The 57,671-nt window shown below is 49.5% G+C and carries 52 protein-coding genes and 8 tRNA genes (1 of these 60 running past the window's edge); 12 read left to right on the forward strand and 48 right to left on the reverse strand.

What is annotated here, in order from left to right:
* The first annotated feature begins 283 nt into the window (after nucleotides 1–283).
* Complete coding sequence (locus ACO0LH_RS26530) at nucleotides 284–1,009, forward strand: DUF3800 domain-containing protein (RefSeq protein ID WP_422944161.1); 726 nt, start codon at nucleotides 284–286, stop codon at nucleotides 1,007–1,009.
* A gap of 37 nt (nucleotides 1,010–1,046) precedes the next feature.
* Here the strand turns inward: ACO0LH_RS26530 and ACO0LH_RS26535 are convergent, their stop codons facing one another.
* The 25 genes from ACO0LH_RS26535 to ACO0LH_RS26655 all read right to left on the reverse strand — a co-directional run bounded on the left by ACO0LH_RS26535 (nucleotide 1,047) and on the right by ACO0LH_RS26655 (nucleotide 22,826).
* Nucleotides 1,047–2,063 carry a tyrosine-type recombinase/integrase gene (locus ACO0LH_RS26535; protein ID WP_422944162.1) on the reverse strand — a complete coding sequence of 339 codons (1,017 nt, stop codon included), beginning with the start codon at nucleotides 2,061–2,063 and terminating at the stop codon, nucleotides 1,047–1,049.
* Nucleotides 2,064–2,239: 176 nt separating this feature from the next.
* Nucleotides 2,240–2,332, reverse strand: a tRNA-Leu gene (locus ACO0LH_RS26540).
* Between the two features lie 78 nt (nucleotides 2,333–2,410).
* Nucleotides 2,411–2,484, reverse strand: a tRNA-Cys gene (locus tag ACO0LH_RS26545).
* A gap of 107 nt (nucleotides 2,485–2,591) precedes the next feature.
* Nucleotides 2,592–2,667: transfer RNA gene (locus ACO0LH_RS26550), tRNA-Gly, on the reverse strand.
* A 36-nt stretch (nucleotides 2,668–2,703) separates the two neighbouring features.
* A tRNA-Gly gene (locus ACO0LH_RS26555) sits at nucleotides 2,704–2,779 on the reverse strand.
* 59 nt (nucleotides 2,780–2,838) lie between these two features.
* A tRNA-Gly gene (locus ACO0LH_RS26560) sits at nucleotides 2,839–2,914 on the reverse strand.
* Nucleotides 2,915–2,964: 50 nt separating this feature from the next.
* Nucleotides 2,965–3,549 carry a CDP-diacylglycerol--glycerol-3-phosphate 3-phosphatidyltransferase gene (pgsA, locus tag ACO0LH_RS26565; RefSeq protein ID WP_422944163.1) on the reverse strand — a complete coding sequence of 195 codons (585 nt, stop codon included), beginning with the start codon at nucleotides 3,547–3,549 and terminating at the stop codon, nucleotides 2,965–2,967.
* A gap of 42 nt (nucleotides 3,550–3,591) precedes the next feature.
* On the reverse strand, nucleotides 3,592–5,460 hold the full coding sequence (gene uvrC / locus ACO0LH_RS26570; RefSeq protein WP_422944164.1) for an excinuclease ABC subunit UvrC: 1,869 nt from the start codon (nucleotides 5,458–5,460) through the stop codon (nucleotides 3,592–3,594).
* Nucleotides 5,453–5,869, reverse strand: coding sequence for a holo-ACP synthase (gene acpS / locus ACO0LH_RS26575; protein ID WP_422944165.1), 417 nt, complete (start codon nucleotides 5,867–5,869; stop codon nucleotides 5,453–5,455). Before acpS ends, uvrC begins: the two co-directional genes overlap by 8 nt.
* A gap of 1 nt (nucleotide 5,870) precedes the next feature.
* A complete protein-coding gene (pdxJ, locus tag ACO0LH_RS26580) occupies nucleotides 5,871–6,632 on the reverse strand; it encodes a pyridoxine 5'-phosphate synthase (RefSeq protein WP_422944166.1) in 762 nt (253 codons plus the stop codon).
* Nucleotides 6,629–7,471, reverse strand: coding sequence for a DNA repair protein RecO (recO, locus tag ACO0LH_RS26585; RefSeq protein WP_422944167.1), 843 nt, complete (start codon nucleotides 7,469–7,471; stop codon nucleotides 6,629–6,631). The genes pdxJ and recO overlap by 4 nt, the downstream gene beginning before the upstream one ends.
* Before the next feature lie 8 nt (nucleotides 7,472–7,479).
* Nucleotides 7,480–8,382, reverse strand: coding sequence for a GTPase Era (gene era / locus ACO0LH_RS26590; protein ID WP_422944168.1), 903 nt, complete (start codon nucleotides 8,380–8,382; stop codon nucleotides 7,480–7,482).
* A gap of 7 nt (nucleotides 8,383–8,389) precedes the next feature.
* Entirely contained in the window at nucleotides 8,390–9,271 is an 882-nt protein-coding gene (gene rnc, locus ACO0LH_RS26595) for a ribonuclease III (protein WP_422944169.1), read from the reverse strand.
* A 10-nt stretch (nucleotides 9,272–9,281) separates the two neighbouring features.
* Nucleotides 9,282–9,686, reverse strand: coding sequence for a DUF4845 domain-containing protein (locus ACO0LH_RS26600; RefSeq protein WP_422944170.1), 405 nt, complete (start codon nucleotides 9,684–9,686; stop codon nucleotides 9,282–9,284).
* A 29-nt stretch (nucleotides 9,687–9,715) separates the two neighbouring features.
* Entirely contained in the window at nucleotides 9,716–10,561 is an 846-nt protein-coding gene (lepB, locus tag ACO0LH_RS26605) for a signal peptidase I (RefSeq protein WP_422944224.1), read from the reverse strand.
* Between the two features lie 62 nt (nucleotides 10,562–10,623).
* Entirely contained in the window at nucleotides 10,624–12,417 is a 1,794-nt protein-coding gene (lepA, locus tag ACO0LH_RS26610) for a translation elongation factor 4 (RefSeq protein ID WP_422944171.1), read from the reverse strand.
* Nucleotides 12,418–12,588: 171 nt separating this feature from the next.
* On the reverse strand, nucleotides 12,589–13,407 hold the full coding sequence (gene truA / locus ACO0LH_RS26615) for a tRNA pseudouridine(38-40) synthase TruA (RefSeq protein ID WP_422944172.1): 819 nt from the start codon (nucleotides 13,405–13,407) through the stop codon (nucleotides 12,589–12,591).
* A 73-nt stretch (nucleotides 13,408–13,480) separates the two neighbouring features.
* Complete coding sequence (locus tag ACO0LH_RS26620) at nucleotides 13,481–16,390, reverse strand: FimV/HubP family polar landmark protein (protein ID WP_422944173.1); 2,910 nt, start codon at nucleotides 16,388–16,390, stop codon at nucleotides 13,481–13,483.
* A 305-nt stretch (nucleotides 16,391–16,695) separates the two neighbouring features.
* Nucleotides 16,696–17,826 (reverse strand): aspartate-semialdehyde dehydrogenase, encoded by a 1,131-nt coding sequence (gene asd / locus ACO0LH_RS26625; protein WP_422944174.1) that lies wholly within the window; start codon nucleotides 17,824–17,826, stop codon nucleotides 16,696–16,698.
* A 49-nt stretch (nucleotides 17,827–17,875) separates the two neighbouring features.
* The gene (leuB, locus tag ACO0LH_RS26630) at nucleotides 17,876–18,946 is read right to left on the reverse strand and encodes a 3-isopropylmalate dehydrogenase (RefSeq protein ID WP_422944175.1); all 1,071 of its coding nucleotides are present in this window, start codon (nucleotides 18,944–18,946) and stop codon (nucleotides 17,876–17,878) included.
* An 18-nt stretch (nucleotides 18,947–18,964) separates the two neighbouring features.
* Nucleotides 18,965–19,612 carry a 3-isopropylmalate dehydratase small subunit gene (gene leuD / locus ACO0LH_RS26635; protein WP_422944176.1) on the reverse strand — a complete coding sequence of 216 codons (648 nt, stop codon included), beginning with the start codon at nucleotides 19,610–19,612 and terminating at the stop codon, nucleotides 18,965–18,967.
* Between the two features lie 7 nt (nucleotides 19,613–19,619).
* Complete coding sequence (locus ACO0LH_RS26640; RefSeq protein WP_422944177.1) at nucleotides 19,620–19,742, reverse strand: entericidin A/B family lipoprotein; 123 nt, start codon at nucleotides 19,740–19,742, stop codon at nucleotides 19,620–19,622.
* Nucleotides 19,743–19,768: 26 nt separating this feature from the next.
* A complete protein-coding gene (gene leuC, locus ACO0LH_RS26645; RefSeq protein WP_422944178.1) occupies nucleotides 19,769–21,163 on the reverse strand; it encodes a 3-isopropylmalate dehydratase large subunit in 1,395 nt (464 codons plus the stop codon).
* 354 nt (nucleotides 21,164–21,517) lie between these two features.
* Nucleotides 21,518–22,600 carry a chorismate synthase gene (aroC, locus tag ACO0LH_RS26650; protein ID WP_422944179.1) on the reverse strand — a complete coding sequence of 361 codons (1,083 nt, stop codon included), beginning with the start codon at nucleotides 22,598–22,600 and terminating at the stop codon, nucleotides 21,518–21,520.
* Nucleotides 22,601–22,625: 25 nt separating this feature from the next.
* Entirely contained in the window at nucleotides 22,626–22,826 is a 201-nt protein-coding gene (locus tag ACO0LH_RS26655; protein WP_422944180.1) for a hypothetical protein, read from the reverse strand.
* 70 nt (nucleotides 22,827–22,896) lie between these two features.
* Here ACO0LH_RS26655 and ACO0LH_RS26660 point away from each other — a divergent pair, with 70 nt between their 5' ends.
* From ACO0LH_RS26660 to ACO0LH_RS26670, 3 genes are all read left to right on the forward strand, one after another.
* Nucleotides 22,897–25,137, forward strand: a complete 2,241-nt coding sequence (locus ACO0LH_RS26660; RefSeq protein WP_422944181.1) for a GGDEF/EAL domain-containing response regulator — start codon at nucleotides 22,897–22,899, stop codon at nucleotides 25,135–25,137.
* Nucleotides 25,138–25,418: 281 nt separating this feature from the next.
* The gene (locus tag ACO0LH_RS26665; protein ID WP_422944182.1) at nucleotides 25,419–26,771 is read left to right on the forward strand and encodes a sensor histidine kinase; all 1,353 of its coding nucleotides are present in this window, start codon (nucleotides 25,419–25,421) and stop codon (nucleotides 26,769–26,771) included.
* An 8-nt stretch (nucleotides 26,772–26,779) separates the two neighbouring features.
* Complete coding sequence (locus ACO0LH_RS26670) at nucleotides 26,780–27,538, forward strand: LytR/AlgR family response regulator transcription factor (RefSeq protein ID WP_422944183.1); 759 nt, start codon at nucleotides 26,780–26,782, stop codon at nucleotides 27,536–27,538.
* 96 nt (nucleotides 27,539–27,634) lie between these two features.
* Here ACO0LH_RS26670 and ACO0LH_RS26675 read toward each other — a convergent pair whose 3' ends face one another.
* The 7 genes from ACO0LH_RS26675 to rpsF all read right to left on the reverse strand — a co-directional run bounded on the left by ACO0LH_RS26675 (nucleotide 27,635) and on the right by rpsF (nucleotide 32,532).
* Nucleotides 27,635–28,645 (reverse strand): inorganic phosphate transporter, encoded by a 1,011-nt coding sequence (locus ACO0LH_RS26675; RefSeq protein WP_422944184.1) that lies wholly within the window; start codon nucleotides 28,643–28,645, stop codon nucleotides 27,635–27,637.
* Nucleotides 28,646–28,729: 84 nt separating this feature from the next.
* Nucleotides 28,730–29,356: a DUF47 domain-containing protein gene (locus tag ACO0LH_RS26680; protein ID WP_422944185.1), complete on the reverse strand. Its 627-nt coding sequence runs from the start codon at nucleotides 29,354–29,356 to the stop codon at nucleotides 28,730–28,732.
* Between the two features lie 142 nt (nucleotides 29,357–29,498).
* A complete protein-coding gene (locus ACO0LH_RS26685) occupies nucleotides 29,499–30,887 on the reverse strand; it encodes a replicative DNA helicase (protein ID WP_422944225.1) in 1,389 nt (462 codons plus the stop codon).
* 172 nt (nucleotides 30,888–31,059) lie between these two features.
* Nucleotides 31,060–31,512, reverse strand: coding sequence for a 50S ribosomal protein L9 (gene rplI, locus ACO0LH_RS26690; protein ID WP_422944186.1), 453 nt, complete (start codon nucleotides 31,510–31,512; stop codon nucleotides 31,060–31,062).
* Nucleotides 31,513–31,538: 26 nt separating this feature from the next.
* Nucleotides 31,539–31,823, reverse strand: coding sequence for a 30S ribosomal protein S18 (gene rpsR, locus ACO0LH_RS26695; RefSeq protein WP_110252960.1), 285 nt, complete (start codon nucleotides 31,821–31,823; stop codon nucleotides 31,539–31,541).
* Between the two features lie 9 nt (nucleotides 31,824–31,832).
* Nucleotides 31,833–32,132 carry a primosomal replication protein N gene (priB, locus tag ACO0LH_RS26700; protein WP_422944187.1) on the reverse strand — a complete coding sequence of 100 codons (300 nt, stop codon included), beginning with the start codon at nucleotides 32,130–32,132 and terminating at the stop codon, nucleotides 31,833–31,835.
* Between the two features lie 31 nt (nucleotides 32,133–32,163).
* On the reverse strand, nucleotides 32,164–32,532 hold the full coding sequence (gene rpsF / locus ACO0LH_RS26705; protein ID WP_422944188.1) for a 30S ribosomal protein S6: 369 nt from the start codon (nucleotides 32,530–32,532) through the stop codon (nucleotides 32,164–32,166).
* 236 nt (nucleotides 32,533–32,768) lie between these two features.
* Between rpsF and lexA the strand changes: the two genes are divergently transcribed.
* Nucleotides 32,769–33,425 carry a transcriptional repressor LexA gene (gene lexA / locus ACO0LH_RS26710; protein WP_422944189.1) on the forward strand — a complete coding sequence of 219 codons (657 nt, stop codon included), beginning with the start codon at nucleotides 32,769–32,771 and terminating at the stop codon, nucleotides 33,423–33,425.
* Between the two features lie 188 nt (nucleotides 33,426–33,613).
* Here the strand turns inward: lexA and lon are convergent, their stop codons facing one another.
* The 7 genes from lon to ACO0LH_RS26745 all read right to left on the reverse strand — a co-directional run bounded on the left by lon (nucleotide 33,614) and on the right by ACO0LH_RS26745 (nucleotide 44,412).
* The gene (lon, locus tag ACO0LH_RS26715) at nucleotides 33,614–36,031 is read right to left on the reverse strand and encodes an endopeptidase La (protein WP_422944190.1); all 2,418 of its coding nucleotides are present in this window, start codon (nucleotides 36,029–36,031) and stop codon (nucleotides 33,614–33,616) included.
* 251 nt (nucleotides 36,032–36,282) lie between these two features.
* Nucleotides 36,283–37,548, reverse strand: a complete 1,266-nt coding sequence (gene clpX, locus ACO0LH_RS26720; RefSeq protein ID WP_422944191.1) for an ATP-dependent Clp protease ATP-binding subunit ClpX — start codon at nucleotides 37,546–37,548, stop codon at nucleotides 36,283–36,285.
* A gap of 233 nt (nucleotides 37,549–37,781) precedes the next feature.
* Nucleotides 37,782–38,408, reverse strand: coding sequence for an ATP-dependent Clp endopeptidase proteolytic subunit ClpP (gene clpP / locus ACO0LH_RS26725; protein WP_422944192.1), 627 nt, complete (start codon nucleotides 38,406–38,408; stop codon nucleotides 37,782–37,784).
* 17 nt (nucleotides 38,409–38,425) lie between these two features.
* Entirely contained in the window at nucleotides 38,426–39,775 is a 1,350-nt protein-coding gene (gene tig / locus ACO0LH_RS26730) for a trigger factor (protein ID WP_422944193.1), read from the reverse strand.
* A 28-nt stretch (nucleotides 39,776–39,803) separates the two neighbouring features.
* A tRNA-Leu gene (locus tag ACO0LH_RS26735) sits at nucleotides 39,804–39,890 on the reverse strand.
* A gap of 248 nt (nucleotides 39,891–40,138) precedes the next feature.
* Entirely contained in the window at nucleotides 40,139–43,234 is a 3,096-nt protein-coding gene (locus tag ACO0LH_RS26740; protein ID WP_422944194.1) for an efflux RND transporter permease subunit, read from the reverse strand.
* Nucleotides 43,231–44,412: an efflux RND transporter periplasmic adaptor subunit gene (locus ACO0LH_RS26745; protein ID WP_422944195.1), complete on the reverse strand. Its 1,182-nt coding sequence runs from the start codon at nucleotides 44,410–44,412 to the stop codon at nucleotides 43,231–43,233. Before ACO0LH_RS26745 ends, ACO0LH_RS26740 begins: the two co-directional genes overlap by 4 nt.
* Before the next feature lie 208 nt (nucleotides 44,413–44,620).
* Here ACO0LH_RS26745 and hpnC point away from each other — a divergent pair, with 208 nt between their 5' ends.
* From hpnC to ACO0LH_RS26760, 3 genes are all read left to right on the forward strand, one after another.
* A complete protein-coding gene (gene hpnC / locus ACO0LH_RS26750) occupies nucleotides 44,621–45,430 on the forward strand; it encodes a squalene synthase HpnC (protein ID WP_422944196.1) in 810 nt (269 codons plus the stop codon).
* 220 nt (nucleotides 45,431–45,650) lie between these two features.
* Nucleotides 45,651–45,860 (forward strand): hypothetical protein, encoded by a 210-nt coding sequence (locus ACO0LH_RS26755; RefSeq protein ID WP_422944197.1) that lies wholly within the window; start codon nucleotides 45,651–45,653, stop codon nucleotides 45,858–45,860.
* Between the two features lie 32 nt (nucleotides 45,861–45,892).
* Nucleotides 45,893–46,597, forward strand: a complete 705-nt coding sequence (locus ACO0LH_RS26760) for a M24 family metallopeptidase (RefSeq protein ID WP_422944198.1) — start codon at nucleotides 45,893–45,895, stop codon at nucleotides 46,595–46,597.
* 182 nt (nucleotides 46,598–46,779) lie between these two features.
* On the opposite strand, the gene ACO0LH_RS26765 is transcribed toward ACO0LH_RS26760, so the two are convergent.
* Nucleotides 46,780–47,628: a hypothetical protein gene (locus tag ACO0LH_RS26765; protein WP_422944199.1), complete on the reverse strand. Its 849-nt coding sequence runs from the start codon at nucleotides 47,626–47,628 to the stop codon at nucleotides 46,780–46,782.
* A 359-nt stretch (nucleotides 47,629–47,987) separates the two neighbouring features.
* Here ACO0LH_RS26765 and hpnD point away from each other — a divergent pair, with 359 nt between their 5' ends.
* Nucleotides 47,988–48,821: a presqualene diphosphate synthase HpnD gene (gene hpnD, locus ACO0LH_RS26770; RefSeq protein ID WP_422944200.1), complete on the forward strand. Its 834-nt coding sequence runs from the start codon at nucleotides 47,988–47,990 to the stop codon at nucleotides 48,819–48,821.
* Nucleotides 48,814–50,187 carry a hydroxysqualene dehydroxylase HpnE gene (gene hpnE, locus ACO0LH_RS26775; RefSeq protein WP_422944201.1) on the forward strand — a complete coding sequence of 458 codons (1,374 nt, stop codon included), beginning with the start codon at nucleotides 48,814–48,816 and terminating at the stop codon, nucleotides 50,185–50,187. Before hpnD ends, hpnE begins: the two co-directional genes overlap by 8 nt.
* A 15-nt stretch (nucleotides 50,188–50,202) precedes the next feature.
* Here the strand turns inward: hpnE and radA are convergent, their stop codons facing one another.
* Nucleotides 50,203–51,582 carry a DNA repair protein RadA gene (gene radA / locus ACO0LH_RS26780; protein ID WP_422944202.1) on the reverse strand — a complete coding sequence of 460 codons (1,380 nt, stop codon included), beginning with the start codon at nucleotides 51,580–51,582 and terminating at the stop codon, nucleotides 50,203–50,205.
* Between the two features lie 190 nt (nucleotides 51,583–51,772).
* Here radA and lplT point away from each other — a divergent pair, with 190 nt between their 5' ends.
* Nucleotides 51,773–53,035, forward strand: coding sequence for a lysophospholipid transporter LplT (gene lplT, locus ACO0LH_RS26785; RefSeq protein ID WP_422944203.1), 1,263 nt, complete (start codon nucleotides 51,773–51,775; stop codon nucleotides 53,033–53,035).
* Between the two features lie 28 nt (nucleotides 53,036–53,063).
* Here the strand turns inward: lplT and ACO0LH_RS26790 are convergent, their stop codons facing one another.
* The 4 genes from ACO0LH_RS26790 to tsaB are packed head-to-tail and all read right to left on the reverse strand — an operon-like array spanning nucleotide 53,064 to nucleotide 56,123.
* Nucleotides 53,064–54,131 carry a DUF1853 family protein gene (locus ACO0LH_RS26790; protein WP_422944204.1) on the reverse strand — a complete coding sequence of 356 codons (1,068 nt, stop codon included), beginning with the start codon at nucleotides 54,129–54,131 and terminating at the stop codon, nucleotides 53,064–53,066.
* Nucleotides 54,080–54,946, reverse strand: a complete 867-nt coding sequence (locus tag ACO0LH_RS26795) for a uracil-DNA glycosylase (protein WP_422944205.1) — start codon at nucleotides 54,944–54,946, stop codon at nucleotides 54,080–54,082. The genes ACO0LH_RS26790 and ACO0LH_RS26795 overlap by 52 nt, the downstream gene beginning before the upstream one ends.
* Entirely contained in the window at nucleotides 54,940–55,407 is a 468-nt protein-coding gene (gene rimI, locus ACO0LH_RS26800) for a ribosomal protein S18-alanine N-acetyltransferase (protein WP_422944206.1), read from the reverse strand. The genes ACO0LH_RS26795 and rimI overlap by 7 nt, the downstream gene beginning before the upstream one ends.
* Before the next feature lie 11 nt (nucleotides 55,408–55,418).
* Nucleotides 55,419–56,123 (reverse strand): tRNA (adenosine(37)-N6)-threonylcarbamoyltransferase complex dimerization subunit type 1 TsaB, encoded by a 705-nt coding sequence (gene tsaB, locus ACO0LH_RS26805; RefSeq protein ID WP_422944207.1) that lies wholly within the window; start codon nucleotides 56,121–56,123, stop codon nucleotides 55,419–55,421.
* A gap of 73 nt (nucleotides 56,124–56,196) precedes the next feature.
* Between tsaB and ACO0LH_RS26810 the strand changes: the two genes are divergently transcribed.
* Nucleotides 56,197–56,607 carry a thioredoxin family protein gene (locus tag ACO0LH_RS26810; RefSeq protein ID WP_422944208.1) on the forward strand — a complete coding sequence of 137 codons (411 nt, stop codon included), beginning with the start codon at nucleotides 56,197–56,199 and terminating at the stop codon, nucleotides 56,605–56,607.
* Nucleotides 56,608–56,685: 78 nt separating this feature from the next.
* Here ACO0LH_RS26810 and ACO0LH_RS26815 read toward each other — a convergent pair.
* The 3 genes from ACO0LH_RS26815 to ACO0LH_RS26825 all read right to left on the reverse strand — a co-directional run.
* A tRNA-Arg gene (locus ACO0LH_RS26815) sits at nucleotides 56,686–56,762 on the reverse strand.
* A gap of 177 nt (nucleotides 56,763–56,939) precedes the next feature.
* Nucleotides 56,940–57,016: transfer RNA gene (locus ACO0LH_RS26820), tRNA-Arg, on the reverse strand.
* Nucleotides 57,017–57,073: 57 nt separating this feature from the next.
* Nucleotides 57,074–57,671, reverse strand: partial view of a potassium transporter Kup gene (locus tag ACO0LH_RS26825; protein ID WP_422944209.1) — the final stretch only. It continues 1,286 nt past the right edge of the window; the window shows 598 of its 1,884 coding nt (coding positions 1,287–1,884); the start codon falls outside the window, past its right edge — the gene reads right to left on this strand; its stop codon occupies nucleotides 57,074–57,076.

Here is a 57,671-nt window from a genome sequence, read left to right on the forward strand (position 1 = left end):
CCCAACTGCCGAATGGTCGGGCGAATGCGCTTCCCGAGCTTGATATAAAGCTTGACCGCTCGAATACGGTCTTCGTATGAATACATGAACTACCTCCAAGTAGTCCAAGTTATTGTCCGCACCCCCAGTGGGTCAATTTTCAGTGCAAATCAACACTGAACAAATATTAAATATAATTCGAAAAGCACTTAATATCGACTGGATAGTAAAATCGTTATCTTTAGAAAATAGCGAAACGCGGCTTGATCGTCTTTTCGGACAAAAAAGTTTAAAGTGGAAGATCATGGATACTTTTGTAGAAGCATATTTTGATGAAAGTGGTACCCACGATGGTTCGCCATTTCTTTGCGTAGCCGGCTACATTTTTGAAAAAAATAAGTCCATAGAGTTAGATGAAAAATGGCGAAAAATGCTTTTACACTACGGCTTACCATATTTTCATATGAAAGAGTGTGCTCACAATATGGGAGTTTATAAGCATTTATCGCGTGAGCAATGCGACCTTGCTGCTCGTGAAGCCATCAATCTTATAAAGACTTATGCAGCAAGGGGAATAGCCGTTTCTCTTGACGTTTCATCGTACAAAATGATTCCCCCGAATGGAATCTTTAACAACCCATATTCCTTTATGTGTTGGCAGGTTTTTAACGGGGTTCATAACTGGTCAAATGAAAATAATCATAATAAACCGATTTCTTACTTCTTTGAAAGCGGTGCCGAAGGTTTTGGTGATTTTCAAAGAGCCACTGATACAATTTTTAAATATCCTTTGCTTAAGGAAAAATATAGAGGGGGCAGCGTATCTTTCCAAAATAAAACTAATGCTATTCAATTGCAATGCGCTGACCTTTTAGCATGGCATTGGTTCACGCATAATAAGCGTAAAAAACGTGGTGAAAAAATAAGAAAGGATTTTAGAAGTCTCGTAGATTTAAAAAATGTAGATGTCCACCATTACGACTCTGAGTCCATTGTTAAGTGGCTCAATTTTATTAATAATCAAAACTGATTTTTCATTGCACTGTAAACACATAAGTATCTTCTTTTTAACCTAATCTCTGTGCCATGCTCTCGGCTGTTTCATTGTAAAACACGTTCAATATCTTCAAATCTCTTATGCCAGTGACCCTTGCCAAGTCCAATACATTTAGTTTTTTTGCTAAGCGGGTTATGGCTTCATGCCGCGAATCGTGATAGTGGACGCCGTCGTCACCATCCAATTCACATCTTTTTGTGATTTTGCGAAATAAGGTGCTGGCGCTCGATGCAGATACCATGAAAATAGATTCGTCGCCCACAGGTTCTGGCAAGTAGCTCAACAATTCTAACGCCCTTCTTGACAGCGGAACACGCCTGGCAGTACCGTTTTTGGTCATTGGTAAAAGCGCGACAGCGCCGGTAATGTCTTTCTCCCTTAGACCACAAACCTCGCCCAACCGCATTGCTGTCTCAATTGAAAACAGAAAAGCCACCATCACTGCCTGCTGTTTTTGGATTACAGAACCATCAACATAGTTTGCAGCCAATGAAAGCTTCTCAATTTCAAGGCCTGAAACAAGCCTGTTTCGTGGCAATGCGCTTGCGGGCCGGCGAACTTTGGTTGTTGGGCTTTCGGACATCCACCGCCACTCATCTCTTGCTGTTGAAAAGACATGAGACATCAGGTTGAATTCCCGATTGACCGTAGAACCAGTTACGACTTTCAGTCGTTGGTCGCGCCATTTTCCGATAACGTCAGGAGTTATGTCGACTAAAAGCATATCGCCCAAGCGCTTTTTGCTAATCACGACACCAGCCATAGCGTTTAAACGCAAAGATTCCCACCGCTTACCCCTTTTAGTAGAAGATACCTCCTCCTCATACCGTTCGCATGCCTGTGCAAAGGTTTTGCCAAGAACGATTCCTGAAGCTTTTTCTTTCCGCAATTCTGACTCACGGTCTGCCGCCCAAGCAATTGCCTGGGCTTTGATTGGAAAAGTCTGGGATTCCCTTTTTAATTCACTTCCAATTGTTAGCTGGATATGGGCACGGTAGCCCTTTTTTACTTTTTCACAGTACGCCATCGCAGTTTCCCTTTGTTAGTTCTCGGGGGATCTTACGGGGGAATTCGGGGGATGTACAATTTTTATTGGGGAGGATTTAGGACATAATGTGTATACAAGCTACTAAAACAAAAACGCCTAAGTCCTTGATTTAAATGGATTTAGGCGTATTTATATGCAAATATTTTAATCACTGGTGGTGCCCGAGGCCGGAATCGAACCGGCACGCCCGCTATTAACGAAGCGGCGGATTTTAAGTCCGATGTGTCTACCTGTTTCACCACTCGGGCCCACACTACAACTATACAGTAGCAAACAGCTACTGTCAGTTCTGGAAAAAAAGCGCCCTAAAGCGCTTTTTTTAATTCTGGAGGCGGGGGCCGGGATCGAACCGGCGTCTACGGCTTTGCAGGCCGCTGCATAACCACTTTGCTACCCCGCCAGGGGTGCTATTTCAGCGGTCTTCTGCTGGCCTCTCCGAAGCTCAACAGTACGCTAAAACGCGGTAAAACTTGAATAAAAAAGGGAAGCTTTGCTTCCCTCAGAATCTGGAGCGGGAGAAGAGTCTCGAACTCTCGACCTCAACCTTGGCAAGGTTGCGCTCTACCAACTGAGCTACTCCCGCAGATGTGCTGCTGATACTTCAGGTACTACGCCATTTTGGAGCGGGAGAAGAGTCTCGAACTCTCGACCTCAACCTTGGCAAGGTTGCGCTCTACCAACTGAGCTACTCCCGCATTTTTACTACTGTGCTGCCTGTTTCAATACTGCCTTTTCGCTGCCACCCAAAAAATCTTGGAGCGGGAGAAGAGTCTCGAACTCTCGACCTCAACCTTGGCAAGGTTGCGCTCTACCAACTGAGCTACTCCCGCATCGACGAAAGACCAGAATTATATATGAACCATCAATTCTGTCAAGCCGCTCAATCCATTTTATCGGTGGTTTCCTTAATCAGGGGCCAGGCTTTGCGTAAATAGTAGAACATGGACCACACTGTCAGCACCGATGCCACCAGCAATAACCATGAACCCAGTATCTTGGTATCAAGCACGCCAAACAGCATGTCGTAGTACAGCAGCATGGGTATGGCGGCCATTTGCGCGGTGGTCTTGATCTTGCCCAGCGAGCTGACCGCGACTGATTTGGAAGCGCCGATTTGCGCCATCCATTCACGCAATGCCGATATGGTGATTTCACGACCGATGATGACAAAGGCGATAACGGCGTTGACGCGGTCCAACTGCACCAGCACCAGCAAGGCCCCAGCGACCATCAGTTTGTCTGCCACAGGGTCCAGGAAGGCCCCGAATGAGGATGTTTGTTCCCAGCGGCGTGCCAGGAAGCCGTCAAACCAGTCGGTAACGGCGGCGACGATGAAAACGATGGTGGATGCCATGCCTTTTTCAAACAGGCTTAACCAGGCATCGGGCAGGTAAAAAACACCCACTACCAGCGGTATCAGCGCCACGCGCAGCCAGGTCAGCAGGATAGGTATATTGAAAGGCATTTTTTTATATCGAAGGTGAGTAAGCGCATTATATATTTTTCTCTAACGCAATCTCTTGTAAATTTCTTCAGCCAACTGGCGGGAAATACCTTCCACGCTGGCCAGGTCGGCAACGCTGGCGTCACTGACCCCTTTTAGCCCGCCGAAACGCACGAGCAGGCGCTGCCTGCGTTTGGGGCCTATGCCTTCGATTTCTTCCAGCTGCGAAGTCTGCCTGGCCTTGTCACGTTTGGCACGCATGCCGGTGATGGCAAAGCGATGTGCTTCATCACGGATCTGGGCTATCAGCATCAGTGCGGCAGATTCTTTGCCCAGTTCTTTTTCAGCGCGGCCATCGACAAAGACCAGGGTTTCCAGGCCAACCTTGCGCCCCTCCCCTTTGGCGACACCAACAATGAGGCTGATATCCAAACCAAGCTCGACAAAGACTTGTCTGGCCATCTCCACCTGGCCCTTGCCACCGTCGATCAAAACGATGTCGGGCATCTGGCGCTCTGTGCCTTCTTCCCCGCTGGCGACTTTTTCATAACGGCGAAACAAGACCTGGCGCATGGCGGCATAGTCATCGCCGGGTGTAATGTCCTTGATGTTGAAACGGCGGTATTCGCCGTTTTGCATGGCGTGATGATGAAACACGACACACGATGCCTGTGTTGCTTCACCCGCAGTGTGGCTGATATCAAAACATTCCACACGCAATTGCTCAAGATCAGCGATATCAAGCTCCAGCACGGTCGCCAGGGCACGTGTACGCGCCTGTTGTGAACCCTGTTCAGACAACATGCGCGCCAGCGCCAGCTTTGCGCCTTTGACAGCCATTTCCAGCCATGCCCTGCGCTGCTCCTGCGGCTGGAAGGATAAATTGATCCTGTGCCCGCACTGCTCTGCCAGCGCCATCATCAGATCGGGGGCATCCAGTTCGATATTCATGACCAGCGTGGAGGGAATGAACTGGTCGACATAATGCTGCGCCAAAAAGGCGGAAATAACTTCAACCTCGATGGCGTTTTCTGCGACGATGGAGGCATCATCAACATGAGTGGGGAAATACGCCCTGTCACCCAGATGACGCCCGCCCCTGACCATGGCCAGATTGACGCAGGCGCGCCCGCCCTCCACCACAACGGCGAGAATATCGATATCGACATCACCGGCAGTTTCCATGGTTTGCTGGTGCAAGACCTTGGACAGCGCTGACATCTGGTTGCGTACGGATGCAGCCTGTTCGAATTTCAGTTCGACAGAAAAGCCCAGCATTTTTTGCTCCAGCGTCTGCATCACTTCTTGCTGGCGACCGCGCAGGAAATTGGCGGCGTTGTCGACATCGTTCTGATAATCTTCTGGCGCAACAATATTGACGCAGGGCGCGCTGCAACGGTTGATCTGGTGCAGCAGGCAAGGTCGCGTGCGGTTGGAAAACACGCTGTCTTCGCAACTGCGCAGCAAAAATACTTTCTGCAAGATCTGCATAGATTCCTTGACCGCCCAGGCTGACGGGAAAGGCCCAAAGTATTGATGCTTCTTGTCTATCGCGCCGCGGTAATACATCATGCGCGGTGTTTTTTCGGTAGTGATTTTCAGGTAGGGATAAGACTTATCATCCCTGAACAAGATGTTGTAACGCGGCTTCAGCGCCTTGATGAGGTTGTTTTCAAGGATCAGTGCCTCGGCTTCGCTGCGTGTGACTGTGGTTTCGAGCCGGGCGATTTTATCGACCATCATCGCAATGCGCGGGCTGGCGAGGTTTTTCAGGAAATAGCTGGACACCCTTTTTTTGAGATCGCGCGCCTTGCCTACGTAGAGCACCTGATCCTGATTATCAAAATAGCGATAGACGCCAGGCAGGTGCGGCAGTTTGGCAACCGTATCCAGCACTTTCTGGCGCGCTTCTGAAATGAGTGGTTCAGTCATGATGCGATAAATCTGCGGGAGTTTTTTCTACGATGACAAAAGCGATCACGTGGCTGCTTTCGTCGCTGATGGATACACGCGGCTGCAAGGCACGTTCCTGCATCCATTGTTGCAACAAGCCATTGGTGATGATGACGGGCTGACCACTTTCTTCGCTTAAGGTTTGCATGGCATGCCAGTTCATGGGGTGACGCATGCCCATGCCTATGGCTTTGGAAAAAGCTTCTTTGGCGGCAAACCGGGTGGCCAGATAACGCAGGCCACGTGCAGGCACTTGCGTCTTGCGCTGGTGATAGATAATGAGTTCATCCGGCCCCAGGATTTTTTCGGCAAAGCGTTCTCCGCTGCGCGCCAATGCATCCTGTATGCGCGAAATCTGGACAATGTCTGTGCCTATGCCGTAAATCATATCAATGCCGTGCTTGCAGCCTGGCCTTCACCATGATGGCTTTCATGTCACTGACAGCCTTGCGCCAACCGTCAAAAACAGCTTGCGCAACGATGGCATGGCCAATATTCAATTCTGTAATTTCTGCGATGGCAGCAATGGCGTGTACATTGGTGTAATGCAGGCCATGTCCGGCATTGACCTTCAGGCCACGTCGTATGCCTTCGATGGCACCGGCTTTTATTCTTTGCAGTTCCAGTGCCTGTTGTGCTGCATCTGATGCTTCTGCATAACGGCCTGTGTGCAGTTCAATGACGGTTGCACCGGTTTCGGCGCTGGCCTGGATTTGCTGCGCATCAGCATCGATAAACAGGGATACGCGTATGCCCTCAGCCTGCAATTGCCTGACTGCGGCTTGCACCTGGGCGAAATAATGCACGACATCCAGCCCACCTTCAGTCGTCACTTCTTCGCGACGCTCTGGCACCAGACAGACATCATGCGGCCGTATGCGGCATGCAAAGTCGATCATTTCTGTAGTAACGGCAGCTTCCAGGTTCATGCGTGTCAGCAGGCGTGGGCGCAGGTGTTCTACATCAGCGTCCCTGATATGCCGGCGGTCTTCACGCAGGTGCAGGGTAATGCAGTCAGCCCCGGCTTCTTCTGCCATCAGGGCAGCGAGCAAGGGGTCAGGGTAACTGTTGCCACGCGCATTGCGCAGGGTTGCCACATGGTCGATATTGACGCCAAGATCAATAAGCTGGGTTTGTTGGTGGATATTCATAGATTTTGTAAATCTATCAGAATTTGCCGGGTATTGAGTACGGCACCATGCAAATGATGGGCAAGCAGAAAGCGCATGAGCAACTTGCTTTGCAGTTGCGTGCTTTGCTCAGCATAATCGCCACGCTGCATGGCCAGCAGGGTTTTGCCAGAAATCTTGGGTACGGTATCTGCCTGCATGGCTGGGCGTGGTCCACGTTCGGGGTCCATGACGTATAGCTGCTCGCCCAGGACCTGTTCACGTCTTTGCGTGCAACGCGTCAGGTCACCGACCAGGCCGGACTGGCGCAACAAGGCCAGTTCAAAATGCCGCAGGACGATGGTGGCCGGCTCATCATGTGCCAACTGGTTCAGGGTGGCGACATACAGATCAAACAGTTCAGGATGGGCTTCGTCGCGCATCAAAAACTTGACCAGCAATTCATTGAGGTAAAAACCGCACAGCAAGGCTGATTTTTCCAGAGGCAGCATGCCACCTACCCAGTCAGCAGAAATCAGGGTGCGGATTTCGCCTTTGCCACTCCAGCCGATTTGCAAAGGCTGGAAGGTTTGCAAGACACTGCGCAATTGAGAATGCGGCCGCTTGGCACCTTTGGCAACCAGGGCAATGCGGCCATGGTCACGCGTCAGCACATCAATGATGAGGCTGGTTTCTTTGTAGGGCCATGAATGCAATACAAAGCCTGGCTGTTCAAGTACACGTATTTCCTTGACGGCGGGCTTGCGTGGCGCACGGGGTCGTGCTGCCGTTTTTTTGGCAGGCGTCGATGCAGCAATACTGACCGTCGCTGCTTCTTCAACGATCATGTCTTCTGGCCCGGCGACTGCCTGTTCAGTCATTGAAAATTTTACTCGTAACCGTAAGCGCGCAATCCGGCTTCATTGTCTGCCCAGCCAGATTTGACCTTGACCCAGATTTCCAGATACACAGGGCCGCCGAACAATTTTTCCATATCCTGACGCGATTGCGTAGAAATGTCTTTCAGGCGCGCGCCCTTGTTGCCGATGACCATGGATTTGTGACCGTCGCGGTCTACCAGTATCGCTACAAATATACGGCGCAGATTGCCTTCCTGTTCAAACTTCTCGATCAGCACAGTGCTGGTATAGGGCAGTTCGTCGCCTACGAAACGAAACAGTTTTTCGCGCACGATTTCTGTTGCCAAGAATTTTTCGCTGCGGTCAGTAATGTCATCTTCCGCAAAAACCGGTGGATTCAATGGCAGGTATTTTCTGATTTCGCCTTCGAGGTTTTCCAGCTGGAAGCGCAGTGTCGCTGACACCGGCACTATTGCCACGAAGGGATGCAGCTCTGCAATTTTCTGGGCAAACGGCATCATGACGGCTTTGTCTTTGACACGATCTGATTTATTGATCACCAGTATGCAAGGCACGTTCTTCGGCAACAAGTTGATGACTTGCTGATCAGCCGGACCAAAAGTACCCGCTTCAATAATGTACAAAATAACGTCAGCCGCTGTTAGTGTCGTCGTAACAGTGCGGTTCAAGGTGCGGTTCAGGGCATTTGAATGGCGCGTCTGGAAACCTGGCGTATCAACGTAGACGAATTGCGTATTGTCTTTGGTTTGAATACCCGTAATGCGGTGGCGCGTGGTCTGCGCTTTGCGTGAGGTAATACTGACCTTCGCACCGATCAAGGCATTCATCAGGGTCGACTTGCCGACATTGGGTCGCCCAACGATTGCGATATAGCCGCAGCGGAAATCAGGATTTTCTATTAGTTCACTCATGCGGTCATCAGGCAGTTTTAGGGTGTGGATTAAGATTTGCAACGGCATCATCAGAAGCAACGGCCGCAACAGGCTTGGCATCTGCCTCTAGCAGGCTTTTTTGCTTGGCCGCGCTTGCTTTGACTTCAGTGACGACTTCATTTTGTACGGTGGCAATGCCAGCCAGTTTCAGTTGTGAAGCACGGGGTTTGGCTTTTTTTGTCGCAGGTGAACGTACCAGCATGGCCAGCGCAGTTTCCAGCGCCAGTTTGGCGGCGGCCTGTTCACCGGCGCGACGACTACCACCAGTACCGAACACTTGTATTTCCAGCTTGGGCACCAGACATTCGATTTCAAATTCCTGGTTGTGGGCAGCACCATGAGTTGCCACTACATTGTATTGCGGCAAAGCGATCTTTTTACTTTGCAAAAATTCCTGCAACAGGGTCTTGGCATCTTTACCCAGGGTCGTCGGGTCTACTGTTGCCAGCACGGGTGCATACAGGGAACGTATGACTTCACGTGCGGCATCAAAACCGGCATCCAGAAAGATGGCACCAAACAAAGCTTCCAGTGTGTCAGCCAGAATGGACGGACGGCGAAAGCCGCCGGATTTCAATTCACCTTCACCCAGACGCAAAAATTGGGACAGTTCTATTCTTTGTGCAATTTCATACAGCGACTGTTGCTTCACCAGATTAGCGCGTACCCGTGACAGGTCGCCTTCATCAATATTGGCGAAGCTATCAAACAATAAGGATGCGACGACACAATTGAGGACAGAATCGCCGAGGAATTCCAGGCGCTCATTATGCAAAACACTGTGACTGCGATGCGTAAGCGCCTGCTGCAATAAAGCGGGGTTGCTGAACTGGTGCCCCAGCCTTTTCTGCAATAGTTGTTGATTCATACGAGCTTACTTATTGTGGCTTTTCGGGCTTTTTGGCGACAATACCACTTTTAGCGGTCGTACCGGAGTACTCCATCAATAAACTGGCTGGTCCAAACAAAGGTATTTTTTTCGTATATTCGAAGCTGACTTCAACTTCCTCACCATTTTTGACAATCACCAGATCCTTGCCTGCGATGGCATCAAAATAGCCGACGTCAGCCTGCTTATCAAACGCAATCTGAATTTCCCTGACGGTTGAGCCGGCATTCTTGGCACTGAATATTGCCTTCCTGATGGAATTATATTCAATCGCAGTTGGCACCACTTTCATTGCCAGCACAGCAATTAAAATCAGCACGCCCATAGACAGGATCAAGCCAATCAGGGAAATACCTTTTTGGTGTTGCTTGGAAGAATATTGTGTGTTTCGCATAGTTTTTTGTTCCTGATTAAGAGTGAAGTTTAGTGAAAACTACCAATACGCTTAATATTGCCTAAATTCATCCAAATGAAAAACGCCTTACCAACAATGTTTTTATCCGGGACAAACCCCCAGTATCGACTATCAAGACTGTTATCACGATTATCACCCATCATGAAATATTGCCCTTCTGGCACGGTACAGATGAATCCGTCATCTACATAGCTGCACAAGTCACGTCTTGGGAAGTTATGCGGGTCACGTACAAATACCGGTGCCTGTTCGTCATTGAGGATGTTATGAGAAACACCCGTCAGATTTTCATTGTACTGCTTAGAATAAGTGAGCCGCTCTTCATCCAGGAAATCTGGCAGGTTCTTATAAGAAAGTTCATTACCATTAACTGATAAGCGTTTGTTTTTGTACACAATTTTATCACCTGGAACACCGACTACACGTTTAATATAGTCCACAGACGGGTCTTCCGGGTATTTAAATACCATGACATCGCCACGTTCAGGATGATTGAGCTCAATGACTTTTTTATTGATGATGGGCAAACGAACACCATAGGTGTACTTATTGACCAAGATCAGGTCGCCGACAAACAATGTCGGCAACATGGAACTGGAAGGTATTTTGAATGGTTCATACAGGAATGAACGGGTAAAAAATACCAGGGCAATCACGGGGAAAAAGCTACCTGAATATTCTATCCATACCGGCTGTCTGAGCAGGCTGGCTTCGAGTTCCTGACGGCCGCCCTCTTCCAGCTTGATGCCCTCGGCGGACAGACGTGCATTACGCGCATCAAATTCGGCCAATGCCCTGTCGGCATTCGCACGACGAATTTTGGCGAAATGAAACATATCCAGACACCAGATCACCCCGGTAACGACGGTCAGTACAAACAGGATCAAGGCGAAATTGCCTAAGATTGATTGCAAATTCATTTTTCGTCCACTTGTAAAATCGCCAAAAATGCTTCTTGCGGAATTTCGACGGAGCCAACCTGCTTCATGCGTTTTTTACCTGCTTTTTGTTTTTCCAGCAGTTTGCGCTTACGGCTGATATCACCACCATAACATTTGGCCAATACGTTTTTACGCAAGGCTTTGACGTTTTCACGCGAGATGATGTTGGAACCAATTGCTGCCTGAATTGCTACATCAAACATCTGGCGCGGGATCAGCTCACGCATTTTGGCCGCCACGGCACGGCCACGGAAATGGCTGTTTGCCCTGTGCACTATAATCGCCAGTGCATCGACCTTTTCGCTGTTGATCAGCATGTCGACCTTGACCACATCAGCAGCCCGGTTTTCCTTGAACTCATAGTCCATCGACGCATAACCGCGGGACGTGGATTTCAGGCGATCAAAGAAATCCAGAACGATTTCAGCCATCGGCATTTCGTAGGTCAATTTTACCTGGCGGCCATGATAGTTCATGTCCAGCTGTACGCCACGTTTTTGGGTACACAGGGTAATCACCGAACCCACATATTCCTGCGGCATGTAGAGATTGACGGTGACGATAGGCTCACGAATTTCTTCTATCTTCGATGGCTCTGGCATCTTGGAGGGATTATCCACCATCAAGATGCTGCCATCGGCCATGACCACCTCGTACACCACTGTTGGAGCGGTCGTGATGAGATCCATGTCAAATTCGCGCTCCAGGCGCTCTTGCACGATTTCCATATGCAGCAAACCGAGGAAGCCACAGCGAAAGCCAAAGCCCAGCGCCTGTGAAACCTCAGGTTCATACATCAGGGCGGCATCATTGAGCTTGAGCTTTTCCAGCGAGTCACGCAGGGCATCGTATTGATTAGCCTCAACCGGGAACAAACCGGCAAACACTTGCGGCTGCACTTCTTTAAAACCAGGCAAAGGCGCAGCAGCAGGTCTGTTGGCAACGGTAATGGTGTCGCCTACTTTGGCTGACTTCAACTCTTTAATACCGGCAATCACAAAGCCCACCTGGCCAGCAGACAATTCTGTCCGGCTCAGCGATTTGGGTGTAAATACACCGACACTTTCAACCAGATGTTGCGCTTCTGTCGCCATGAACAGTATCTTGTCTTTAGGACGCAGAGTACCATTCTTGATACGCACCAGCATGACGACGCCCACATAATTATCAAACCATGAGTCGACAATGAGGGCTTGCAACGGCGCTGTTGGATCACCTTCTGGTGGTGGCACTTTAATAATTAAGGATTCAAGTACATCTTCAACACCGAGGCCGGTTTTAGCCGAACAATGCACGGCATCAGAAGCATCAATGCCTATCACTTCTTCGATTTCCTGGCAGGCGTTGTCCGGGTCGGCCGATGGCAAATCAATCTTGTTGAGGACAGGAACAACTTCTACACCCAGTTCAATGGCGGTATAGCAGTTCGCGACTGTTTGCGCTTCCACGCCTTGCGATGCATCCACTACCAGCAAAGCGCCTTCACATGCTGACAGGGAACGGCTGACTTCATAGCTGAAATCGACGTGACCTGGCGTATCGATGAGGTTCAGGTTATAAATCTGGCCATCGCGTGCCTTGTAATGCAAGGCGGCTGTCTGGGCCTTGATGGTGATACCGCGCTCACGCTCGATATCCATGGAGTCAAGTACTTGCGCTTCCATCTCGCGATCGGAAAGGCCGCCACAAATCTGGATAATGCGATCTGCCAGAGTGGATTTGCCATGATCAATATGGGCAATAATCGAAAAATTGCGGATGTTATTCATTGAAGTTACGAAATAGAACAAAGGTGAAGCGAATACCGGCTACAAAAAAAGCGCTCATGACTGGGCAAGCTTCCCCAGGCGAGCGCCTTCAGTTTGGGTTTTGCAAAACGCCATTTTACCGGATTTCAGTGCGGAAAGCCCAGAAATCGTCAGCTTGATGTCACTTAGGCACTATAAAAAAGATAAGAAACCCAGACCGTCGACCAAGTCTCTTTGTGGCAGCTGCCACTTGTTTTCATAGTCGATTTTTGCCAGATATAAACCATCTGGCATGAAGGTGGGAGCGGCAATTTCGCGATTGCCGCTAAGCAAGACCTCTGCCATCCATTGCGGCTCACGCTTTCCAGTGCCGACAAAGATGAGGGAGCCAACAATATTTCTCACCATATGATGCAGGAAAGCACTGGCCCGCAGCGTAAATACAATCAACTCACCCTGTTGCTGAATTTGTATGCCATACATATGCTTGATGGGTGTTTTGGCCTGACACCCAGAGGCACGAAAGGCAGAAAAGTCATGCTCGCCGATCAAATAAGCGGCACCAGCGCGCATTCTTTCTACCTCTACCGGGCGAAAAAACCATCCAGCCCGATGCGACCACATCGGCGAACGGATTTTAGCGTTATGCAAAATGTAATGGTAGGTGCGCGCCCTGGCGCTAAATCTGGCATGAAAATTATCCTGAGATTCAAGATCCAGAGGCAGCTCTTTCGCCCACTGCACCGCGACTGAGGCTGGCAAAAATGCATTAACACCGTTGACCCACGAGTAGGCAGCGCGATCCAGATCCGTATCGAAATGCACAACTTGCTCAATCCCGTGTACACCAGCATCGGTACGGCCAGCACAGGTAGTGTCTATACTGACAGCACCGGTAAAGCGGCTCAGCGCCCTTTCCAGTGCATCCTGCACGGTGTTTCCCGAAGGTTGGGTCTGCCATCCCTGCCAGGACGTGCCATCATATTGAACACCCAGAACTAATCGTTTCACTACGAAATCCATATTTAAAAAAACAAAACGGGCGCCAGCATCTGCTGCGCCCGCCGCGATCAAATCAACATGATCAAGCCATTTGCAACATCATTCCTTTGGCTTTTTCCATCTGTTCAGCAGTACCGCCCTTCATGACTTCATCAAGCAATTCGCGGGCACCCTCTTTATCACCAATTTCATGATAAGCCACCGCCAGATCAAGCTTGGTTGCCATTTCAGCATTGTGTGCCGGGCTTTCCACTTCGACCGGTGCAGCAGCTGCTGCATGTGCATCACCGGCAGGTGCCAAATCCAGGTCAATGCCAGACAAATCAAATTCGAATGCAGAAGGTTCAGGAAGCGCAGCATGTGCCGGCACAGGCGGCAAGGTCGGCAATTCATGAGACTCTTCAGCCAGCGTGGCAGCGATCAGTTCTTCGTCGAGCTTGTGATTATTGTCCGACAGGCCAGACAATGACAGCGGCTCGGCTTCATGTTTATCTGTCGCAAAATCGATCTGCCCCAGATCCAGCTCGAACTTTTCAGCCAGTTCATGATCACTAGGCTCAGCAATTACTGGTGCGGCCTTGGCGATAACTGGTGCTGCTGCCGGCTCCGGTTCTTTGGCACCAAAGTCAAAATCAATCGTGCCAAAGTCTACCGCCGGGATATTGCTGGTATCTTCAACTGGTGCAGCGCGCACAACGGGCTCTGGAATTTTTGGTACTTCTGGCTCAGCAACACCAGAAATATCCAGATCAAAGTCGAGTGCACCTTCATCCATCGCAGGAATGGAATCTTCTGCGCTTGCTTTATGGGATCCAGAACCACCATCACGCTGGGCGGTATCAATAATGCTGATGGCTTCCAGCATGTCTTGTGAAAGCGAATTTGCCAGCAATGCTTCAGGATCAAGATCTTCCAGTGGTTGCGTACCAGAACCCAGACCGGATGTCGATGCCATTTCAGGCTTGGCCTTGCCACCTGCGTATAAAGGATTGCCAGGTTCCAGCACAATACCCATAGATGCAGCCTGCGCCCAGTCTTCACCCTCACCGCTGGTCATGCCATACAACTCGCTTGCCAGACGCTCGAATAATTTGGCGTCTTTGCGGGCAAAATAAATTTCCAGCAATTTGACCCGGACCGCATGCCTGTCTGGCTGGGTACGCAATGCTTCTTTCAGGATTTCTTCTGCCTGGGAATCGCGGCCATAGGCGATATAGACATCCGCTTCAGCAACCGGATCAACTTCATTCGCATCCAGCTGGCTAGCCGAAGGCGCGAAATTGGAATTGAAAACACTATTGTTTGTATCAACGCTTTGCCCGCCAGTAGAACCAAACATGGAGTTGGCCTTCATGCTGGAACCGGTCAATATACTATCTTCAAACTGTTGCAATTTCTTCTTGCGACGGCTCGTGTAGATACCATACCCACCAAGCAGCGCCAACAGCGCTGCGCCACCGGGCAACAAATAGTCAGAGATATTATCAAAGAAACCTGGCTCAGGTGGCGGCGGTGGAGGTGGTGCAACTACCTTGCGCTTGACTGGAGGCTTAGGCGTTACAACTGAAGCTGCGGTTGATGCAGCGGCTGGCACTGGCACAGCAGTAGCAACCGAAGCGGGCGCAGATGCGACCGATGCGGTCACCGAAGCACTCGCCGGGGCAGCGGCTGACGCAGGTGCGCTGGCGACCTGAACAGCTGCCGGCGCTGGCGTTGGAACTGGGGCAGCAACTGCGGCGGAAGCAGAAGCGCTGGCTTTGACATCGCTACGCGCTTTCTGGTCTTTCGCCGTCAACTCAGCCTGCTTGGCTGCCAAATCCTTGTTCTTAACTTCCAACAATTTTTGTAAATCACCGACGTTTTTCTCAAGCTCTTTCATCCGCGCATTCGATTCTGCTGCAGACTTGTCTTTTGCTATACGATCTTCTTCTGACGTACCCTTTCCTGTCATGCCTTTGGCAGACGCGCTAGGGCTTGCTTTGGACAGCTTCAGTTTATCCGGGGAATCGCTGGTGGCAGTTGGTACTTCCTTCACCTTGGCGGTAATCGTGCCAGTAGCGCTTTGTTTGCTGGTAGCAGCTTTCTCAGCAGGGGCGCTGGAAACCTGTTCTGCCAGGCGATTACGATAGGCATTGAAATCCGCCGCATGCGCTGTCACGACAGAATGGGATTCGGTGCTGGAACCACTGGCATTACGTACGGACTCAGCATCTGGCACCGTCAAAATCTGCCCGGACTTCAGGCGATTCATATTATTACCAGCAAAAGCCTGTGGGTTGGCGCGATACAGGCTAACCAGCATCTGGTCCAGAGAAACACCTTCTGGCTTATAGTTGCCAGCAATCTTGCTTAAGGTATCGCCGTTTCTAACCTGATAATCACCGGCGGATTTCACATCGCCGGATGTGTCAATGCTTTTTGTCCTGGAATTCTTGCCAGAAGTATTTGCAACAGGCGCCTGCACATTGGCAGGGCGACCTGTTTGTGACGAATTGGAAGTTGTGGAATTTTGTGGCTGATTAGCAACAAAAGTAGGGTTAGCTACCTGAGCAGATTGACTATTACGCAATTCAGCCGGGTCCAGCAGGAAGGTATATTCCCTGAGCAATTTGCCATTCGCGGAATTTAATTCCAGCAGCATATCGACAAATGGCTCGTTCATGGCCTGTGAAGAACTGATGCGTATGACATATGTCGCACCACGCGGTTCAACCACAAAACGCAAGGACAGCAATGCAGAATTGAAGTCTATATTCGCCAGCCTGAATGCATCAACGGAGGCAAGTTTTGGTACGAGTGAATCAATCTCTTCCTTACTGGGAGAAGTCAATTCTATCTCTGCACGCAAGGGCTGCCCCAGTGCTGACAATACAGTCAGCTTGCCCAAGCCGGTAGCATGCGCATTGGACAGCATTAACAAGGACGACGCAACAGCAACGGTGAGCGCCTTGCGTCCCAGGGAAACCACAGACGATTTTTTTTGATTATGCATTTTGTCAGACATATTGGGAATTTTTGGCGAACAAAGTCCGCTGGGTGACGCTTTTCACATTGCCTAGCTACGCGTCCTAATGTTTCACATTAACATTACAAACATGGCCACGCAAGCTTAACGCGATTTATCACAGTGGTAAATACATTAAGAAGCTCTAAATGCAAGGATACCGTATAAATGTTGTTGCCAAATGACAAGTGAGTGAATAATTGCCAAATTAATAATTATCTATTTAATAAATTTCGGAAATAATAAGGGGGCGTATTACGCCCCCTCGTATTTTACAACATTGCCGTAAGAAATTAATCTTCTATTAAAATTCGTAACATCCTGCGCAAAGGCTCGGCAGCACCCCACAGCAATTGATCACCTACTGTGAACGCACCCACGTATTCCGGCCCCATCGCCAGCTTGCGAATACGACCAACTGGTATTGTCATTGTGCCGGTCACCGCAACAGGAGTCAAATCATGCACGCTTGCTTCACGGGTATTTGGAACTACTTTTACCCATTCATTATCAGCAGCAATCATGCCTTCAATATCAGACAGCGGTACATCTTTTCTCAACTTGAAAGTCAGGGCCTGGCTATGACAGCGCATGGCACCTATACGGACACAAAAACCATCCACTGGAATGGCCGCACTACCAAAGCCTTCGCCCTGCCCCAGTATCTTGTTGGTTTCCGCCATGCCTTTCCATTCTTCCTTGGACATGCCATCACCCAAGTCCTTGTCTATCCACGGAATCAGGGAGCCGCCGAGTGGTACGCCAAAATTGGCGGTTTCTGCTTCAGACAAAGAACGCTGTTTGGCAATCACCTTGCGGTCGATCTCAAGAATCGCGCTTTTAGGATCATCCAGCAAATCACGTACTTCTGCATTCAACGTGCCATATTGCGTCAACAGCTCACGCATATGCTGGGCACCGCCGCCGGATGCGGCCTGGTAAGTCTGTGTACTCATCCATTCGACCAGACCTGCCTTGTACAGGGCACCCACACCCATCAACATGCAACTGACTGTGCAATTGCCGCCTATCCAGTCTTTTTGACCTTTGACCAGGGCCTGCTTGATCACAGGCAAATTGACCGGATCGAGAACGATCACGGCATCATCATTCATGCGCAGACTGGACGCTGCATCTATCCAGTGGCCATTCCAGCCAGCAGCACGTAATTTTGGGAAAACTTCATTAGTATAGTCACCACCCTGACAGGTAATAATAATTTCGCACTTCTTGAGCGCCTCAATATTATTTGCGTCTTGCAAGGTCTTTTCATTCTTCGCCATTGCAGGGGCCGTGCCACCTGTATTGGAAGTTGAAAAAAACACGGGTTCAATATGATCGAAATCACCCTCTTCCTGCATGCGTTGCATCAGGACAGAACCCACCATACCACGCCAACCTACCAGACCTACCAGCTTCATCATTTTTCCCTAAATTTTGACAGGACATCCCCTGCCTTACACCAACAAAACCTTAACTCAAGGCATTAACCACTGCCTGCCCCATCTCGGCGGTGCCGACCTTGGTGGTACCCGCTTCGTAAATATCGGATGTACGCAGACCTTGCGCCAGTACTTTCTTGACGGCATTTTCAATACGGTCTGCCTGCTCTGCCTTGTTCAGCGAATAACGCAGCATCATTGCAGCCGATAAAATCGTTGCCAACGGATTGGCAATTCCTTTACCAGCGATATCGGGCGCTGAACCATGTGAAGGCTCATACATGCCCTTGTTATTGGCATCCAGCGAGGCTGAAGGCAACATGCCGATAGAGCCCGTCAACATGGCGGCTTCGTCAGACAGAATATCGCCAAACATATTGCCAGTAACGATGACGTCAAATTTTTTCGGTGCGCGCACCAGTTGCATGGCAGCGTTATCGATGTACATATGATCCAGTTCCACATCCGGATACTCGGCATGCACCTCTGTCACAATAGTTTTCCAGAACTGAAAGGTTTCCAGCACATTGGCTTTATCAACGCTGGTCAGACGCTTGCTGCGCTTTTGCGCGGCCTGGAAAGCCACATGGGCAATGCGGCGGATTTCTGATTCTGCATAGCGCATGGTATCAAAACCTTCGCGCTCACCCTTGAACGGACCATCCGGGCAAACCCTGACGCCACGAGGCTGGCCAAAATAGACATCGCCCGTCAACTCACGGACGATCAGGATATCAAGACCAGAGACAACTTCAGGCTTCAATGTCGAAGCACCAGCCAGTTCAGGATACAAAATAGCCGGACGCAAATTGGCAAATAAATTCAGATTCTTGCGCAAACCCAGCAAGGCTTGTTCCGGGCGCAAAGGCCGGTCCAGCGTATCGTATTTCCAGTCACCAACGGCACCAAACAAGATGGCATCCGCGTCCAGTGCCAGCTTCAGTGTGGCATCCGGCAAAGGATGACCTGAGGCTTCGTAACCAGCACCACCGACCGGTGCCGTTTCCATCTCAAAAGATTCGCCCAATACGTTCAATACTTTAACGGCTTGCTCAACAATTTCCGGACCTATGCCATCACCTGGCAAAATAGCAATTTTCATATTCTTTACAAATTCAATTTATATAGTGTTGGCCAACCATGGCTGTGCCGCGATATGACGCTCTTCAAAAGCACGAATTTTGTCTGCATTGCGCAAAGTCAGAGCAATATCGTCAAAGCCATTAATCAGGCAATACTTGCGGAATGCATCAATCTCGAACGGGTAACTTTGTCCGCCATTGGCAGTCGTGACAAGCTGGTTTTCCAGATCAACAATCAGACGAAAACCAGGAAATGCCCTGACCACATCAAATAACTGATCGACTTGCACCTCGCTTAAAACGATAGGCAGCAAGCCGTTTTTATAACAGTTATTGAAAAAAATATCGGCAAAACTTGGCGCAATCACAGCCTTGAAGCCGTATTGTTCCAGCGCCCACGGCGCATGCTCACGGGAAGAACCACAACCAAAATTTTTGCGTGTCAAGAGAATTGATGCGCCCTGATAACGCGGCTGATTCAATACAAACTCAGGGTTTAAGGGACGCTTGCTATTGTCCACGCCAGGCTCGCCATGATCGAGATAACGCCATTCGTCAAACAAATTCGGACCAAAACCACTGCGTTTGATCGACTTCAAAAACTGTTTCGGAATGATCGCATCCGTATCGACATTCGCCCTGTCCATGGGTGCGACCAGACCATCGAGTAAAGTAAATTTATCCATGCCAGTATTATTTTTTTCCTGCATTCTCGACTGCTTCGCCAGCCTTTTTAACGTCTTTGCCCAATCCCTGAACGGTATTGCAGGCAGTCAGAACCAACGCGCAAATTGTCAGTAGAAAGATTTTTTTCATGTCAATTCCTTCTCAATCAATATTTATCAACGCACATCAACAAAATGCCCTGCCACACCGGCAGCAGCAGCCATCGCTGGTGACACCAGATGGGTACGCCCGCCCTGTCCCTGGCGACCTTCGAAATTGCGATTCGAAGTCGAAGCACAACGCTCACCCGGTTCCAGTCTGTCGGCATTCATTGCCAGACACATGGAACAACCTGGTTCGCGCCATTCAAAACCAGCGGCTTTAAAAATCTTGTCCAGCCCTTCGCGCTCTGCCTGTTCTTTGACCAGGCCAGAACCTGGCACGACCATTGCCAGTTTCACGTTCGAAGCGCGGTATTTGCCGCGAACTACCGCCGCTGCCGCCCGCAGGTCTTCAATCCGTGAATTGGTGCAAGAACCGATAAACACTTTATCGATACGGATATCGGAAATTGCTGTGTTTGGCGTCAGTGCCATATAAATCAGGGCTTTTTCTATGGCATCACGCTTGACTGCATCTTTTTCCTGATCGGGATCAGGCACGCGACCATCAATTGCCACGACCATTTCTGGTGAGGTACCCCAGGTCACCTGTGGCTTGATGTCGGCGGCATTCAAAGTAACCACCAGATCAAATTTTGCACCAACATCGGTGTGCAGGGTGCGCCAGTATTCCACCGCTCTGTCCCAGTGCGGCCCAACAGGGGAAAATGGGCGACCCTTGACGTAATCGATGGTGGTTTGATCAACGGCGATCATGCCCGCGCGTGCGCCAGCTTCAATCGCCATATTGCAAACCGTCATGCGGCCTTCCATGGACAGATTGCGTATCGTCGAACCAGCAAACTCAATGGCATAACCTGTGCCGCCTGCGGTGCCAATTTTGCCGATAATCGCCAGCACTACATCTTTTGCGGTGACACCGGTTGGCAACGCGCCATCCACCTGCACCAGCATGGCCTTGGATTTTTTTGCGATCAGCGTCTGGGTGGCCAGCACATGCTCAACTTCTGAAGTGCCGATACCATGAGCCAGACAGGCAAATGCACCATGCGTTGACGTGTGGGAATCGCCGCAGACAACGGTCATGCCCGGTAAAGTTGCACCTTGCTCAGGGCCGATGACATGGACAATGCCCTGACGTTTGTCAGCCATGCCAAAATAAGTCAATCCATAGGTTTTAGCGTTGGCATCCAGAGTCTCAACCTGCAAGCGAGAAGTGGGATCATCAATACCATTTATACGATTTGTCGTAGGTACATTATGATCTGCCACCACCAGGTTTGCAGACAGGCGCCACGGCTGCCTGCCAGCCAGCTTCAGTCCTTCAAATGCCTGAGGGCTGGTTACCTCATGCAGCAGATGCCTGTCTATATACAAAATCGCAGTACCATCGTTCTCCGAATGCACTACATGAGATTCCCACAATTTATCGTAAAGCGTTTTAAGCATGATCTGAAGCCTGGAAATAAGTCATTAATCCGTGTTGCATCTTTTTTTCGCATTTGATTATGCCACAATTGTGCAACGCAAAACCAAGCCTCACGCCAAATTGGTGCATGAAAGTTTCAATATAAATCGAGGGGTTTCGTTAAAATCGCCAAATTTTCGTCTGGGATTTCAAGTCGGAAGGGGAAATTTCCGGTGAATATTCTGGTCAGGCAACAAATACAAACGAAAAGACGCCACAGTACTTGCACGCCCCCATTGTAAGTATAAGATCAAGCAACAACGCAACATGGTGCACTGCGTTTCTGCCTGCACTATAGTCCAGGATTAAAGTGCGGACATACTGCTACGAAAGTATCAGCTACCCAGTCTGACATCGGCACATTGCGCACGGTGACGCAAGGCATGATCCATCAGCACCAAGGCGAGCATGGCTTCTGCAATCGGTGTTGCCCTGATGCCTACGCAAGGATCATGGCGACCAAAGGTTTCCACCATGACCGGATTGCCGTCTTTATCTATCGATCTTCTTGGCGTGCGTATGGAAGAAGTGGGTTTGATCGCTATCGATACCGTAATATCCTGCCCCGTAGAAATACCGCCCAAAATCCCGCCAGCGTTGTTGCCGACAAAGCCTTCTGGCGTCAATTCATCGCCATGCTCGGAACCGCGCTGTGACACTGATTTAAAGCCTGCACCAATTTCGACACCTTTAACGGCATTGATGCCCATCATGGCATACGCAATCTCGGCATCAAGCTTGTCGTAAATGGGTTCACCCAGGCCAACTGGTACATTGCGGGCAATCACATCAATTTTTGCACCTATGGAATCGCCGTCTTTTCGCAAGGCATCCATATAATCTTCAAGACGCAACAACAAATCCGCATCCGCATTGGGCGCAAAGAACGGGTTTTCAGCAGTGTGCTCCCAGGATACAAAAGGTATTTCAATATCACCCAATTGACTCATGCCACCGTGAAAAACGGTGCCATATTGCTGATACAGCCATTTTTTTGCAATTGCTGCCGCCCCAACCACGGGCGCAGTCAGTCTGGCAGATGAACGCCCGCCACCGCGTGGGTCGCGGATGCCATATTTGTTCCAGTAAGTGAAATCGGCATGCCCTGGCCGAAAGGTCTCGGTAATATTGCCATAATCCTTGCTGCGCTGGTCCTGGTTGCGTATCAGCAGTCCGATCGGCGTCCCGGTAGTTTTACCCTGGTAGACACCCGACAGTATTTCTACCGTGTCTGGCTCCTGGCGTTGTGTTACATGGCGGGACGTACCAGGCCGGCGGCGATCCAATTCCGGCTGTATGTCAATCTCAGACAACTCCATCCCAGGAGGGCAACCATCAATAACGCAACCTATCGCCGGACCATGTGATTCGCCAAAAGTCGTAACTGTAAACAGAGTGCCGAAAGTATTACCAGACATAAGATTGTAAAAATAAGTGAAATGATTAGGCATGCAGAATTTTGTCCATTTTACCAGTGAAGCAGCATGCACTGGATTCAAGTTCAACAAAACTCCGTGCGAGATTTGACTTTTTTGCTTGCATCGCTTGAAATTTACTTATATTTCTTCCCGCTAAGGCAATTCTTGTTTTATTCTTACCAAAGAAAAATATATCAGGCTTGGCTCCCGCTACAATTAGTGTCATAGTTCTTCAGGGGACAAATTTTGCAGTGCCATTACCATACCGATATGCCAAGCATGGAGCCGCATTACAGATGAATTCAACGATCCACTCTTCCGAAGATGATCTGGTTTTCCTAGACGAGCCAGACAACGAAGATACTTCGGTGGCATCCAGGCCTGTACAGACCTGGCGGATCATGATTATTGATGATGATCCTGATGTGCATTCAGCCACCACCTTCGCGCTTGGCAGCCTGGAGATCCAGCACCGTGCGCTGAGTTTTCTGCATGCCTATTCGGCAGCAGAAGCGCGTGAAATTCTGCAAAAAGAATCAGATATCGCCATCATTTTGCTGGATGTGGTGATGGAACAGGAAGACGCCGGCCTGCAACTGGTCAGCCATATCCGCAAAACCCTGGGCCTGACTGATGTCAGGATCATACTTCGCACTGGTCAGCCAGGTTATGCGCCTGAGATTGATGCGATCCGTGACTACGACATCAACGATTACAAGACCAAATCCGAACTGACGCGTACCAAGCTCTACACGGCAGTCACTTCTGCCATCCGTTCCTACGAACAGATCTGTGCGATAAGCGCCAGCCGGCGCGGCCTGGAGATGATCATCCATGCCAGCACTGAATTGATGGCATTGCAGGGTATGCAAAATTTTGCAGCCGGTGTATTAGTGCAAATCACTGGTCTGCTGGGCCTTGATACCGAGGGTTTCGTCTGCGCCAGACACATACTGGCCGAAATGCCAGAGGCTGGTGAAGACCTGTATGTGATTGCAACCACCACCAGCTATGCAAATGGACTGAACCGGACACTGGGGCAACTGGGCCAAGTAACAGCCAGCGATATCGTAGTCAGATCACTCAATGCACGTCAAAGTGTGTTTGAACCTGAAATTACCGCCCTTTACTTCAATAACGTCGCACAAAAAGATTTCACGTTGTTTTTGAACACAGGTTTGCATCTTAACGAGATGGACAAACGATTGCTTGGTGTTTTTTGTGGCAACGTGTCGGTCGGCCTTGATAACGTGATGCTAACTTCACGTCTGCACAATTATGCGTTTTACGATCCGCTAACGGGTCTGGCCAATCGCCTGAAGCTCTTGCAGACACTGAATGAAACATTATTGACGTCGCTCAAAAACCGTAGCGCGCTGTCCTTGATTGATATTGATCATTTTGCCGAAACCAATGATGCGCTCGGGCACCAGTTTGGCGATCAGCTTTTGTATTCAGTGGCACAGAGGTTGGTAACATCATTCGGTGAACATTGCCAGTTGGCGCGCGTTGGCAGTGACACCTTCGCCCTGCTGGGTGAAGAAAACATGGTTTGCCCGGATAAAATACTGACGCTGTTCAATTCACCTTTCGATGTTGATCAGCAAGAAGTGCAATTATCGGCAACGATAGGTCTGATTAAGCTGGACGATTATGATGGCGATGGTTCGGAAGCTTTAAAAGATACGAATATCGCGTTGAAACGCGCCAAAATGAATCGCCGCGGTGGCTACGAATATTTTACCCGTGATATGGGCGTGGAAATTCGTGAGCGCGTCTTGCTCATGCATGCATTGCGCGCCGCCTTTGAGCATGAAAAACTTTTCCTGGTATTCCAGCCACAGATTGATATGCGCGACGGACGTGTGCTGGGAGCAGAAGCCCTGTTACGCTGGAAAACAGAAGATGGCAGATTTATCCCGCCAGACCAGTTTATTCCTATCGCTGAATATTCCGGCCTGATTGTCGATATTGGCGAATGGGTCTTGCGCACCGCCTGTTTTGAGTTGGTGCATTTGCGTAGCCTTGGCTACACCAATTTCCAGATGGCGATCAATGTCTCGCAGGCACAGTTCTCGCACCCGCTGTTCATGCAATCTTTAAACAAGGCTTTGGCAGATACACAGGCACCACCAAATTTTGTTGAACTGGAAATCACCGAATCAATGGCGATGAAAGACCCAGAATTATTGATCAAGACTTTACACCAGATCAAACAGTTGGGTATCAGTGTATCGATTGACGATTTTGGTACAGGCTTTTCTTCACTTAGCCATTTGCAAAAACTGGATGTTGATAAATTGAAAATTGACCGCGCATTTGTCAATGAAATCCAGAAAAATTCCAACGAAGGCAGCATTGCGAAAATGATCGTGCAGCTAGGAAAAAACCTTGGCCTGTCGATTATTGCAGAAGGCGTAGAGAGCGAAATGCAGGCGAATACTCTGCTTTCGTATGACTGTCATATGGCGCAGGGCTACCTCTATTCAAGGCCATTGACCCGCGACGATCTGCACACATGGTTAGCAAACAGGTAACACACCAGATTTTTGCCTTTGCACCTGTCCCAACTGTTGGCCTGCCTGCCCTGTAAAACCCATGCAAACACTTCCCCATTGAACTCAATAGCGCATTGTCGTCGTTCATATTGAATGACCTATTCTCCGTTCTGTCCTGCATTTTTTGCAGACTGTCGCATGTCGCTATTCAATCCCGGGCAATTTCCTTAAAGTACCAACATGGACTAAAGAGTTTAAAGAAAACGGCGCCGCATTCGCCTTGTCACTTATGTCCGGGATATCGATAAAAGAGAAGCATCATGAATAATACAAACGCACAAAACCTGAAAGAGCTCGCCAGCCAGCTTATGGCCTGGTTAAGCAAGAGCTTCGACACAACAGCTGCCTGGGTTACCAAACTGTCATGGTGGAAATTCTTGTTATTTGCGATGCTGACGATTGCAGCAGGTGGCATCCTGCAAGACACGCTGTTCACTTCTGAGGAAAGCGTGGTAGTCACAAAAAACAAGGCTGCCAATAAAGTCAATAAGGCAAAAAAAACCAACAAGCTCACTGATGGTGACACCAGTATAGAAATTGATGAAACCGGTATTCACATCCGTAAAAACAATACGACCGGCAAAGGCAAACAAGTCGAGATTGATGAAAATGGTATTCGCGTGAATACGCGCAATGCGTCAACCCCACCGACAACACCTGCATTGCCGGCATTACCTGCACTGCCAGACAATCAAGGCACGCCCTCTGCAAAGCCTGCACCACCAGAGCCACCAGAACCACCAGCCATTGATGAAAATGATGATATACACATCAAATTACCTGCTGAAGTTGCCAAAGAAATTGGTGAAGATATCAATAATGCAGTCGCTGATGCTGCTGACGAAGAAGTGCGCAGCTATAAACGCACATCGTCACAATGGTTCAAGAATTTCGTCGTGCTGCTGGTCTTTGGTTTATTTGGCATGAAGGCACTGATGGGCGGAAAAGTGCGTGCAGAAGAAAAAGCCCAGGTCGCCGGGGTTGCCGCGGAACGGGAATCACTGCTGCGCCAAGTCAGTGAAGCACAAATGCAAATGATGCAGGCGCAGGTTGAGCCACATTTTCTGTTCAATACCCTGGCCTCGGTTGAGTACCTGATTGAGACCGACCCACCGCGTGCTGCAGCCATGCAACGCAGCCTTATTGCCTACCTGCGTGCAGTGCTGCCACAAATGCGCGAGAATGCCGCCATTACCAATCTGGGACGTGAGGCAGATATGATCAGGTCCTATCTGGACTTGCTGAAGATGCGCATGGAAGAGCGGTTGGAAGTTGATTTCACCATGCCAGAAGGATTGCGCAGTGCAGCCTTTCCACCAATGATGTTGCAGTCCCTGGTTGAGAATGCCATCAAGCATGGCCTGGAGTGCAAGGCCGAAGGCGGCACGATCAAATTTTATGCAGAAGTCGCCCATAATAAACTGCGTGTGTCCGTCACTGATACTGGCCTGGGTTTCGGCGCGATGCCCAGTAATGGTACAGGACTGGGTTTGCAAAACATTCGCGAACGCCTGAAACTGATTTATAAAGAAAAGGCGCAAATGATCATTACACCCAATCAACCAAGCGGCGTTTGCGTTACTATAGAAATCCCTTACGAATTAGCTAATTAGTGACGACTATGCCAACTGCAATACTCGCCGATGATGAACGACTGATGCGCGACCAGTTAAAGTCGCGCCTGGAACAGGTCTGGCCTGAACTGGAAATTCTTGATGAAGCCAAAAATGGTGAAGAAGCTGTTGAGCTGGTAGAAAAACATCAGCCTGACCTGGTTTTTTTGGATATTAGAATGCCCGTCAAAACCGGCCTGGAAGCGGCCAAAGACATCGGTAACAAAGCCCATATCGTTTTCATTACAGCATATGACCAGTATGCCATTCAAGCCTTTGATCATGGTGCTGTCGATTATGTGTTAAAACCGGCCGACGTGGAAAGGCTGACACGCACGGTAGAGCGCCTCAAAGCCAGACTGGCCAGTCAGAGCCAGCCCAATGACATGAGCACGATGTTATCGCAACTGGCCAAGCAAATGGGCATGACTCCCAAGCCCAATTACCTGCAATGGATACAGGCGTCAATAGGACAGGAATTGCGCTTGATACCCGTTGAAGAGATTTTGTTTTTTCAATCTGATGAAAAATATACACGGGTACAGACCGCCAGCTATGAAGCCTTGATACGCAAGCCTGTACGCGATTTGGCCGATGAACTTGATCCTGCCCTGTTCTGGCAGATTCATCGTTCCACGCTGGTCAATGCCAAGGCAATTTCAGGCGTGATACGTGATTTGCGTGGCAGACATCTGGTACAGATCAAGGGTTTGACAGAAAAACTGGAAGTCAGTCGCAGCTTTGTGCACCTGTTCAAACAGATGTAGATGATTAGGAGATGCAAGCAGGCTTGTTATCTGCAACAGAAATGAAAATGCCCGGTTTTAAACAACCGGGCATTTTTTATTTTAGCTAAAACTGGATTACAGGATGTGTCGACCTATCCACCAGGCTATGGCTGCAACAAAAGCCGAAGCTGGGATAGTTAATATCCATGCCCAGACGATGTTACCTGCAACACCCCAGCGTACTGCCGACATTTTTTGCGCAGAACCGACACCGACAATCGCACCAGTAATGGTATGCGTAGTCGATACAGGCACACCCAGTACAGTCGCCATGATCAAGGTAATTGCACCACCAGTTTCAGCGCAAAAACCACCGACTGGCTTGAGCTTGGTAATCTTTTGACCCATGGTCTTGACGATACGCCAGCCACCAAACAACGTACCCATGCCAATTGCGGCATAGCAAGAATACACGACCCAACCCGGCGGCCCCTTATCTGCTTCAGTAGAATAACCTGCAGCGATCAGCAACATCCAGATAATACCCATGGTTTTTTGTGCATCATTACCGCCGTGACCCAGGCTGAATACAGAGGCCGAAACCAATTGCAACCGACGGAACCATTTATCCACTTTTCTGGGTGTCGACTTGACAAACAACCAGGACACGATGAGCATCATCAGTGACCCCAGGAAAAAGCCCAGCAGTGGCGACAAGACGATAAATAAAATGATCTTGTAAAGACCCGCAGCGATCAATGCTCCGGTGCCTTCTTTAGCCACGGCAGCACCTATCAGGCCACCGATCAATGCGTGGGAAGACGATGAAGGGATGCCGAAATACCAGGTGACCAGATTCCAGAATATCGCACCGACCAGCGCACCGAAAATAACGTAATGATCAACGATCGCCGGATCAATGGTTCCTTTGCCTATGGTTTTTGCCACCGACAGATTAAACACGAAAAAAGCAAATACATTGAATAAGGCTGCCATGGCCACCGCCTGGCTAGGCTTCAACACCCCCGTCGATACAACGGTAGCGATCGCATTGGCGGCATCATGGAAGCCGTTCATGAAATCGAATAACAACGCCAACACCACCAATAAGATGATGACGTGCGTGCTCATATGAATGGATTGCATAAAAGTGAATTCCCTCGTTCGCTCTCTGCAGTGACAGAGAACTGTTAAGCGTCAATTAAGCGTCAAAATAAAAGAGTCAGACGCTTAAGCGTTCTCAACAATAATGCCTTCTATGATATTGGCAACATCTTCACAACGATCCGTCACTGTTTCCAGTATTTCGTAAATCGCTTTGAGTTTGATCAGATTGCGGACATCAGGTTCATCACGGAACAACTTGGACATGGCGGCACGCATGACGTGGTCCGCATCCGATTCCAGACGGTCAATCTCTTCACACAGGGCCAGTATTTCGCGCGAATTATCCATGTTATGCAACAGTGCGACTGCTGCTTTCACTTTTTCAGCGCAGGCCAGGCACAGTTCTGCCAGGCGCTTTGCTTCTGGGGTAATTTCGCGGATGTCGTACAGAGAAATGGTTTGGCCGGCATCTTCGAGCAAATCGAGGATATCGTCCATGCGCGTAATCAACTTATGGATATCGTCACGATCCAGCGGCGTGATGAAGGTTTTGTGCAGCAACTCTATCGTGTTATAGGTAACAGTATCTGCCTGTTTTTCTATGCTTTCTATCGCATGGACACGGATTTCCAAGTCGTCAAAATTGGTCATCAAGGCAACCATTTCCTTGGAACCTTTGACACATAACTCAGCGTGTTGATTGAAGAGTTCAAAAAATTTGCCCTCGGTGGGCATCAAGCGTCCAAACATTTTTTTCTCACTGAAAATATAAATTTCTAGAATTGCTCAGGTAATCAGTACTCACCGACCACCCGACCACAGTGTTCTACTTTTAAGTCTTTTATTTACTACCAGCGTCTACCACCAATTAACCAACAAGATTTTTCAAACTTTATTCATTGTCACCATAGATGGACAAGGATCCGACGTAATTATCAAACTTGGTATATTCACCCAGGAAGGTCAGTCGCACGCTACCGATAGGACCATTACGCTGCTTACCGATAATAATTTCGGCGGTGCCTTTGTCCGGTGAATCAGGGTTATAAACCTGGTCACGATAAATAAACATGATCACGTCAGCATCCTGCTCAATCGCACCAGATTCACGCAAATCCGACATGACGGGACGCTTGTTCGGACGTTGTTCCAGTGAGCGGTTCAACTGCGACAAGGCAATCACCGGGCAATGCAATTCCTTCGCCAGCCCTTTCAAATTTCGTGAAATTTCCGAAATCTCGGTAGCCCGGTTTTCACCGGCAGAATTGGCCGACATCAATTGCAGGTAATCGACGATGATCAAACCCAGTTTGCCGCATTGCCTGGCCAGACGGCGCGAGCGAGCGCGTAATTCGATAGAACTCAAAGCTGGCGTTTCATCGATATACAACTGCGCATCATTCATTTTCTGGATGGCATGCGTGAGGCGTGGCCAGTCTTCATCAGTGAGCTTGCCTACGCGCAAACGGCTCTGGTCAAGACGGCCGACCGAACCCAGCATACGCATGGCCAATTGCGCGCCGCCCATCTCCATCGAAAACACGGCAACCGGCAAACCGCTGTCAATGGCGACGTTTTCACCGATATTCAATGAGAACGCTGTTTTACCCATGGACGGGCGGCCAGCAACAATGACAAGATCACCAGGCTGCAAGCCTGATGTCATCTTATCCAGGTCAGTGAAGCCAGTGGGGACGCCGGTGATGTCGTTTTGATTATCACGGTTATACAGTTCATCGATACGCTCTACTACTTGCGTCAGCAAGGGCTGGATGGACTGGAAACCCTGCACGCCACGTGCCCCCTCTTCAGCAATGGCAAAGATCTTGGATTCAGCCTCGTCCAGCATCTGCTTGACTTCTTTACCCTGCGGATTAAAGGCATTTCCTGAAATTTCATCGGCAACCGTAATGAGCTTACGCAATACGCCGCGATCGCGGACAATTTCTGCATAGCGACGAATGTTGGCCGCAGATGGCGTATTTTGCGCCAGGGCATTGAGGTAGCTGAGGCCACCGGCATCGTCAGCCTTGCCCATTCCGTTCAAGGCTTCAAAAACGGTAATCACGTCAGCTGGGCGTGACGAATTAATCAGTTTGACCATGCACTGGAAAATGATCCTGTGGTCGTAGCGGTAAAAATCTTCTTCGCCAATAAAGTCGGCGATGCGGTCCCATGCTGCGTTATCAAGCAATAAACCACCCAGAACAGATTGCTCTGCTTCTATGGAATGGGGGGGGACGCGTATAGCGTCAATTTGAGGATCAGAACCAGCTTTCATGGCGCGCATTATAACCGTTAAATCAAATTGCCAGACAGTACAAGATACGGGAAATGCGTTTGTTTGTGACAGGATTGTGACGGGATTCAGACAAACAACAAACAAAGGAAATTCAGGCAATAAAAAAGCCGGGAATTCCCGGCTTTTCTTACAGCAATTTGCAAAAAGCAAATTAAGCGTGTTCGCCCAATACAGCAACGTTGACATCAACAACAACATCAGTGTGCAAAGCAACTGAAACTGTGTGATCGCCAGCGATTTTCAATGGACCTTGTGGCAAGCGTACTTGTGCTTTTTCCACTGCAAAACCTTGTTTAGTCAAAGCATCAGCAATGTCAAAGTTTGTTACGGAACCGAACAAACGGCCATCAACACCAGACTTCTGGGTGATTTGTACTGTCAAACCGGACAGTTTTTCACCTTGAGCTTGAGCAGCAGCCAATTTAGCAGCCGCTGCTTTTTCCAATTCAGCGCGTTTTGCTTCGAATTCAGCAACAGCAGCTGTCGTTGCACGACGAGCCATACGTTGAGGAATCAAAAAGTTACGAGCATAGCCGTCTTTAACACGAACTACGTCACCCAAATTGCCGAGATTAACGACTTTATCCAACAGAATAACTTGCATATTTTTCTCCTTTACCTTGTCGTCAATTACGCTGTGTGCAAATCAGTGTATGGCAGCAACGCGAGGTAACGTGCACGTTTAATTGCTGTATCAACTTGACGTTGATACAACGCTTTAGTACCGGTCAAACGTGCTGGCATGATTTTGCCGTTTTCTTGCACGAAATCTTTCAGTGTGTCGATGTCTTTGTAGTCAACTTTTTCTACATGCGCCGCAGTAAAACGGCAGAATTTTTTGCGCTTGAACAAAGGATTTTGTTGTTGACGCTTTTGCTTCAATTTGCTTTTGTCGAATTTTTTACCGAATGCCATTTTTGGCTCCTAATCTAGTAAAGGCGCCCCGAATTCAATGATATGAAAGACGAGACTTTTGCTATTGCGATTTTTGCGCGCTAAAAAACCAGTAAATTCCCTTGCCACATCCAGTTCGATTTCATTAAACCGCTGAGAGATTTCCCCCGCTGCGATGGCAGAAATTTCAAACTCTACCTGGCGAACTGTGTTCGCTTCAGTATTGCTGGAACTGTGTATCAGGGTGGCAGAAGCTATCGGAATACCGGCTGGCGTGTATCGCAACGCCGTTTTTTCCACTATCCGTGCTACCAGCTTCAGTTGATTCACTATTTTTTACGCGACCTCAATCAAATAAATATTAAGCAGCAGGCGCTTCTACGCGTTGCGCTTTAGCAGCATCTTCTTTTTGTACAGCTTTCATCATTGGAGAAGGTGTTGTTTCTGCTTTTTTCAATTTGACTGTCAGGTGACGCAAAACAGCATCATTGAATTTGAATGCGGTTTCCAACTCGAGCAGAGTTTCAGCATCACATTCGATGTTCAGGCAAACATAGTGTGCTTTTGCCAGTTTTTGAATCATGTAAGCCAATTGACGACGGCCCCAGTCTTCAACGCGGTGAACTTGACCACCACGGGCTACAACACTTGCCTTGTAGCGTTCGATCATTGCAGGAACTTGCTCGCTCTGATCGGGATGTACGATAAATACGATTTCATAATGACGCATATATTCTCCTTGTGGACAATAAAAATAGCCCGCCTCGGCGTCAAGACGAGTGCGGGAAGAGGAAAGCCGACAATAATAACGCAATTCCGTTTATTTTTCAATTACATCAAGGACTTGGGTAACGCAATTCGCATAATTAGCGAAATTGTTTCGTATTATTGCTTGCATATGCGGCTTTACTGTATAAAAATACAGTCTGCTTGTATATACAGCCAAAGTTCACCAATGAGAGTGCCATGCTTAAACTAACCGCCCGCCAGGAACAGATTTTAAATCTGATCAAAGATGCGATTCAAAATACCGGGTTCCCCCCTACCCGTGCCGAAATTGCGACAGAACTGGGATTTCGCTCTACCAATGCCGCAGAAGAGCACTTGCAGGCGCTGGCACGCAAAGGCGTTATAGAAATCGCGGCAGGCACATCACGTGGCATACGTTTGCTTGAATCCAACCTGTCCAGCCACATTCCCGGCATACAGATGGCTTTGCCACACCCTGCGCTGATGCAGCTGAGCCTGCCATTGGTGGGCAGAGTGGCTGCTGGCTCGCCCATACTGGCAACGGAACATATAGAATCTACTTACCATGTTGACCCTGCCCTGTTCTCGGCCAAACCTGATTTTTTACTGAAAGTACGAGGCATGTCCATGCGTGATGCAGGCATCCTGGATGGCGATTTATTGGCGGTGAAAAAGGCTGATTCAGCGCGTAACGGGCAAATCGTCGTAGCACGCCTGGGCGACGATGTCACGGTCAAGCGTTACAGAAAAACGGGCAACCTGATTGAGCTGATGCCTGAAAATCCTGATTACCCCATCATCAAGGTAGGCGATAACGAAGAACAATTTGCACTCGAAGGCCTGGCAGTCGGACTAATGAGAAACTGGGTATAAATTCGCTTGCGCGAGATGTGCCCGATTTCCCATAAGTCACATCGCATAAATATCCTGAATGCCAACAAGCTGCCAGGATATTTTTGAATATTTGCCCACAATAAAAAAACGCCCGATTTAATCGGGCGTTTTTTTATTGCACATGCAATGAAGAGCCTGATCGATGAACTTATCGATCAGGCAATCAATCAATGCTTCACAACCGTCGTATCTGCCGGCGTTTCTGTAGGAGCAGCCGTTGCAGCAGCGGCCACTGCCACTGGCTCGTCAACCAGGGGAGTAGGTTGTCTTTCCAGTGCAATCTCCAACACTTTGTCTATCCAGCGAACCGGGATAATTTCCAGCTTGTTTTTGACATTGTCAGGGATCTCAGTCAAATCCTTGGCATTTTCTTCGGGTATCAATACCGTCTTGATACCACCACGATGTGCTGCCAGTAATTTTTCCTTCAATCCACCAATAGGTAATACTTCACCACGCAAGGTAATTTCACCAGTCATGGCAACATCAGCACGCACAGGAATACCTGTAAACACAGAGACAAGGGCAGTTGTCATGGCGATGCCCGCGGACGGGCCATCTTTCGGTGTTGCGCCTTCGGGAACGTGGATATGAATATCACTCTTCTCGAAAACGTCACCTTTAATGCCCAGACGCGCCGCACGGCTACGCACAACGGTACGGGCAGCCTCGATTGACTCTTTCATGACGTCACCCAAAGTACCTGTACGTATCACGCCACCCTTGCCTGGCATGGCCACAGCTTCGATGGTCAGCAAATCGCCACCGACTTCTGTCCAAGCCAAACCAACTACCTGGCCAATTTGATTTTCCTTGACTGCCACACCAAAGTCATAGCGACGCACACCCAGATATTTATCCAGATTTTTCGAATTAATGGTCGCTTTTTTCTCTGTTTTTTTCAACAGCAGCATTTTGACGACTTTACGGCAAATTTTGGAAATTTCTCTTTCCAGCGAACGCACGCCTGCTTCACGTGTGTAATAGCGAATGATGTCGCGCAAGGCACTTTCAGCAACGGTAATTTCAGCTTCTTTCAAACCATTGTTCTTGATTTGCTTGGGCAATAAATAACGTTGCGCAATACTGGTTTTTTCATCCTCCGTATACCCAGACAGACGTATCACTTCCATACGATCAAGCAAGGCTGGTGGAATATTGTAGGAATTTGAAGTCGCTACAAACATCACGTCAGAAAGATCGAAATCCACTTCAATGTAATGATCGGAGAACGTGTGATTTTGCTCAGGGTCCAGCACTTCCAGTAAAGCAGAAGAAGGATCACCACGGAAATCAGCACCCATCTTGTCAACTTCATCAAGCAGGAACAAAGGATTACGTACACCTATCTTCGACAGGCTTTGCAAGATCTTGCCAGGCATGGAACCGATGTAAGTACGACGATGACCGCGAATTTCAGCTTCATCACGCACACCACCCAGCGCCATGCGCACAAACTTGCGGTTAGTTGCACGGGCGATAGACTGCCCCAGCGAGGTTTTACCCACGCCAGGAGGACCTACCAGACACAGGATAGGCGCTTTCAGCTTGTCGACGCGCTGTTGTACTGCAAGATATTCCAGAATACGTTCTTTGACCTTATCGAGGCCAAAATGCTCGTCCTCAAGGACTTTTTCAGCATTCGCCAGATCATTGTTGACCTTGGATTTTTTCTTCCATGGCAAGTTGACAATGGTGTCGATGTAGTTACGCACGACGGTAGCTTCAGCCGACATCGGAGACATCATTTTGAGTTTTTTCAACTCATTCTGCGCTTTGTCGCGGGCTTCTTTAGGCATTTTGGCGGCCAGGATTTTTTTCTCAAGCTCGTCAATGTCAGCGCCCTCTTCACCTTCGCCCAACTCTTTCTGTATCGCCTTGACTTGTTCGTTCAGGTAATACTCGCGCTGGGATTTTTCCATCTGGCGCTTGACGCGACCACGGATGCGCTTCTCAACTTGCAGGATATCGAGTTCGCCTTCAAGCTGCCCCAACAAATGTTCGAGACGCTTGGAAACGCTGAAAATTTCCAGAATGACCTGCTTTTGCTCCAGCTTTAACGGCAAGTGGGCAGCGATGGTATCGGCCAGACGACCGGCATCGTCAATACCGGACAGGGAAGCCAGAATTTCTGGTGGAATTTTTTTATTCAGTTTGACGTATTGATCAAACTGCTGGACGATGGCACGGCGCATCGCCTCTACTTCTGACTCGTCGCCTTCATCCAGGCTGATCGGTGTCAGATCGGCAGAAAAATGCGATTCGGAATCATAAATCTTATGAATGCGTGCACGCTGCGCGCCTTCAACCAGCACCTTGACGGTGCCATCTGGCAATTTCAACATTTGCAGAATATTGGCAATACAGCCGATTTCGTAAATGTCTTCTGCTGAAGGTTCGTCTTTTGCAGCGGCTTTCTGGGCTGCAAGCATAATGCTCTTTCCCTGATCCATGGCAGCTTCCAGCGCCTTGATGGATTTTGGGCGTCCCACAAACAGCGGAATTACCATATGCGGGAATACAACAACATCTCGCAGTGGCAATAACGGCAGTTGGGTTTGTTCGGTAATCAGAGTAGTCGTCATGGCGCACCTTTCATAAATACTGGTTAACAATGTTGGCGCACAGGGCGGAAACACAAGCCCATCTTGAAAAAAAACAATAAAAAAAGCCACTCAGAGAGCTTCCCCGGGTAGCTTTACGATTGAAGCTGAATTAATTTTGTTAATCCATTGTACTTCGAATCAAATTAAAACAAGGCGAAAATAAATAAAAAATGGGGAGTTTCCTCCCCATTATGTGCATCTGGCATCAATTGAATGTATGCAAAACCTGATCAGGCACCGGCAACCTTGGGTTGCTCATGATAAATTAGCAATGGTGTAGCGCCATTCGTGATGGTATTTTCATCAATCACAACTTTTGCTACATTCTGGTGACTAGGTAAGTCATACATGACGTCCAGCAAGGCATGCTCGAGTATGGAACGCAGACCACGGGCACCGGTTTTACGGGCAATCGCTTTCTTGGCGATCGCTTGCAAAGCTGCGGGGCGAATTTCCAGCTCTGTGCCTTCCATTTCCAGCAATTTTGCATATTGCTTGATCAGGGCATTTTTTGGCTCTACCAGAATCTGTATCAATGCAGCATCATCAAGCTCATTCAATGTCGCAATCACAGGCAGCCGACCAACCAGTTCAGGTATGAGACCAAACTTGATCAGATCTTGCGGCTCTGCATCTTGCATGACTTCGCTGGCGCTCTTTTCTGTCTGGCTTTTCACGCTGGCAGAAAAACCTATGCTGCTGCGCTCAGAGCGATCAGAAATGATCTTTGCCAGGCCATCAAACGCGCCGCCACAAATGAACATGATGTTGGTCGTGTCGATCTGTATGAAGTCCTGATTAGGGTGCTTCCTGCCGCCCTGTGGTGGCACGGATGCCATCGTTCCTTCAACCAATTTCAACAATGCCTGCTGCACGCCTTCGCCGGATACGTCACGGGTAATCGAAGGGTTATCGGACTTACGAGAAATTTTATCAATTTCATCAATATAAACGATACCCTTTTGCGCGCGTTCAACTTCGTAATTGCAATTTTGCAGCAATTTTTGAATAATATTTTCTACGTCTTCGCCAACATAACCAGCTTCAGTCAGTGTTGTCGCATCAGCAATAACGAAAGGCACATTCAACATACGTGCCAAAGTCTGCGCCAGCAAAGTTTTGCCGGAACCAGTCGGCCCTACCAGCAAAATATTGCTCTTGGCCAGTTCAACGTCGTCTTTTTTGCTCAGATGCTTGAGGCGCTTGTAATGGTTATAGACCGCTACCGCCAGAATGCGCTTGGCAGTTTCCTGGCCGATTACATACTGATCCAGCAAATCGGTGATTTCCTGAGGGGTAGGTAATTCCGTTTTTGCGCTGGCAATATTATCAATTTCCGACACTTCATCGCGAATGATGTCATTGCACAAGTCTATGCATTCATCGCAGATAAATACGGATGGCCCTGCTATCAGTTTTTTAACCTCATGCTGACTCTTGCCGCAAAACGAGCAATAGAGCAACTTTTCTCCGCTGGAGGATTTTTTATCGGGCATGATACGTATATGAAATAAACAAAATTAATCTATGAAATCAGTATTCAGCGTAAAACCCACGCGCTAAATCAATCACCAATTTCCTAAGCTTCCCTGAGATGCATATTACCCGCAAAACTTACTTTCGTCATGGCATCTATGCGCGGCAGTCGAGTATGAATGAGACATTATAGAGCAGAATAAAAAAACGCCCGAACCATCCTGGAGCGGGCGTTTTTATTTTCAAACAAAGTTTATACGCGATGCGTCAAAACTTTGTCGATCAAACCATATTCTGCTGCCGCATCCGCCGACATGAAATTATCACGATCCGTGTCTTTGGCGATTTGCTCAAGGCTACGGCCAGTTTTCTCGGCCAGAATGCCGTTCAGGCGCTCGCGCAAATACAATATTTCACGCGCCTGGATTTCTATGTCTGCCGCCTGCCCCTGCGCACCGCCCAAAGGCTGATGAATCATGACACGTGAATTTGGCAGAGAGAAACGCTTCCCTTTAGCACCGGCAGCGAGCAAGAAAGCGCCCATGGATGCAGCCAAACCAGTGCACAAGGTAGAAACATCAGGCTTGATGAACTGCATGGTGTCATAAATTGCCATACCGGCAGAAACTGAACCACCAGGAGAATTAATGTAAAGCGAAATATCCTTATCTGGATTTTCGCTTTCCAAAAACAGCAATTGCGCAACGATGAGGTTGGCGGCCTGGTCGTTCACAGGGCCAACCAGAAAAATCACACGTTCCTTGAGCAAACGCGAGTAGATGTCGTATGCACGCTCACCTCTGCCACTTTGCTCAATCACCATAGGCACCATGCCCAGCATGTTTGTGTCCAGTGCCGAATTACGGATGATGCCTGTCATGTGATTTCCTTTTCTGCTTACGCTTGTGCGTTGTTACCCATCAATTCATCAAAAGGCAGAAGCTTGTCTGTCACTTTTGATTTGCCAAGTACATAGTTAACGACGTTTTCTTCTAATACAAGAGCTTCAACTTCAGCCAGACGATTACGATCGCTAAAATAATACTTCACAACTTGCTGCGGGTCTTCATAGCTTTGTGCAAAATCTTCAACTTGCGCCTTGATCTGCTCTGTGGTCGCCTGCAGGTTGTTTGCTTTTACCAGTTCAGCCAGGATCAAACCAAGGCGTACACGGCGCTCTGCCTGCGCTGCAAACAATTCTGTCGGGAATGGCACATCTTTCACGTTCATACCGCGTTGAGCCATGTCCTGACGTGTCATTTCTGCCAGACGTTCGCCATCCTGAGCGACCAGCGTCTTGGGCACATCAAATTCAACAGCCTTCACCAGGGCGTCCATGACGCTTTCTTTGGTTTTGGCTTTGACGCGACCACGTACTTCACGCTCGAGGTTTTCTTTGATGTCAGTACGCATTTTGACCAAGTCACCGTCTTCAACGCCCAACATTTTCGCAAATTCGGAATCAACTTCCGGCAAATGCGCCCATTCCAGTTTTTTCAGGGTAATGGTGAATTCTGCTGTCTTACCAGCAACATCTTTACCATGATAATCTTCCGGGAAGGACAACGGGAAAGTCTTGGATTCGCCAACTTTCAAACCGATAGTTGCTGTTTCAAACTCTGGCAACATACGACCTTCGCCCAATACAAAGACGAAATCTTCTGCTTTGCCGCCAGCGAATTCGACACCGTCGATCTTGCCAACGAAATCCACAGTAACGCGGTCGCCACTTTGTGCAGTCTGATCTGCGCCGCCATCGCCATGCGCACCTTGTTCGCCCTTGACGTGGAAATGCACACGCTGTTTGCGCAGGATATCAATGGTTTTGTCGATTTCAACATCAGTCACATCAGATTTGACTTGTTCAACTTCAGCAGTCGACAAATCACCGATCGTGATTTCTGGATACACTTCAAATGTTGCATCAAATGCCAGGCTACCTTCAGCCACGTCTGCACCTGATTTTGGTTCTATGCTTGGATAGCCAGCAACACGCAATTTGTTTTCGTTTGCTGCTTCAGCGAAAGCCTGACCGACTTTGTCGTTCAGCACTTCGGTTTCGACCTGATAACCGTATTGTGCAGCGACCATTTTCATCGGCACTTTACCAGGACGGAAACCAGGCGCTTTTGCTGTGCGCGCACGCGCTTTCAAACGCTTTTCAACTTCCGATTGCACATCAGCGACCGGGAAAGAAATCGTCAAGCGGCGTTCCAATTTATCTAAAGTTTCGACTGCAGTTGCCATGAAAATCGTCCAAATAGTAAAAATTCTGTGGTGCGAGGAGGGGGACTCGAACCCCCACACCATTGCTGGCGTCAGGACCTAAACCTGGTGCGTCTACCAATTTCGCCATCCTCGCGGGATGTTTATGTTCACCGGCACGATGCCAATACATGCTCAGCATGGCCGGTACAAAAGCAAAGGGCGACCCGAAATTCAAGCGTCGCCCAAAACTGATGTATGTGGCATTACAACTCCAGCCCGATATTCTACTGGATTTTGTTTGTATGTGCCTTATTTTTTTGATGCCTACAAGAAAACGCCCCTCACCCGCAAATTATTGCTGATGAGGGGCGGATTAAGTGCCCGATATTGAGAGCGCCCTTTCTAGGCTGGCTTCTTCACCCTGAACCAGGCCGCATACAGTGCCGGCAGGAACAACAGGGTCAATGCTGTCGCAATGATCAGACCGCCCATAATGGCAACTGCCATCGGCCCCCAAAAGACAGAGCGCGACAACGGTATCATTGCGAGCACCGCTGCTGCGGCCGTCAAAATGATAGGGCGGAAGCGCCGTACTGCTGATTCCACAATCGCATCCCATGGCGCCGCACCTTCGGCAATATCATGCTCGATCTGGTCAATCAAAATCACCGAGTTGCGGATGATCATGCCGAACAAGGCAATCACACCAAGTTGGGCCACAAAACCAAAAGGTCGTTGCAGGATCAACAAGGCCATTGCCGCGCCCGCCACACCCAGAGGGCCAGTCAGGAACACCAGCAAGGAACGCGAGAAACTATGCAATTGCAACATCAACAAGGTAAATATGATGAAGATGACCAAAGGTACATTGGCAGCGATAGATTCTTGCGCCTTACCACTGTCAGCTGCCGCGCCGGCCAGCTCAATCTTGTAGCCTGGCAGCAGACTGGCCCTGATTTCATCCAGTTTCGGTGAAATCTGGCTTGATACCGTCGGCCCCTGTATGCCATCAATCACATCGGACTGTACAGTAACAGCCCATTCGCGGCCTTCACGCCAGACCACGCCGGGTTCCCAAACCAGGTTAATGCGCGCCACTTGTGACAAAGGCACATACTTGCCACTCGATGTGGGTACATTGGCATTACTCAAGGCTTCGACGGTTGAACGCTCCTCAGCCGGTTGACGCACGGTAATATCAATGAGCTTGTTACCATCACGGAATTGACCTACTGTGGTTCCAGTCAAAATCGTATTGGCAGCACGCATGACCGTCTGGGAAGTAATGCCCAGCATACGCAACTTGTCCTGATCCAGGTCTATTCTGACCACCTTCACAGACTCGTTCCAGTTGTCATTGACACCCACAGTATTGGCATTGGTGCGCATGACTTCTTTAACGCGGTCGGCAATTTCCCTGACCTTGGTCACTTCCAGACCGGTAACGCGGAACTGTACTGGGTAAGGCACTGGCGGGCCATTCGGCAACAACTTCACGCGACCGCGCACTTCAGGAAAATCATTCTTGAAAGCATCAATGATTTTCAGACGCAATGTCGCACGCGCCGCCAAATCCTTGGGCAAGACCACGATTTGCGAAACGTTGGTTTGCGGGAAAATCTGGTCCAGCGGCAAGTAGAAACGTGGGCTACCTGTTCCTACATAGCTGGTCACGCTTTCCACGCCCTGCTGCTTTTGGATGAAAGCTTCGAATTTCTTGGCCTGCGCTTCTGTCGCCTCGAAAGAGGAGCCTTCAGGCAACCACAATTCGACCATCAATTCAGGACGGCTGGAGTCGGGGAAGAATTGCTGCTCAATAAACTTGAACCCAAATACACCCAAACCAAACACACCCAGCGTAATAACGATAGTGGTCTTGCGCCATTCGACGCACCAGTTCACCAGCGCACGAAAGCGGCTGTAAAACGGCGTATTAAAAATCTCGTGTTCATTGCCGCCACCAGCACCGTGCGGCTTGACCTTCAACAGCAAATAACCGAGATAAGGTGTAAACAATACCGCTGCCAGCCAGGAAATAATCAAGGCCAGTGAATTCACAGAAAACATTGAGAACGTGTATTCACCCGCTGCCGATTTCGCCAGGCCAATCGGCAAGAAGCCGGCTGCCGTAATCAGCGTACCTGTCAACATCGGCATGGCAGTGGAGGTATAGGCAAAGGTCGCTGCATCAAAACGCGAAAAACCTTCTTCCATTTTACGTACCATCATCTCCACGGCAATAATGGCGTCATCTACCAGCAAACCCAGCGCAATGATCAGTGCACCCAGCGATATCTTGTGCAAATCGATATCAAATATACGCATGAACAGGAAGGTGATCGCCAATACCAGCGGTATCGTCAGGCCAACCACCAGGCCCGGCCAGATATCGAGGCGGAAAGGTTTGGTATGCAAACCCAGCGCCAGGAAACTCACTGCCAGCACGATAACCACTGCCTCAATCAGTGTATGAATAAATTCACCGACTGATGATTTAACCGCATCTGGCTGATTTGATACCTGCTCCAGTTGTATGCCAACAGGCAATTTGGCCTTGATGGCAGCCACATCAACTTGCAGATGCTTGCCCAGCTCGATGATATTGCCACCCTTTTCCATGGAAATACCAAGGCCAACGACTTCCTTGCCATTGAAACGCATCTTGTCTTGTGGCGGATTTTTATATTCACGTTTGACGGTCGCAAAATCGCCCAGGCGGAAAGTCGTGCCATTGGCACGCAACTGCATACTTTCCAGATCCTTGACTGTCATCAGGGCGCCAGAAACGCGCACTTGCAGGTTATCGGTGGAAGTGGTCAGCACACCGGTACCTTCTATGCCGTTTTGCGAACTGATCTGCCCTACTACAGCATCAAAGGGAATGCCCAGTTGCGAGAATTTCTTTTGCGAAAACTCAATATTGATTTTTTCATCCTGCACGCCAAACAATTCAACCTTGGCGACCGAAGGAATGCGCAAGAATTGCTGGCGTACGAAATCGGCATATTCCTTGACCTCTTCATACTTGAAGCCATCGCCAGACAAGGCAAAAATGGACCCATAGGTGTCGCCAAATTCATCATTAAAGAATGGGCCTAGTACACCAGGGGGCAAGGTCGATCTGATGTCACCAATCTTTTTACGCACCTGATACCAGGCCGCAGATGTTTCTTTGGGCGGTGTAGATTCACGCAATTGCAAGATGATTAAAGTTTCGCCAGGCTTGGAATAGCTGCGAATCTTGTCTATATACGGTGTTTCCTGGAGTTTTTTCTCCAGCTTGTCCGTCACCTGATCGGCCATTTGCAAGGCCGTAGCACCCGGCCAGATCGCTCGCACTACCATGGCGCGGAAGGTGAAAGGCGGGTCTTCATCCTGACCCAGCTTGCCATAACTGAGAATGCCGCCCAGCAAAAGCACAACAATCAGATAGCGTGTGAGCGGTATATGCTCAAGCGCCCATCTGGAAAGATTAAATCCACGGGAAGAGTCACTCATTTGGCCGCTCCTGATGCAGCCGTTGCGTCTTTTGCTGGTGCCGGTGCGGCCTTGGCAGGCGCTTCAACGCCAAGGATAGTCACTTTCTGGCCATTCTTGAGCAGGTTAGCACCGGCAGTAACGACGACCTGCCCTGGTTTCAACCCCGTTGCGATCAATGCCTCTTCGCCCACGGAACCAGCAACCTGCACTGGAACGAGCCTGACAGCACCAGATTCCACAACCCACACGGAAGACGCATTTTTTTCCTGGAACAAGGCTGTCAACGGCAGCTTGATCATCATATTCGGATTTTTTGCGCCAAAACTGACATAGGCAGTCATCCCCAGTTGCACATCTTTAGGATCGCCAGTCAAACTGACTTTGGCGGTAAAAGTACGTGTTACCGGATCGGCGATAGGTGACAATTCACGCAATTTTGCCGGTATCAATTGACCAGGATTGGCCCACAGACGCACATTCACATCCGTCATCTGACGTATTGTATTGACTTTATCTTCCGGAATGCCAACGACGACATCCATTGCTCCCGTTTGCGCCACTCGTACCACTGGTGTACCCGCAGCGACTACCTGACCGACTTCGGCATCTATCCCTGTTACCACGCCATCCACATCAGCAACCAGACTGGTGTAAGCAGATTGATTGGACTGGTTTTTATAAGATGCCAACGCCTGCTCGTAGCTGGCCTGACCTGCCTTGTATGCCACTTCCTTCGCATCCAGCACGGCAGCGGCGACGAAATTTTTGGCGCGCAGTTCCTGATAACGCTTCAATTCTGCCTTGGCCAGATCGCGGTTGCTCTCTGCCGCGGTCAGACCGGCCTTGGCCTGCATTTGCGCCAGCGCCAGATCTTGCGGATCAAGCTGCATCAGGGCCTGACCACGCTTAACCAGTGTCCCTACCTCCACCTTGCGTGCCACGATTTTTCCAGGAACCCGGAAACCAAGACGTGATTCGATACGCGGCCTGACTTCACCCGGTAGTTCCGCATTCAGATCGATATTGCTGGATGCCAGCGTGACTGTCCTTACGGGACGGATATCCTCGGTTTTTTCGGCAGGCTTGGAACAGGCAAGCAAAAGCGATGCAGAAGCAATGGCGAAGGCGAAAGTGACAGCACGCCTTCCAGCAAACTGCCTCACTTCAGGGAGATGATTAGTTTCTGGTGTTAACACAGGAATTTTCCTTTACTATGCAGGCTTTCCGGGCCGGAATGAGACGAGTCAAAACGAAAACAGCGAATATCTACAGTAAATATCCATTTTGTTTTTATTGCTAAATTGCTAGCTACTATCAAATAACTGACTTTGCGGTTAGTAATTATAATTAAGCATCTTGCTTTTGCCAATGACTTTTCGGTCATTAAGCTTTTTCATTGTATTTATGCCAGTTGAACACTACGAAAATTTCCCTGTTGCCTCCTTATTATTGCCCGCCAGATTAAGGCCGGCAGTGGAAACCATTTATCGCTTTGCCCGCACCGCCGATGATATTGCCGATGAAGGGGATGCCAGCCCGGAACAGCGGCTGCGAGACCTGAGCGCATTCGAGGCTGAACTGGATGTCATAGAAAAAAATAGTAGCAGTGAATCGCTTTTATTCAAGGCCTTGACGGTGGTTATCCGTGAACACCAGCTTCCACTGCAAAGTTTTCGCGATTTATTGTCTGCCTTCAAACAAGATGTCAGCACGACCAGATATGCCGACTTTGCCGCCTTGCTTGATTATTGCAAGCGCTCAGCCAATCCGGTAGGCTGCCTGATGCTGCACCTTTATCAAAAAGCCGATGCCGCGAATTTGCATGATTCCGATGCGATATGCAGCGCCCTTCAACTCATCAATTTTTGGCAGGATGTAGCTGTTGACTGGCAAAAACAAAGGATTTACCTGCCATTGGCAGATCTGCAAAGATTTGGCGTAAGCGAACAACAGATCGCAGACGGCATAGTCAATGATGCCTGGCGCGCGTTAATGCTGTTCGAGACAATACGGGCACGTGAACTGATGATGTCTGGTGCGCCACTGGCTAAACGACTACCTGGCCGGCTGGGCTGGGAGTTGCGGCTGGTTGTGCAAGGCGGCCTGTGCATACTTGAGAAAATCGAACAGGCAGACTGTGATGTATTTCGTCATCGTCCCAAATTAGGCAAAACTGACTGGATAAAACTCGTATGGCGTGCCATTCGCATGTAAAAAGCGCGTTCAATACCTGTACGAAATCAGGCATGCGCTATCACCGGTCAGGCCAGCAGCTTTCCGTGTAACGCTCTATAACAATTCATTCTGCAATTTTTGTTGATAGCAATAGGAGTTATCGCAGAATGAACTTAAAATAAATAATTCGCACTAAGCTGACAAGCAAGTCATTCCCGTCCCTTGCGCCCTTCCCGCCCCCTGAAAATTGGAGCACGTTTTGCAAACTAATCTATACCGATGCATTTTCCTTCTCTGCCTGCTGTCGCTAAACGGCTGCACCGTCATTGCCATTGCAGACGCAGCGGTATCAACAACGGTCAAAGTTGGCAGTGCGGTGGTAGGAACGGCGATTGACGTGACACGCGCCGGCGTCAGAACAGTGACTGGCAGCTCCAGCGACAATGCTAACAAGAGCGCAAGCAAATAAGTTTTCTTTTTTGAAAAGCACCAGAGCCAACAATGCCGACTGAATCACAAATCGCCAAGCACAGAGAGGTACAGAAGGCCGCCAAAGCGGTGCTCGCACGGCTGGCGAATATGATCACTTCGACAGACACTGAACAAAGCATTGCCGACAAGGCGTATGCCATGCTCTGTGAATCTGGTTATACAGAGACCTGGTATCACCAATGCCCTGCACTGGTTTTGTTGGGCTCGCGCAGTTGTGTCTCCGTATCGGGGCGCGACTATCAACCCAGCACAGAGATGGTGGGCGCAGCAAACCTGGTCACTGTCGACCTTAGCCCCACTCACGCCGAATACTGGGGTGATTGTGCCCGCTCATTCCCTGTTGAGAACGGCAAGGTCACACAGGCCCCACAATTACTGGAGTTTCGCAACGGACTGTCTTTTCTTCGCCACCTGCATATGCAGATGCTTGAGGTGGTAACGCCAGAGACTACTTTTGGACAATTATATGACTGGGCTAATTTGCGCATACGGCAAAATGGCTTCGTCAATCTTGATTATCGCAATAATGTCGGCCACAGCATCGTGACCAAACATGATGATCGCCAATATATACAGTCAGATAACAAGATAGCACTCGGGGATGCACCGTTTTTCAGCTTTGAACCATTCATACGGCTCAAAGGTGGAAAATGGGGCTTCAAGCATGAAGAGATTTTTTACTTCAACGCATCGGGCAAGCTGGAAGAACTCTGATTTCACACTGGCAGGACATCTTTCCTACAGCCAAACGTCACCATCAAACCTGACAAGCAAAGCATAACAAGCAAAACCGCCCCACCAATAACAATACGGCCATACATAAGTATGGCCGTATTGCTTAGCTCATTCATCCAGTCAACACGCCAGCAACTACTGGCGTGTTGACCAAACCTGCATCAGCTCTTGACGCAAGTCACTGCAATATTGCTGGCAGCTGTCGGGTCATTGATATGGGCAACACCTGTACCACCAGCCACCGTACAGGTCTGGCCAGCAGGCTGAGTATCAACCGTAACGGCATACGGTACGCCGTCCAGCAGGTTAAAGTTAAATGCATATACGCCGATTGCCGTTACCGAATATTTATCTACAACGCCATTGGCAGTATTTGCCATGGTCAATACCGTGCCAGCAGTCAAGCCATTGACAGTAAATTTAACTGGCACCGCAGGCACACAAGTGATCAAAACGTTATTGGATGCCGCAATGTTGGAAATATTTGCCGTACCAGTTCCATTTGCAACCGAGCAATATTGTGAGGCTGGAGGTACGCTGACGGTGACGGAATAAGGATTGCCATTGACAACATAGACAGGGAACTGGAAGGTACCATTTCCTGTCACTGTTGCCGAACTCACTGCATTATTGAGCAAGACCAGGGTGCTATTGTCATTCATACCGGTCACAGTACCGCCCACAGGCACATTCGGCACACAGGTGACCGAAATATTCCTGACAGCCGCATCACTGGTCATTTTCCCGGTGCCATTGACTACCGTGCAGTTCACGGTATTTGGCTGGGTTTGAATCGTAATGGCATAACTGGCATTACTGGCAACGTTAAAGTTAAAAGTGCCATCGGCAGTCAGCGTCTGGATATAATTGGATTCATTACGCAATACGATGCTGTCGGTGGCACCCAAGCCCGTCACAGTACCGCCGACCGTTGTGTAGACAAAGCCGCCGCAGCCAGCCAGGACAAGCGCAAGGCCAACAATAATTCCTGCAAATTTCGATTTATTCAAGATGTTCGTCCGAATTAGGTGATATTTTTCAAAAGCCGCGCTCTTGGTTTCAGAGCACACTATAATGCGCCGACTATTATACGAGCTAGTGTTGACTAAGTAGACAATTCTTCAAATTGATTACATTCTGTTACGGCACATCTTACTCTTTTGACACAAATATAGCCAAGCGACACACTTATTCGGCAAAATACGTGACGAAGGAGATGTCATCAAACCGATAAGTCAGGTCGGATGCATACATTTTTGAGGATGACAGTTTGTTAGCATCTCGTTCGCAACTCACTTATTGATTACGTTTATTATAATGACGCAGTTTTTTTGGCTTTGCCTGCCGCCACTCACTTAACTAATCCAGCATGTCCCCAGACGAATATTGCCAGCAGAAAGCTGCACAAAGTGGTTCCAGCTTTTACTACAGTTTTTTGTTTCTCCCCTTGCCAAGACGAAGGGCGATTACTGCCCTGTATGCTTTTTGCCGTGAAGTCGATGATGTTGTCGATGAAAGCACCGACGATATGGTGGCGCGCAGCAAGTTGACCTGGTGGCGTCAGGAGGTGCAAGCCATGCTGTCGCAACAGCCGACACACCCGGTGACCAAGGCCCTGCTGCCCCATATGGCAGAATATAAATTGGATGGTGCCCATTTGCAGGCCATCATCGATGGCATGGAAATGGATCTGAACCAGACCCGCTATCTCGATTTCACTGCTTTGCAAAAATACTGCTGGCATGTAGCTGGCGTGGTTGGCATCTTGTCGGCCAGCATATTTGGTATCAAAAACCCGCAAACCCGTGAATTCGCTGAGAAACTGGGGCTGGCATTTCAAATGACCAATATCATTCGCGATGTAGGTGAAGACGCCCGTAAAGGCCGCATCTACTTACCCGTCAACGAATTACAGCAATTTTCCGTCACTGCCGCTGACATTTTGAATGCGCGCCACAGCCCGCAGTTTGAAGCACTGATGCAATTCCAGTATGACAGGGCGCAAAAATTATATGACCAGGCCTTTGCCTTATTGCCCGCTGAAGACAGAAAAGCACAAAGGACGGGGCTGATCATGGCAGCGATTTATCGCGCCTTGCTGGTTGAAATTCAACATGACGGTTTTCATGTGCTCAACCAGCGCATTTCGCTGACACCCATACGCAAATTATGGCTGGCCTGGAAAACCTATATTCGTGGCTAAGTTTTCAGCAAATACACCCAGACGCGTTGCGGTGATTGGTGCTGGCTGGGCCGGCTGCGCTGCGGCAGTCGAACTGGCTCGCCACGGCATCAGCGTCAGCCTGATTGAAGCGTCACGCAATTTGGGCGGGCGGGCACGCGGTGTCAGCGTCAATGGGCTGGAACTCGATAACGGCCAGCATATCTTGCTGGGGGCTTACAGCTCATGTCTGCAACTGATGCGAAAACTGGATATTGATACCGGCACGGCCTTGCTGAAACTGCCGCTGCAAATGGTTTATCCTGACAATGAAGACGGCATGCGCTTCATCGCCCCACGTCTTCCAGCACCCTTGCATTTATTGTTTGCATTATGGACGGCCAAGGGTCTGCAAAGAGGCGACAAAATGGCGTTGGCCAGGTTTTCGACCACGGCGCGCTGGATGGGCTGGCAGTTACATCAGGATTGCAGCGTCAGTGAATTGCTGGAGCGTTTCGAACAGACGCCACGTCTGTGTCGCCTGATGTGGCACCCTCTCTGCATTGCAGCACTGAACACGCCGCCCGAACGCGCGTCAGCACAAGTGTTTTTAAATGTCTTGCGCGACAGCCTGGGTGCCAGGCGTGCTGCGTCTGATATGCTGCTGCCACGCACTGACCTGTCTGCCATTTTACCTGCCAGGGCAGCCGCTTTCGTGACGCAACACGGCGGCCAGACCTTGCTCGCCAGTGCCGTCAGCTCACTTCACCATACTGAAAACGGTCAGTGGCAACTGAATACCAGGCAAAATGCCAGCGTCGACACTGCGCCCCCGCTATATGATGGCGTCATCATCGCCACCGATGTCGCTACAGCTGAGCGCCTGCTGCAAACGCTGGCTTCTCCACCTCCCTCTTTGCCGGATTACAGCTACGAGGCGATCACGACCTGTTACCTGCAATATGCAGCGACTGTGCGCCTGCGCCGCGCCATGCTGGCCTTACTGGACGATGCAGGGCAAAAAAAATGGGGTCAGTATGTGTTTGACCGGGGACAACTACATCAAGACCAGGCAGGATTATTGGCAGTAGTGATCAGTGCTTCCAACCAGGCATGTGAGCTGGCGCAGGAAGAACTGGCAAAGGACGTTGCCAGCCAACTGGCTGAGAGCCTGCAAATGCCTGAGCTTGCCAAACCCTTATGGCATAAGTGCATATCGGAAAAGCGTGCCACATTCAGTTGCACGCCGGGTCTGGTCAGGCCAGAAAATCGTACGGATCTTCCGGGTCTGTACCTGGCTGGTGACTACACCAAAGGTGATTACCCGGCAACACTGGAGGGCGCAGTTCGTAGTGGTATCGCTGCCAGCCAATGCGTACTGGCTGGTTTTAAACAAACGTCGAAATAAAAATGTTGAAATAATTCACATCTCAATATCGACGTCACGAATCCTGCTAAGTGCTTCTTCTATGCGATCAACGCCGATGATGGTCATGCCCTCGATTTTTTGTTTAGGTGCATTTGCCTTGGGTATCATGGCAATCGAAAACCCAAGTTTGGCCGCTTCGCGCAAACGCTCCTGACCGCGCGGCGCCGGGCGAATTTCACCCGCCAGCCCAACCTCACCAAACACCACCAGTCCACGCGGCAAGGGCTTGTTGCGCATGGAAGAATTAATCGCCAATAGCACAGCCAGATCAGCCGCTGGTTCAGCAATCTTGACACCGCCAACGGCGTTGATGAACACATCCTGATCAAAAGCCGCCACGCCTGCATGTCGGTGTAATACGGCAAGCAACATGGCCAGCCGGTTTTGCTCAAGACCGACAGACAAGCGCCGGGCGTTTGGCGCATGCGAACTATCGACCAGTGCCTGTATCTCGACCAGCAAGGGGCGTGTGCCTTCCTGCGTCACCATGACACAGGAACCTGCAACCTGGGTATCATGCTGCGATAAAAACAGAGCAGAAGGATTCGACACCCCTTTCAGGCCTTTTTCTGTCATGGCAAACACACCCAGTTCATTGACCGCACCAAAACGGTTTTTGATCGCCCGTACAAGCCGGAAACTGGAATGGGTATCACCTTCGAAATAAAGCACGGTATCGACAATATGCTCCAGCACGCGTGGCCCTGCGAGTGCGCCCTCTTTGGTGACATGGCCAACCAGTATCATGGTGACATCCATGGTCTTGGCAACGCGTGTCAATTGCGCCGCACATTCGCGTACTTGCGCCACAGAACCTGGTGCAGAACTCAGCGCATCAGAATACATGGTCTGTATGGAATCGATGACCACCACCTCTGGTTTGTGTTCTGCCAGTGTATTGAGTATTTTTTCCAGCTGTATCTCGGCCTGCAACTGCAAATCCTTGGCATCCAATGACAGGCGCTTGGCGCGCATGGCAATCTGCGCGCCAGATTCTTCTCCGCTGACATACAAGACTTTCTTGATGCGGGCCAGATTCGCCAGCGCCTGCAAAAGCAGGGTCGATTTACCGATACCCGGATCACCACCGATCAATACCACGCCCCCCGGTACCAGGCCACCACCTAATACCCGGTCGAATTCATCAATACCGGTTTCAAAGCGCGGCACATCAATCGCTTCGATTTCAGCCAGATTCAGTACTGGCGCTGATTGCGCCAGTCCCTGAGGCCTGGCAGAAAAACGGTTGCCGGCAGCTTCAACGATAGTCTCTACCAGGGTATTCCATTGGCCACAGGCGGGGCATTGCCCGGCCCACTTATTGACAATACCACCACATTCTGTACAGGTATAATTAGTTTTTACTTTTGCCATCTTCAGACCCGGGGAAATTTTAAGATGCATGCAACAGTACATGCTGCCTGCATACCAGCCAGAAAAACACTGATATTTTAACCAGTATTCGGCAATTAGCTTGCCTTATTTCACTAATTCCTGACAATTTTCATGGTATAAAGCTGCCAGTGACATTTTGTAGCAGGTAGATATAAAGCATGAATAAAGCATGAAGAGCGGTTTTTATACCATCATGGCGGCGCAGTTTTTTTCTTCTCTGGCCGACAATGCATTACTGATCGCCGCAATGGCCTTGCTGGCGTCGACGCAGTCTCCAACCTGGATGCCGCCGTTATTGAAGTTGTTCTTTGTTTTGTCTTATGTGTTGCTGGCAGCCTTTGTGGGTGCGTTTGCAGACTCCCTGCCAAAGGGTAAGGTGATGCTGGCAACGAATATGATCAAGGTTGCAGGCTGTGCCTTGATGTTCTTTCATGTACACCCTCTGGTTGCCTATGCCGTCGTTGGTTTTGGCGCAGCCGCCTACTCACCCGCCAAATACGGAATATTGACGGAACTGCTCCCTCCTGAAAAGCTGGTGGCTGCCAATGGTTGGATAGAAGGCCTGACTGTGTCTTCCATTATTTTCGGCACTGTCCTGGGCGGCGCGCTGGTCAATCCACAGATTTCAGCTGCCTTGCTGAATTTTGATTTCCCTATCATTGACTTCAACATCAATACGCCGACCGAAGCTGCACTTTGTGTCATAACCGCATGCTACGGCGTTGCTGCCTTGTTCAACTTGAATATTCCCGACACGGGCGCACGTTACCAGCACCAGCAACGCAACCCTATCAAGCTGATAGAAGATTTTGCCAATTGCTTTATCATTTTGTGGAAAGATAAACTGGGTCAAATTTCCTTGGCTGTTACCACTCTGTTCTGGGGTGCTGGTGCAACACTGCAATTCATTGTTTTGAAATGGGCAGAAAAATCGCTGAACATGCCGCTTGATAAAGCCGCCATTCTGCAAGGCGTAGTCGCTGTCGGCGTCGCTCTGGGTGCGGTAGCTGCAGCGCGTTTTGTTCCCTTGAAAAAATCACTGAGCGTCATGCCTATGGGCATAGGCATGGGCCTGGTCGTGACTACCATGATCTTTGTCCACAATATCTGGATCGCTTATCCGCTGCTGGTGTTGGTGGGTGCGCTGGCTGGTTATTTTGTGGTGCCCATGAACGCCTTGCTACAGCATCGCGGTCACGTATTGATGAGCGCTGGGCACTCCATCGCCGTGCAGAATTTCAACGAAAACCTGTCGGTCCTGACCATGCTGGCCTTGTATGCGCTGATGGTATGGTTGAACCTGGACATCATGGTCGTGATCGTGATTTTTGGTTTATTCGTCGCCAGCACCATGTATGTGGTCATGCGCAAGCATGCAGCGAATCAACGCGAATTTGATTCTCTTGCCCTGATCGGCGAACATAAGCACTGATATAAAAAGAGCGGGCTGCTGAGGTCCGCTAACTGGCTGACATATCGGGGATTTCTTCACGAGCAAGCTGCTTCGCCTGCACGGCATCAGCATCGGCAAACCAGCTATCTGGCACGACCATGCCGCGACTATATTCCTGCATCAGTGCCTGGTTTTCCTGCATCAGCGCCAGCATGACCGGGGTATTGGCGATCTGAAAATGCGCATGCAATCCAGATATGATCTTCGCTTTGTCATGCGCCCTTCCCTGCTCTACCTGCGCCGGGGCAAGCCAGTCCAGGCGGTCAAGTATCAGGCCATGTTGAAAATCCATTACGGCCAATTCTGAATGCGTCCAGATGAAACCCTGGCAATGATCATTGGCAATGCCTTCTGCGTGCGTGTCAACGCCTGGCTGATCACCATCGCGGTAAAACAACCATCCCAACACCAGGGCCTGCGCGGAAACGACCGCCTGTGGCAATAAATCCTGTGCCAATGGATGTTGCGACAATTGCAGTTGTTGGCTGACGATTTTTTGCATCTTTGCGGCCAGGCTGTCTGCCAGATTGGGGCCCAGATAATCATACAAACCAGATAGTGATTCAGGCTGATGCATTCTCGCCGCCTTATGGTAGAGATAAAACTTTGTTGCCAGTTCCAGATGCTTCAAACCACCGTCTGCATACAATAGAAAATCAAATTCACCTACCGTGTTTTTACCTTTGTTATGCACTTGCAAGCCGTGGGCATACAACATCTGATGCGATGAAAGAAAATACTCAAACAGGGTTTCTGCATACAAGCCCAGGCGTCGGCTGGGATGCTGATGCAGCAAATCAATCAGCCCCTCAGGGTTTTGATCCAGCGCATTGACCCAGTCCTGCAAAGCCTGTTTATCGGCCACGAGTGGTAATGCAATCTTGTCTTGCCAAAGACCACAATCGCGATCAAGTAAAACTGGCGCTGTCAGCATCCAGGCCAGGGCACGAACATGCGAATTCTTTAAATGTTGCCATTGGCAATGAAAATCCGCCTGACTGGTTCGCATATCGCTGAACTTGCTCAACTTGCCGAACTTGCTGAAATTATTGGTAGTGATTTCATTGCCAGGCACAAATCTATCCACGCCTTGCTTTTATCAGCTGGCTTACGCAGCAAGTAGGCAGGATGGTAAGTGGCGACCACCGGTATACCTTTGAATTGGTGCAGCTTGCCACGCAATTGCCCCACCGGTGTTTCCATATCCAGGCCCAGCAAAGAGACTGCGGCAGTTTTACCCAACGCGACGATGACCTGAGGTGCAATCAACTCTATCTGCCTGTGCAGGTAGGGCAAACAGGCGGCGACTTCATCCGCTGTTGGTGGCCGGTCTTTGCCTTGCTGATCTGTGGGTCTGCATTTCACAATATTGGCAATATAGGCCTGATCACCACGCTGCACGCCGAGTGATTTCATCATATTGTCGAGTAATTGTCCCGCTGCACCGACAAAAGGCAAGCCTTGCAAGTTCTCGTTATAGCCAGGCCCCTCACCGACGAACAACCACTTGGCTTGTCTGTCACCAGTGCCAAACACGGTTTTCTTGCGACCCTGGCATAAGCCGCAGGCGCGACAGGATTCGACGACTGGCTGCAACTCTTCCCACGACATGGAATGAACTGGCAAGACCGCAAGATTTTCTTCAGGTACGGCGATTTCTTTTGCTGGCACGCTGACAACTACACTGACCAGCGCATCTGCTTGAGGAATATCGGGAATAGCTGGCGTGTCTGTCACTGCCTCCACTACATCACTGGACAGGGATGCAGTTTCGGTTGAAGACATAGGCGCCTCAGTTAAGGTGAGCGCTTCGGCCTGTCGCAGGACCCACAAAGGCCCCACACCCATTTCATATAAGACTCTGGAGTAGTCATTTGATTGCATCAACATGCCCTTCGCATCACGATTGCATCTTCACGCTGGTTGTCATGTGCCGGGTAATACCCCTTGCGCACGCCTATGGCTGCAAATCCAGCCTTCTGGTATATCGCAATGGCGCGCTCATTGCTGCGCCTGACTTCCAACAGGATGGAAACATAGCCTTGTTCAAGCGCATATTCAAATAATTTATCAATAAGCAATCTGGCATGCCCCTGCCCTTGATAAGGCGAATCGACAGCGAAGTTCAACAGATGCAACTCGTCCAGAATGGGCATGACAAAAAAATAGGCAAACAATTCGTGCTCGCTGTCGCGAAAACCAAATGCAGCATAACCGCTCAATAGAGAATCGGTAAAATTTCCACGCGTCCACGGGTGTGTGTATACCCGTTCCTCTATCGTCAGGATGCAATCAATATCGGCAAAACCAAGCTTGCAATAAGATGGTGAAGTAAGCTTCAGATTCAGCACTATTTATTCTTTCAGCCAGATGCCTTGACTTGAGCACGCTCGGCAGTGGTCAGGGCAATCTTGTTTCTAAGATAGAGTGGTTGGGCCAATTCTGCCGCCTGGCCGTTACCCGCATCAAAAGCTGTTCTGCCCAGTGTTGCAACCTGCTTAGCATGCGGCATGCAATGAATGCTGGTGACATTACCAACCAGCGCTTCTGGAAGCGCCAATCCATTTCCCAGGACAAACCTCAGATCGCGTAGCATCATCACCCCGCTCAGGCTGGCAAATACCTCATCCATGCTGGCCAGTGCAGGCTCAGAAACTGTCTCCCAATGCGCATCAGTAAAACGGTATTGCGCCCAATAGACTTCGCTCATGCGCGCATCCAGAATACAGACAAATTCGCCCTCCGCTGTTTGCTCCAGCGCTGCTTGCGCCATCGCCTGCAAACTGACGACAGGCAGTACCGGCAAACCAGCACCATATGCAAGACCCTGCACAATGCCGCATGCGGTACGTATGCCAGTAAACGCGCCAGGGCCACAACCAAAAGCGATGGCGTCACAATCAGCCAGGGCTATACCGGCTTCTGCCAACAAGGATTGTATCGTTGGCAAAATACCTTGAGAGTGTGTTTGCACACCTGAAAGTTCACGCGTAAATATTTGCCCGTCAGCTAATACAGCGGCTGAAGCGAGCTCAGTAGAAGTTTCAATTGCTAAGATTCTTGTCATGGACGTATTTTACCGTGTTCCCACAAATTCAAGGCTGGCTTTTGCCGGATGCCAGATCGGTTAAAATGACGCCATGAACGCTCAAATCAATACCGAAGACCTCGATCATATCAAAGCAGAATTGGCAGACAAAGACTGGCTGGTTGCCTGTTTATGCGCAGCCTGGTGCGATACCTGCAACCTATACCGCAGCCTGTTTGATGCTCTCGCTGGCAAGCATCCGGAAAAATGCTTTGCCTGGATAGATATAGAAGACCAGGCGCATCTGGTTGATGCCATAGACATTGAAAATTTCCCGACCATACTGATTCAATATAAAGACCACGTCGTCTTTCTTGGCACTGTCCTGCCAGACGGGATGCAGTTGCAACGCCTGATTACCTCAATGACAGAAACCACACCTGATAGTGACATCAAGCGCAGCACCTTGAACCAGGACGCCCCTCCCGGATGGAATATACGCGACCTCATACTCAATACCTGATCAATTGATTATCACCAGGCTTGAATCCAGGCCCTGAAAAGACAAAAGGGACTAGATTTGCATCTAGTCCCTTGAATCTGGTGCGGCTGGCAGGAATCGAACCCACGACCCCTTGGTTCGTAGCCAAGTACTCTATCCAGCTGAGCTACAGCCGCGAAAAACGAGAGTATAGCACGGGTCTGATGTAAATAAAAAGCCCTGCGCTTAAATTATTTGGAGTTTTGGGCACACGGCTGGCCTCAAAAAGCGTCACGGCTCCCTCAAAATGGCAAGCAAGCGTAGCGATTTCCCATAGACAAAAGGGACTAGATTTGCATCTAGTCCCTTGAATCTGGTGCGGCTGGCAGGAATCGAACCCACGACCCCTTGGTTCGTAGCCAAGTACTCTATCCAGCTGAGCTACAGCCGCGAAAGACCAAGATTATAGCATAGGCATTTTCATTTGATAAGCGCCCATGCCATTTTTTTAGATTTCCACTTGCGATCCGACCTCAATGACCCGGTTACTCGGGATTTGATAAAAGTCAGCAGCGTCACGGGCAATGCGTGACATTGCCACAAAAACACTCTCACGCCACATCGCCATACCACTGCCCGGGCTGGAAACAATGGTCTGACGCGAGATGAAGTAGGAAGTTTCCATCGCCTCAAAAGTCAGGCCAAACGGTTCACACAAGGCCAGTGCGCCAGGGATATCCGGCTCATTCTTGAAACCATAGAAGACATCGATCTGGAAGCAGGCATTGCCCAGGTCGGTGACCTTGACGCGCTCTGAGTTGGGCACCCAGGGAATTTCACGGTTATACAAAGTAAGGAAGATGACCCTTTCATGCAAAATCTTGTTATGCGACAGATTATGCAATAAGGCGTGCGGCACGCCATCTGCCTCGCCACGCAAGAATACTGCGGTACCCGACACTCTTATTGGCGCAGAGACAAACAGGGACTCAAGAAAATCTTCGAGTGGGATCGCATGTTTTTTCAGGTTATCAAACACCAGTTCGCGGCCACGCTTCCAGGTCATCATCAGGGTGAACATCACGACACCCAAAATCACCGGGAAC

It is taken from the genome of Undibacterium sp. TJN19 (assembly GCF_049339485.1).
Lineage (GTDB): Bacteria > Pseudomonadota > Gammaproteobacteria > Burkholderiales > Burkholderiaceae_D > Undibacterium.

Bases quoted from the DNA above. Each gene is read 5' to 3' on its own strand.
- pgsA (WP_422944163.1), bottom strand. From the start codon at position 3,549: ATGCCTTTCAATATACCTATCCTGCTGACCTGGCTGCGCGTGGCGCTG.
- ACO0LH_RS26760 (WP_422944198.1), top strand. From the start codon at position 45,893: ATGCCGACTGAATCACAAATCGCCAAGCACAGAGAGGTACAGAAGGCC.
- aroC (WP_422944179.1), bottom strand. From the start codon at position 22,600: ATGTCTGGTAATACTTTCGGCACTCTGTTTACAGTTACGACTTTTGGC.
- tig (WP_422944193.1), bottom strand. From the start codon at position 39,775: ATGGCAACTGCAGTCGAAACTTTAGATAAATTGGAACGCCGCTTGACG.
- uvrC (WP_422944164.1), bottom strand. From the start codon at position 5,460: ATGACTGAACCACTCATTTCAGAAGCGCGCCAGAAAGTGCTGGATACG.
- ACO0LH_RS26600 (WP_422944170.1), bottom strand. From the start codon at position 9,686: ATGCGAAACACACAATATTCTTCCAAGCAACACCAAAAAGGTATTTCC.
- leuB (WP_422944175.1), bottom strand. From the start codon at position 18,946: ATGAAAATTGCTATTTTGCCAGGTGATGGCATAGGTCCGGAAATTGTT.
- acpS (WP_422944165.1), bottom strand. From the start codon at position 5,869: ATGATTTACGGCATAGGCACAGACATTGTCCAGATTTCGCGCATACAG.
- ACO0LH_RS26680 (WP_422944185.1), bottom strand. From the start codon at position 29,356: ATGTTTGGACGCTTGATGCCCACCGAGGGCAAATTTTTTGAACTCTTC.
- rplI (WP_422944186.1), bottom strand. From the start codon at position 31,512: ATGCAAGTTATTCTGTTGGATAAAGTCGTTAATCTCGGCAATTTGGGT.
- ACO0LH_RS26665 (WP_422944182.1), top strand. From the start codon at position 25,419: ATGAATAATACAAACGCACAAAACCTGAAAGAGCTCGCCAGCCAGCTT.
- clpP (WP_422944192.1), bottom strand. From the start codon at position 38,408: ATGACAGGCATCATCCGTAATTCGGCACTGGACACAAACATGCTGGGC.
- tsaB (WP_422944207.1), bottom strand. From the start codon at position 56,123: ATGACAAGAATCTTAGCAATTGAAACTTCTACTGAGCTCGCTTCAGCC.
- lexA (WP_422944189.1), top strand. From the start codon at position 32,769: ATGCTTAAACTAACCGCCCGCCAGGAACAGATTTTAAATCTGATCAAA.
- ACO0LH_RS26795 (WP_422944205.1), bottom strand. From the start codon at position 54,946: ATGTTGATGCAATCAAATGACTACTCCAGAGTCTTATATGAAATGGGT.
- hpnC (WP_422944196.1), top strand. From the start codon at position 44,621: ATGCCAGTTGAACACTACGAAAATTTCCCTGTTGCCTCCTTATTATTG.
- ACO0LH_RS26535 (WP_422944162.1), bottom strand. From the start codon at position 2,063: ATGGCGTACTGTGAAAAAGTAAAAAAGGGCTACCGTGCCCATATCCAG.
- pdxJ (WP_422944166.1), bottom strand. From the start codon at position 6,632: ATGAATATCCACCAACAAACCCAGCTTATTGATCTTGGCGTCAATATC.
- rnc (WP_422944169.1), bottom strand. From the start codon at position 9,271: ATGAATCAACAACTATTGCAGAAAAGGCTGGGGCACCAGTTCAGCAAC.
- era (WP_422944168.1), bottom strand. From the start codon at position 8,382: ATGAGTGAACTAATAGAAAATCCTGATTTCCGCTGCGGCTATATCGCA.
- ACO0LH_RS26670 (WP_422944183.1), top strand. From the start codon at position 26,780: ATGCCAACTGCAATACTCGCCGATGATGAACGACTGATGCGCGACCAG.
- hpnD (WP_422944200.1), top strand. From the start codon at position 47,988: ATGTCCCCAGACGAATATTGCCAGCAGAAAGCTGCACAAAGTGGTTCC.
- rpsR (WP_110252960.1), bottom strand. From the start codon at position 31,823: ATGGCATTCGGTAAAAAATTCGACAAAAGCAAATTGAAGCAAAAGCGT.
- ACO0LH_RS26620 (WP_422944173.1), bottom strand. From the start codon at position 16,390: ATGCATAATCAAAAAAAATCGTCTGTGGTTTCCCTGGGACGCAAGGCG.
- ACO0LH_RS26675 (WP_422944184.1), bottom strand. From the start codon at position 28,645: ATGCAATCCATTCATATGAGCACGCACGTCATCATCTTATTGGTGGTG.
- radA (WP_422944202.1), bottom strand. From the start codon at position 51,582: ATGGCAAAAGTAAAAACTAATTATACCTGTACAGAATGTGGTGGTATT.
- leuD (WP_422944176.1), bottom strand. From the start codon at position 19,612: ATGGATAAATTTACTTTACTCGATGGTCTGGTCGCACCCATGGACAGG.
- clpX (WP_422944191.1), bottom strand. From the start codon at position 37,548: ATGCCCGATAAAAAATCCTCCAGCGGAGAAAAGTTGCTCTATTGCTCG.
- lepA (WP_422944171.1), bottom strand. From the start codon at position 12,417: ATGAATAACATCCGCAATTTTTCGATTATTGCCCATATTGATCATGGC.
- recO (WP_422944167.1), bottom strand. From the start codon at position 7,471: ATGACTGAACAGGCAGTCGCCGGGCCAGAAGACATGATCGTTGAAGAA.
- rpsF (WP_422944188.1), bottom strand. From the start codon at position 32,532: ATGCGTCATTATGAAATCGTATTTATCGTACATCCCGATCAGAGCGAG.
- ACO0LH_RS26685 (WP_422944225.1), bottom strand. From the start codon at position 30,887: ATGAAAGCTGGTTCTGATCCTCAAATTGACGCTATACGCGTCCCCCCC.
- ACO0LH_RS26740 (WP_422944194.1), bottom strand. From the start codon at position 43,234: ATGAGTGACTCTTCCCGTGGATTTAATCTTTCCAGATGGGCGCTTGAG.
- lon (WP_422944190.1), bottom strand. From the start codon at position 36,031: ATGACGACTACTCTGATTACCGAACAAACCCAACTGCCGTTATTGCCA.
- ACO0LH_RS26655 (WP_422944180.1), bottom strand. From the start codon at position 22,826: ATGACACTAATTGTAGCGGGAGCCAAGCCTGATATATTTTTCTTTGGT.
- asd (WP_422944174.1), bottom strand. From the start codon at position 17,826: ATGATGAAGCTGGTAGGTCTGGTAGGTTGGCGTGGTATGGTGGGTTCT.
- ACO0LH_RS26810 (WP_422944208.1), top strand. From the start codon at position 56,197: ATGAACGCTCAAATCAATACCGAAGACCTCGATCATATCAAAGCAGAA.
- ACO0LH_RS26660 (WP_422944181.1), top strand. From the start codon at position 22,897: ATGAATTCAACGATCCACTCTTCCGAAGATGATCTGGTTTTCCTAGAC.
- leuC (WP_422944178.1), bottom strand. From the start codon at position 21,163: ATGCTTAAAACGCTTTACGATAAATTGTGGGAATCTCATGTAGTGCAT.
- ACO0LH_RS26640 (WP_422944177.1), bottom strand. From the start codon at position 19,742: ATGAAAAAAATCTTTCTACTGACAATTTGCGCGTTGGTTCTGACTGCC.
- ACO0LH_RS26530 (WP_422944161.1), top strand. From the start codon at position 284: ATGGATACTTTTGTAGAAGCATATTTTGATGAAAGTGGTACCCACGAT.
- lplT (WP_422944203.1), top strand. From the start codon at position 51,773: ATGAAGAGCGGTTTTTATACCATCATGGCGGCGCAGTTTTTTTCTTCT.